We start from the raw sequence: 55274 nt of genomic DNA, 5'->3' as shown, positions 1-55274 counted from the left end.
ACGCCAGCGACGAAATGGTCGCGATCTGGTCGCCGGAGGCCAAGATCGTCGCCGAACGCCGACTCTGGCTCGCCGTGCTGCGTGCACAGGCCGAGCTGGGTGTCCCGGTGCCCGACGGCGTGATCGACGACTACGAGCGTGTCCTGGAGAACGTCGACCTCGCGTCCATCGCGGCGCGCGAGCGCGTCACCCGCCACGACGTCAAGGCACGCATCGAAGAGTTCAACGCCCTGGCCGGCCACGAGCACGTCCACAAGGGCATGACCAGCCGCGACCTCACCGAGAACGTCGAGCAGCTGCAGATCCGCAGCTCCCTTGAGCTGGTGTTCGCCCACGGCGTCGCGGTGGTGGCCCGGCTGGCCGAACGCTCCGTCGTCTACCGCGACGTGGTGATGGCCGGCCGGTCGCACAATGTGGCGGCCCAGGCCACCACGCTCGGCAAGCGGTTCGCCTCGGCTGCCGAGGAGACCCTGCTGGCGCTGACCCGGCTGCGTGAGCTGATCGACCGCTACCCGCTACGCGGCATCAAGGGCCCGATGGGCACCGCCCAGGACATGCTCGACCTGTTCGACGGGGATACCTCCAAGCTCGCCGAGCTGGAGCGGCGGGTCGCCCAATTCCTGGGATTCACAGAGGTTTTCACCAGCGTCGGGCAGGTGTACCCGCGCTCGCTGGACCACGACGTGCTCTCGGCGCTGGTGCAGGTGGGTGCCGGGCCGTCCTCGCTGGCCCACACCATCCGGCTGATGGCCGGCCACGAGCTGGTGACCGAGGGCTTCGCGCCCGGTCAGGTCGGCTCGTCGGCGATGCCGCACAAGATGAACACCCGGTCGTGTGAGCGGGTCAACGGCCTGCAGGTGGTGCTGCGCGGCTACGCCTCGATGGCCGCCGAGTTGGCCGGTGCGCAGTGGAACGAGGGCGACGTGTTCTGCTCGGTGGTGCGTCGCGTCGCGCTGCCCGACGGGTTCTTCGCCGTCGACGGGCAGACCGAGACCTTCCTGACCGTGCTCGACGAGTTCGGCGCCTACCCCGCAGTGATCCAGCGTGAGCTGGACCGGTACCTGCCGTTCCTGGCCACCACGCGCATCCTGATCGCCGCGGTGCGCGCCGGCGTGGGCCGCGAAACCGCGCACGAGGTGATCAAGGAACACGCCGTTGCCGTCGCACTGGACATGCGTGAGCGCGGTCTGGAGCCCGACCTGCTGGACCGGCTGGCCGCCGACCCGCGGCTGCCGCTGGACCGGGCGGCCCTCGAAGCCGCGCTGGCCGACAAGCAGGCCTTCACCGGGGCCGCCGGAGCCCAGGTCGACGGGGTCGTCGCCGCCGTCGACGAGTTGGTCAGCCGCTACCCCGAAGCCGCCAAGTACACCTCGGGCGCCATCTTGTGAGCTTGGCGGCCGATCTCACCGACCTGGACAACTTCGCTGCCGGCTTCCCTCACGAGTTGTTCGCCGCACATCGCCGCGAAGCCCCGGTGTACTGGCACGAGCCCACCGAACACACGCCGGACGGCGAAGGCTTCTGGTCGGTGGCCACCCACGCCGAAACCCTTGCGGTGCTGCGCGATGCGGAGACCTACTCCTCGGTGACCGGCGGCGCCCGGCCGTACGGCGGCACGCTGCTGCAGGACCTGGCCATCTCCGGGCAGGTGCTCAACATGATGGACGACCCGCGGCATTCCGAGATCCGCCGGCTGGTCAGCTCCGGGCTCACCCCGCGGATGATCCGGCGGGTCGAAGACGATCTGCGGGCCCGCACGCGCCGGTTGCTCGACGACGTGGTGCCGGGCGAACCGCTGGACTTCCTGGTCGACGTGGCCGCCGAACTGCCGATGCAGATGATCTGCATACTGCTGGGAGTGCCTGAATCCGAACGGCATTGGCTGTTCCATGCGATCGAGCCGCAGTTCGACTTCGGCGGCTCGCGCACCGCGGCCATGGCGCAGATGTCGGCCGAGGAGGCCGGCTCACGGATGTACACCTATGGGCAGGAACTCATCGCCGCCAAGCGTGCCGATCCCACCGACGACATGCTGTCGGTGGTGGCCAACGCAACGGACGCCGCGTTGAGCGACCTGGAGTTGTACCTGTTCTTCAGCCTCCTGTTCAGCGCCGGCGCTGAGACCACCCGTAACTCCGTGGCGGGCGGGCTGCTGGCCCTGATCGAAAACCCTTCGCAGATGGCGTTGTTGCGTGAGGATCTCGCGGAACTGCCCACCGCGATCGAGGAGATGGTGCGTTGGACCTCGCCGTCGCCGTCCAAACGCCGTACCGCGACCCGAGCCGTGTCGCTGGGCGGCTGCGACATCGAAGCCGGGCAGAAGGTGCAGGTCTGGGAAGGGTCGGCGAACCGGGATTCACTGGTGTTCTCCGCTCCTGACACCTTCGACATCACACGTAAGCCCAACCCGCACTTGGGCTTCGGCTACGGTATCCACTACTGCCTCGGCGCCAACCTGGCCCGGCTGGAGCTTCGCGTCCTGTTCGAAGAGCTGCTTGGGCGGTTCTCATCGGCTCGTCTGGTCAAGCCCGTCGAATGGACCCGCAGCAACCGACACACCGGCATCCGACATCTGGTGGTGGAGCTCGGGGTGTGAAACCCGGGGCGTCGTTCGCCTAACCTCGGGGCATGGACTCAGGCCCGAATGACCATCTCCGAGTCTCAGACGCCGAGCGCACGACAGTGGGACAACTGCTCGAACGCGCGGTAGCCGAGGGCATGATCACACTCGACGAGTTCGGCGAGCGCTACGACGCCGCGCTGGCGGCACGCACTCGAGGCGAGTTGGGCGCGGTGGTGGCTGACCTTCCGATCGCGTCGCCCCCGGCGGTCCCGGCGTCGCACCTGCCCGCGGCGGCGCCAGAGGAACTGCGCGGCTGGATGTCCTCGATCGTGCGGCGCGGGCAGTGGACGGTGCCGCGCGTCCTGCATGTGAAAAGCCGGCTGTGCAGTACCACTCTCGACTTCACCTCGGCGGTGCTGCCCGGACCCGTGGTGGAGATCGTCGTCGACGATTACTGCAGCACGACGGAGCTCATCGTGCCCGCCTCGGCCACCGCCGACGTCAACGGCGTCAACGCCATCGCCGGCAGCGCCACGGTCAGAGTGCGCACCAGCCCGCCGTCGGATCAGCTGCACCTCGTCGTGCGCGGTCGCGTGCGGATGGGTTCGGTCACCGTGCGGCACTCGTTCGGAAGCTGGCTGCGGCGCCTGAGCGGCACTCCATAGCGAAACGAATCTCGGCGATCACGCGCTGCGGATACTCGGTCAGATCCAGCCAGGTGAATCGCAGCACCTGCCAGCCCATCAGCGCGATCTCGTTCTGCTTGACGCGGTCTTTCTGGAAATCCTCCTGATCGCTGTGGAACGCCCAACCGTCGGTTTCGATCGCAACCTTGTGGGCGGGAAAGGCCACGTCGATCACGTATCGGCTCAGGCGGTAGTTGGCCTTCCACCCGGTGATACGGGCCTCTCTGAGCAGCTTGATCAGCAGCCGTTCGGCTTCCGAGCGGGCGCCGTCGGCCGCGGCGATCAGCAACCTGCGGGCAGCGGGCGAGCCGTGTCGGCCCTTGTTGCGCAGATGCGCTCTCCAGAGGTCGCGCAGTTCGGTGTGGCGCTGCAGCGCGCTGTCCATGAGTTTGGCGCCGCCACCTCGCCGGGCAGCGGCCTCCACGACCGTCAGCGGCAGCGCGGTGACCCGCAGCCCGCGGCGTTCCACGATGTCGGCGGGATCGAGATCGCGCCGGCGCAGACGGACGCCGTGTCGCTGCGGATGATGCCCCGTCCTCGGGATGGTGACCTCAACCGTGTCTGGCGGGTACTTCGTCACCTCATGCCACCACGCGGCGGCCAGTCCGCTTGCGGCCGCATTCGGCCCCGCCGACCACACAGCAGCCCTGACCCGGGCTGATTCTGTGAATGGCCGATCTTCGGCGAAGTACACCCCTGGTGAGCAGCGCAGCCATTTCCCGGAACGGACTCTCCGGTTGACCGCGTCCTGGCTCAGTCCCGCCAGCTTGGCCTGCGCGAGGGTAATCACTCCGTCGTGGCTACGCAGATAGTCGTCGATCACGCAGTTTCGACGGTATGCCCCGTCAAACGGTTCCCGCTCGTGCGATTTGGGTGCGTTTGGCGGCGGTGGGCGCCGCTAATTGCACCGAAATCGCTCGGGAAAATCACTCGATGCGGCGCAGGCGCATGCCGGCGGAACGCAGTTCCAGGGCGGCCAGGCCGCGAATCGCGCGCTGATCTTGACTGCGCCAGGCGCCGACGGGGTCGTCGGACACCGCCGTCAGCTTGGCCAGCGGCCGGTTGGCCAACGCCCGCAGCGCCAGCAGCTGTTCCCCGGCGGCGGTCGAGGCCAGGGTGATCGCGGTCCACTTGCGCCGGAAGAACCGCACCCGCAGGTACAGCCAGGGCATCGCCACGAACAGGATCGGCGCGGCGGCCACCGCCAGGGCCAGCACCCAGGCCAGCCAGCTCGCCGTGCTGTCCAGGTTGGCGCCCGCACCGGCGATGTCGAGGGCCGCCTCACTGGCGGCGCGCAGCGGCTTGCTCAGCGTGTCACCGATCAGGGGAACGCTGTCGGTGCTGTCACCGGCGGAGCCCAGGTTGTCAGCAACACCGTTGGCGCCGCTCTGGACCTGCCTGCCGACCTCGGCGATGGTCGACACCGCCGAATGCACGGCCAACCCGACCAATATCCACACCGCGGTCCAGGTGATCACGGCCACGTCGCTGAACAACTGTGCCAACAAGCGGCCGGGTCTGCTGGCATAGGGCAGGTACCGCGATCTCATGAGACCGATCCCAACACATAGGCTGGCCCAATGCGTCCTGCTCTGTCCGACTACCAGCACCTGGCCAGCGGCAAAGTCCGCGAGTTGTACCGCATCGACGACGAGCACCTGCTGTTCGTGGCGACCGACCGCATCTCGGCCTACGACTACGTCCTGGACTCACAGATCCCGGACAAGGGCCGGATCCTGACGGCGATGAGCGTGTTCTTCTTCGACCTGATCAGCGCGCCCAACCACTTGGCCGGACCTCCCGACGACGAGCGCATTCCCGTCGAGGTGCTGGGCCGCGCGCTGGTGGTGAAGCAACTGAAGATGCTGCCGGTGGAGTGTGTGGCCCGCGGCTACCTGACCGGTTCCGGACTGCTCGACTACCAGGCGTCGGGTTCGGTATGCGGCATCCCGCTGCCGCCGGGTCTCGGCGAGGCGAGCAAGTTCGACGAACCGCTGTTCACCCCCGCCACCAAGGCCGACATCGGCGAGCACGACCAGAACATCTCGTACAACACGGTGATCGACCTGGTCGGGCCGGTGCTGGCCAGCCAGTTGAAGGAACGCACGCTGCAGACCTACATACAAGGCGCGGACCACGCGTTGACCAAGGGCATCATCATCGCCGACACCAAGTTCGAGTTCGGTGTCGACGGGCACGGCAACGTGGTGCTGGCCGATGAGGTGTTCACCCCGGATTCGTCCCGGTACTGGCGCGCCGAGACGTATCAGCAGGGAGTGGTGCAGGACAGCTTCGACAAGCAGTTCGTCCGCAATTGGCTGACCGGGCCGGACTCGGGCTGGGACCGGCACAGCGACACCCCACCGCCGCCCTTGCCTGAGGAGATTGTGGCGGCCACCCGGGACCGGTACATCGAGGCGTACGAACGGATCTCGGGTCTGCGGTTCGACGATTGGATCGGCGCATGAGCGAGTCCGTGCAACCCCCGGTCGCCAAGCGCGGCAATCACCGTCGCGAGCATCACGGTGACGTGTTCATCGACCCCTACGAATGGCTGCGCGACAAGGACGATCCCGAGGTGATCGCGCACCTGGAGGCCGAGAACGCCTACACCGATGTCGCCACCGCCCATCTGGAGCCGTTGCGGCAGAAGATATTCGACGAGATCAAGGCCCGCACCAAGGAAACCGACCTGTCGGTGCCGATGCGCCGCAATGGCTGGTGGTACTACGCGCGCAGCTTCGAGGGCAAGCAGTACGCGGTGCACTGCCGGTGCCCGATCGGCGATCCTGACGATTGGACGCCGCCCGAGCTCGACGAGGGTGCCGACATCCCCGGTGAGCAGGTTCTCCTGGACGAGAACGTCGAGGCCGACGGCCACGAGTACTTCTCGCTCGGCGCGGCCACGGTGAGCCTGGACGGCAATATCCTGGCCTACTCCGTCGACGTCCTCGGCGACGAGCGATACACCTTGAAGTTCAAGGATTTACGTACCGGCGAGCATTACGACGACACGATCACCGGGATCGGCGCCGGCGGCACCTGGGCGGCCGACAGCCGCACGCTGTACTACACCACGGTCGACGACGCCTGGCGGCCCGACACCGTGTGGCGGCATCGGCTGGCTTCCGGTCTGGCCGCCGAGAAGGTGTATCACGAACCCGACGAACGGTTCTGGGTCGCGATCGGCCGCAGCCGCAGCGACAAATACCTGTTCGTCGCATCGGGCAGTGCCGTCACCACCGAGGTCGCCTATGTCGATGCGAATGACCCGACCGCCGAGCTCACCACGGTGTGGGAGCGTCGCGACCTGGTGGAGTACTCCGTCGAGCACGCCGTCGTCGGCGGCGAGGACCGGTTCCTGATCCTGCACAACGACGGTGCCGAGAACTTCATGCTGGTGGACGCTCCGGTCGGCGACCCGAGCGATTTCCGCACCCTGATCGAGCACCGGGATGATGTGCGGCTGGACGGTGTCGACGCGTTCGACGGGTTCCTGGTGATCAGTTACCGCAGTGAGGCATTGCCGAAGATGGCACTGTGGCCGCTCACCGCGGACGGTTACGGTACGCGCGAAGAGCTGACGTTCGATTCCGAGCTGACCGCCGCGGGGATGGGCGGGAACCCGAACTGGTCCACGCCGAAGCTGCGGATCGGCGCGACCTCGTTCATCACACCGGCGCGGATCTACGACCTGGACCTCGCCACGGGCGAGCGTACGTTGCTGCGCGAGCAGCCGGTGCTGGGCGGCTACCGGCCGGAAGACTATGTGGAGCGCCGGGATTGGGCGACGGCACCCGATGGGGCGCGGATCCCGGTCTCGATCATTCACCGGGCCGGGTTGCAGTTCCCGGCGCCGGCGTTGCTCTACGGCTACGGTGCCTACGAGTCGTGTGAGGATCCGCGATTCTCTATCGCCCGGTTGTCATTGCTGGACCGCGGCATGGTGTTCGTGATCGCGCATGTGCGCGGCGGCGGCGAGCTGGGCCGGCCGTGGTACGAGCACGGCAAGTTGCTTGAGAAGACGAACACATTCACCGATTTCATCGCCGCGGCACGCCATCTCATCGACGGCGGCGTGACCCGTCCGCAGAATCTGGTGGCTCTCGGCGGTAGTGCCGGCGGATTGTTGATGGGCGCGGTGGCCAACATGGCACCGGAGTTGTTCGCCGGGATTCTGGCTCAGGTGCCGTTCGTCGATGCGCTGACGACCATCCTGGATCCGTCGTTGCCGTTGACCGTGACCGAGTGGGACGAGTGGGGAAATCCGTTGGAGGACCCCGAGGTCTACCGCTACATGAAGTCCTACACGCCCTACGAGAACGTGGCGGCGCAGGACTATCCGGCGATTCTGGCGATGACCTCGCTCAACGACACCCGGGTGTACTACGTCGAACCGGCCAAATGGGTTGCCGCACTGCGTCATACCAAGACCGACGGTCATCCCGTGCTGCTCAAGACCGAAATGGTGGCCGGCCATGGCGGGCTGTCCGGCCGCTACGAGCGGTGGAAGGAAGCCGCGTTCCAGTACGCCTGGCTGCTAGCTGCCGCCGACGGCGACAACTACGGCAGCGGCCAGGTAGACAGCCTCTTCGGCGGTCCGAACGCTTAACCGCGAAGTCATCGACTTCGGCGGGTTGGGCATCCTGGCCGCGTAGACATTGGCTGGGAACATCGCCAGCATGAGCAGGAGCAGGCAGACTGCCGCCGCCACGCGGGTAGGCGGGTAGAGCAGGCCTGCGGCGCCGGCCAGCTCCAGCACGCCGGTGACCGTCACCAGCGCGGCCGGCGCGGGGGGTGCCGGCGGCACGATGGCGATCATGTCGCGCCGCAACGGATTGACGAAGTGCGCGACGCCGGTCATGACGAACATCGCGGCCAGTCCGACCGCGATCGCCTCGGGCCAGCTGTCGAGATAGTCCACGCCCAGCAGGCCGATCAGGCGGGCGGCCACGCTACCCAGAATCAGGGTCAAGTAGACGGCCATCGAAGCTCCGATCTTGTCGGTGTCTAGATCGCCACGCTACGCTCAATCTAGGCGCTGTCAAGATATGGGTTTAGGATGGCCCGCATGGGCTATCACCACGGTGACCTCAGGGCCGTGATCCTCGCTCAGGCCGCCGATCTGGTGGCCGAGCGCGGCGCGGACGGCATCTCGCTGCGCGAACTCGCGCGCGCGGCAGGCGTCTCACACGCGGCGCCCGCGCACCATTTCACCGACCGGCGCGGGCTGTTCACCGCACTGGCCACCGAAGGGTTTCAGCTTCTGGCCGTAGCGCTGACCGAGGCCAGGCCACAGTTCATCGACGCCGCCAAGGCCTATGTGCGGTTCGCCCTCGACCACCCCGGCCACTACGAGGTGATGTTCGACAAATCGCTCTACGACGACACCGACGCTGAACTGGTTGCCGCCGCGTCGGCCGCCGGGTCGGAGCTGAACCGCGGCGTCGGCACCTTGGCCGACCCCAAGGCGGCCGCTGACCCGGACGGCGCCGCGCTGGCCGCCTGGTCTCTGGTGCATGGTTTCTCGATGTTGTGGCTCAACGAAGCGATAGACACCGCAGGCGATCCGATCGCCCAGGTGGAGGGTCTGGCCGCGATCTTGTTCGATGATCAGGTCCGGTAGCGTCCCAGTGATGAGCCTCAGCAACATCCCGCTGACCACCCTCGATGGCAAGCCGACGACGTTGGCCGAGTTGGCAAGCGGCGCAGTCCTGGTGGTCAACGTGGCCTCCAAATGCGGTCTGACGCCGCAGTACACCGCGCTGGAGAAGCTCGCCAAGGATTACGCCGAGCGTGGGCTGACCGTCGTCGGCGTGCCGTGCAACCAGTTCATGGGCCAGGAGCCGGGCAGCGCCGAGGAGATCCACGCGTTTTGCACGAACACCTACGGCGTGACGTTCCCGTTGCTGGCCAAGACCGACGTCAACGGGGCCGAGCGCCACCCGCTCTACGCCGCGCTGACCCAGGCCGCCGATGCGGCAGGAGAGGCCGGGGACATCCAGTGGAACTTCGAGAAGTTTCTGCTGGCCCCGGGCGGCGCGGTGGCCGGCCGGTTCCGGCCCCGCACCGAGCCGGATGCGCCCGAGGTGATCGCGGCCATCGAGGCGATCCTGCCGGCCTGACCGAAGGGTCTCGCCGAATGGACATTCGGCGTCAGAGTGTTCGACACCGTCCCGACATGTGACGTTGCCACACTGGACGGCGTGACCGGACAACTCATCGTCTCGATATCGCAGATCAGCGATCGAACGCTGGCCGATGTCGCATCGTTCTGTGCCGAGCTCGACACCCGTGGCGTTCCCGCCTCGTTGATGGTGGCGCCGCGGCTCAAGGGCGGTTATCGGTTGGACCGCGATGCCGACACCGTGGAATGGGTGGCGCAACGGCGCAGCGGCGGCGACGCCGTTGTCCTGCACGGGTACGACGAGGCGGCGACCAAGAAGCGCCGCGGTGAGTTCGCCTCGCTGCCCGCCCATGAGGCCAACCTGAGGTTGATGGGCGCCGACCGGGTGCTCGAACACCTGGGACTGCGCACCAGGTTGTTCGCCGCGCCCGGCTGGACCGTCTCGCAGGGCACGGTGACCGTCTTGCCGCGCAATGGCTTTCGTTTGCTCGCTGATCTGAACGGCATCACCGACCTCGTCCGCCAGACCACGACGCGGGCCCGGGTGGTGGGCATCGGAGAAGGATTTCTGTCCGAGCCGTGGTGGTGCCGCACCGTGGTGCTCACAGCTGAACGCACCGCGCGCCGCGAAGGTACGGTGCGTGTCGCGGTTGCCGCGCGGCACCTGCGCAGGCCCGGACCCCGGCAGGCCATGCTCGACGCGATCGACCTGGCTTTGCTGCACCGGTGCGTGCCCACCGTCTACCGGTGGCGAGGATTCTCGGTCCTGACCGAGGCCGCCTGACTAGGGCTAGTCTTGCGTCTCATGGCAGACGCCGATGTCATTGTCGTGGGGGCGGGTCTCGCCGGGTTGGTCGCCGCATGTGAACTGGCCGAGGGCGGGCACCGCGTGCTCATCCTGGATCAGGAGAACGTCGCCAACCTGGGTGGGCAGGCATTCTGGTCGTTCGGCGGATTGTTCTTCGTCGACAGTCCCGAACAGCGCAGACTCGGTATCCACGACAGCCAGGAGCTGGCCCTGCAGGACTGGCTGGGCACCGCGGGCTTCGACCGGCCCGAGGACCACTGGCCACGGGAGTGGGCGCACGCGTACGTCGATTTCGCGGCCGGCGAGAAACGCAGTTGGTTGCGGGCCCGCGGTCTGCAGATCTTCCCCTTGGTCGGGTGGGCCGAGCGGGGCGGTTACGGGGCGCTGGGCCACGGCAATTCGGTGCCGCGTTTCCACATCACGTGGGGGACCGGGCCGGCGATCGTCGACGTCTTCGCCCGCCGGTTGGTGGGGGAGCCCCGGGTGCGATTTGCGCACCGTCACCGGGTCGATGAACTCATCGTCTCCGAGGGTGCCGTCGTCGGGGTCCGGGGTGCGGTGCTGGAGCCCTCCGACGCGCCTCGGGGCGCACCGTCGTCACGAAACGTGGTCGGCGACTTCGAGTTCCGCGCATCTGCGGTGATCGTCACCAGCGGCGGGATCGGCGGCAACCACGACCTCGTACGCAAGAACTGGCCGGAGCGCATGGGCCGGGTACCCGAGCAACTGCTCAGCGGTGTTCCTGCACACGTAGACGGTCGGATGATCGGCATCTCCGAGGCCGCCGGTGCGCACGTCATCAACAGCGACCGGATGTGGCACTACACCGAAGGCATCACCAACTACGATCCGATCTGGCCCGACCACGGCATCCGCATCCTGCCCGGACCGTCGTCATTGTGGTTGGACGCCAACGGAAAACGGCTGCCCGGGCCGCTGTATCCCGGTTTCGACACCCTGGGCACGCTCGAATACATCTGCCGTACCGGGCAGGACTACACGTGGTTCATCCTCGATGCGCGGATCATCGCCAAGGAGTTCGCGTTGTCCGGCCAGGAACAGAACCCCGATCTCACGTCGCGCAGCGTGCGTGACGTCCTGGCGCGGGTGAAGCCCGGTGCGCCGGCCCCGGTGCAGGCGTTCGTCGACCGCGGTGTTGACTTCGTCAGCGCGCGTTCGCTGCGTGAATTGGTGGCCGCGATGAACGACGTGCCGGATGTACTCGAACTCGACTACGCCGCGGTGGCGGCCGAGGTGACCGCGCGAGACCGCGAGGTAGTCAACAGATTCACCAAGGACGGACAGGTCACCGCGATCCGGGCGGCCCGCAGCTACCTCGGTGACCGGTTCAGCCGCGTCGTCGCCCCGCACCGGCTCACCGACCCGAAGGCGGGCCCGATGATCGCCGTCAAACTCCACATCCTGACCCGAAAGTCCCTGGGCGGGTTGGAAACCGACCTGGACTCCCGGGTGCTCAAGGAAGACGGCACCGCGTTCGCCGGCCTGTACGCCGCGGGTGAGGCTGCCGGATTCGGCGGGGGCGGGGTGCACGGCTACCGGTCCCTGGAGGGCACCTTCCTGGGCGGCTGCATCTTCTCCGGCCGAGCAGCCGGGCGGGGTGCGGCCGGCGACATCGCCTGAGTCGGACACCACGGCTGAGCCGTGAAATCAGAATTCAGTACCGTTTTCCTCGGTGAGAACCTGGAATTCGGTGCTCGTCATCTCCGCCAGCCGCCCGTAATAGATCCCGCGCGCGTTCGGCTCGATGATGCCCTGATGGATCGGCACCGCCCGCGCCGGCGCCACCGCGCGTAGGAAGTCCACGGCCTCTGAAATTTTCATCCACGGGGCGGCAGCCGGGGTGGCCAGTACGTCGACCGGTTCGCCGGGGACGAACAGCGCGTCACCGGGATGCATGAGCCGGGCCGGATGTTCGTCGTCGCCCAGCAGGTACGAAATATTGTCGATCACAGGGATTTCCGGGTGGATCACGGCATGTTTGCCGCCGGTCCCGCGCACGTTGAGTGAGCCGACCCTGAACTCGTCGCCGGGATGCACTGCCTGCCACGGCTCACCCAACTGGGCGGCAGTCTGCGGATCGGCATACAGAGCCGCCTGCGGGTTGGCGTCGATCAGCGCGGGCAACCGCGCGGTATCGGCGTGGTCTGGGTGCTGGTGGGTGATCAGGATGGCCGACAGACCGGTGATGCCTTCGAAACCGTGCGAGAAGTTGCCCGGGTCGAACAGCACGGTGGTGTCCGAAATGCTGGCCAGTAGGCACGAATGTCCGAAATGCGTGAGTTGCATCCCTATATTGTGGCGCTCGGTGGGGTTGTGGCGGGTGATCGTGGCGATGTCGATCGGGCTCTGCGGGCTGGCCGCAGCGCCCCCTTCGGCTTGGTCGGAGCCCAGTGCCGATTGCCCGCCGCTGTGTGACCGCATCCCCGATTCGGCGTGGGTGGACACGTCGAAGATCCCGTTGGACCGTGAGTACCAGTGGCCCGGGCTGGCCGGGTTGGCCGTGACCGCGGTGGTACCGCGCTTCCGCTTCGAGGAGGAATGCGCGTTGCCTCCGATACCAGGCGACCCGCGCGGGTACGCCGTGGCGGCGCGGTCGGAGGTCGGGCGGCCCGAGGGGCACTGGCAACTACGCGTGCAGGTCCTCCATTGGCGCGGGGAGACGTGGCAGGGCGGTCAGACGGCGCTGGCGGTCGTGCAGGGCGCCACTGCCGCGTTGCGCACCTGCCCGGGGAACCCGCCGTCGATCACCACCGAGCGGACCGGACGCCTGGCGGCAGTGGTGAGCCGCGACGGCGGGAGGGTCCTACACCAGTACCTGCTCGCCGATCCGGCCAACAGCACGGTGGTCGAGTTGGCCATGTGGTCGAGCACGCCGCCACAGGTCGCATGGTCGGCCCCAGCGGACGACCGGGTCCTGGATGCGCTGGCCGACCCACTGTGCACGGCCTACATAGGGTCGTGCCGGTAGAGTGTGCGCCGTGGCAAAGGTGGTTGTGCACGTCATGCCCAAGGCGGAGATCCTCGACCCTCAGGGTCAGGCGATCGTCGGGGCACTTGGTCGGCTAGGACATGGTGGTATCTCGGACGTCCGTCAGGGCAAGCGTTTCGAGCTCGAAGTCGATGACTCCGTAGCGGACGAAACCCTGGCTGAGATCGCCGAATCTCTGCTGGCCAATACGGTTATCGAGGACTTCTCGGTGAGCCGGGAGGGCTCGTGAGCACCCGTGTCGGGGTGATCACCTTCCCCGGGACGCTCGACGACGTCGACGCGGCCCGAGCTGTCCGGCTGTCCGGGGCCGAGGCGGTCAGCCTGTGGCACGCAGACGCCGACCTGAAGGGCGTCGACGCGGTCGTCGTGCCCGGCGGCTTCTCCTACGGGGACTACCTGCGCTGCGGGGCCATCGCGAAGTTCGCTCCCGTGATGGGTTCGGTCGTGGAAGCTGCAGGCAAGGGCATGCCCGTGCTGGGCATCTGCAACGGCTTCCAGGTGCTGTGTGAGGCCGGGCTGCTGCCGGGCGCGCTGACCCGCAACGCCGGCCTGCATTTCATCTGCCGCGACGTGTGGCTGGAGGTCGCCTCCAACGCCACGGCCTGGACGACCCGCTATGACGCCGGGGCCGACCTGCTGATCCCGCTCAAGTCGGGTGAAGGCCGTTACGTCGCCTCCGAGGCGGTGCTCGACGAGCTCGAGGGCGAGGACCGTGTGGTCTTCCGCTACCGCGAGAACCTCAACGGCTCGATGCGCGGCATCGCGGGCGTGTGCTCGGCCAACCGCCGCGTCGTCGGCTTGATGCCGCACCCCGAACACGCCACCGAGGCGTTGACCGGTCCGTCCGATGACGGGCTCGGATTGTTCTACTCCGCGCTGGACGCGGTTCTTTCCGTCTAGTTCTCGGCTTCACCCACACAGCGAGCGTGCGCAACGCACGCTCGCTGTGCAGGACGATCAGGCAGTGAGGGCGACCGAGGCCTCGGCGGTGTAGGCCAGGAACGTCAGGGTCTCCTGCAGGTACAGCTGCACGCTCTCCGCATCGTGGGACAGGTAGCCGATCGAGACGTCGGTGCCCAGCTGCAGGTCGAAATCCCCACCGCGGGTCGACAATACGAACGCGCCGTCGATCGCGGGCGCCCAGATGATCTCCCCGTCGACCAGCCGGCTCAGGTGCTCGCGGATCGGATACCCATGCGCGGTGGTCTCGCTGACCTTGGTGTAGATGGCCGCCGAAAGCAGCACCGAGTACGGCCCGTCGACACCGGCCAGTCGCAGCTCGGAAAGGGCCTGGGCGATCACGTCGGGAATCTCGCGGGCGTCGTCGGGCAGCGCCAGCGCGGGGTTGGAGCTTGAGCTGCGGATGCCTTCGATCGAGGCCGCCGGGTAGCCCTCGAAGATCGCCCGGTCCTCGACGAACGCCAGCTTCTTGGCGGCCTCCTTGACCGGATCCCAATCGGAATCCTGGGCGCCGCGCTCGACGTCGTCAATCGCGTTGCGCGACACCGTGAACGGCACCCGCAGCCGCACCAGCGGCTTGGAGTCGCGCAGGTGGGCGACCACGCCGTCCCCGGGCGGCTTCACGTCGAGCAGGTGTCCCGTGCTGATCGCCGCGGTAACCGGGCCGCCGGGCTCGCTGACGTCGACCACGCGCCGCCCGGCGATGTGACGCTTGAAGGTTCGGCTGGCCTCGAGTTCGATCTCGGCCCAGGCGGACTCGGTGATCGGGGCAAGCTCGCGGTACAGGTTGTTCATTGCGGGGTTCCTTTCAGGCTGCCGATCGCCAGGGAGGTGTCTTGCTTGGCTGTCGCGGGTTCTTCGACCGGAACCGGAAGCGGCGGTGGATCATCGAGAAAATCGATGGTGGGCACAAAGAACATGCAGCCGGTCACGGCCGTGGAGAAATCCAGGATCCGGTCGGTGTTGCCGGGTGGATCGCCGATGAACATGTTGGTCAGCATGCGTTCGGTGATGGCCGGGTCCGCGCAGTATCCGATGTAGTACGTGCCGAACTCGCTGCTGCCGAGTTCACCGAACGGCATGTTGCGCCGCACGATCTTCAGCTCGTTGCCGTCTTCGTCGGTGATGACGTTCAGCGCGATGTGGGAGTTGGAAGGCTTGGTGTCGTCGGGCATCTCGATGTCGTCGAGCTTGGTGCGGCCGATCACGCGCTGCTGTTCTTCCACCGACAGCGAGCGCCAGTCCGTCATCGCATGCACGTACTTCTGGATGTGCACGTAACTGGCCCCGGCGAACTCAGGGTCCTCGGTGCCGATCTGAACGGCGGCCGCCGCGGTGGACCCGTTGGGGTTCTCCGTGCCGTCGACGAAGCCGAGCAGATCGCGGTTGTCGAAGTACTGGAATCCGTGCACCTCGTCGACGACCGTGACGGCACTGCCGAACTCCTGCAGCATCCGGTCGGCCAACTCGAAACACACGTCCATGGACTCGGCGCGGATGTGCAACAACACGTCGCCCGGCGTCGACGGGGCGCGGTGACGGCCGCCGTCAAGAGCGATGAACGGATGGAGGTCGGCCGGACGCGGACCGGCGAACAACCGGTCCCAGGCAGCCGAACCGATGCCGGCCACCAGCGACAGCTCTTTGGCCGGATCACGGAACCAGATGGAGCGGACGATGCCTGATATGTCGGGAAGCACGTCGTGAACGGCTTGCTGGCCACCGTCCTCGATCGTCAGCACCAGGAAGATGGCCGCCCGCGTGAGAGGTTTCAGCACCGGCTGCGGGATCGGAACGGGCACAAACCGACCCTACCGACACCTGAGGGGGGTTCGCCGGTCAAGATGAAAAGATGCCAGCTAGCGCCCAGGGCCTGTGCGAGTTCATCGACGCATCTCCGACTCCGTTCCACGTATGCGCCACCGCGGCGCGACGATTGCGCGACGCGGGATACACCGAGCTGGCCGAAACCGACAGCTGGCCTGCCACCGCGGGAAAGTTCTTCACGGTGCGGGCAGGATCGCTGGTGGCCTGGAATACCGAGGGGACCGACCCGGCCGCGCCGTTCCGGGTGGTCGGCGGTCACACGGATAGCCCCAACCTCCGGGTCAAGCAGCACCCTGATCGCGTCGTCGCCGGTTGGCAGGTGGTCGCGCTGCAGCCCTACGGCGGGGCCTGGCTGAACTCGTGGCTGGACCGCGACCTCGGGATCAGCGGCCGGCTCTCGGTCCGGGACGGCAACCGCATCGAACACCGCTTGGTCCGGATCGACGATCCGATCCTGCGGGTGCCCCAGCTCGCCATCCACCTGTCCGAGGACCGCAAGGGCGTCAGCCCCGATCCACAGCGGCACGTCAACGCGGTGTGGGGCCTGGGGGAGCGGCCGCGATCCTTCATCGGATTCGTCGCCGAGCGGGCCGGGACCACAGAAGGCGACGTGTTGGGCTTCGACCTGATGACCCACGACCTGACGCCGTCGGCGATCACCGGCGCCGAGGGGGAGTTCGTCAGCGCGCCGCGGCTGGACAACCAGGCCACCTGCTACGCGGGTCTGGAGGCGTTCCTGGCCGCGGGCGCGGACTCGTATGTGCCGGTGCTGGCGCTGTTCGACCACGAGGAGGTCGGCTCGACCTCTGATCATGGTGCCCAGTCCGAGCTGTTGCCGACCGTGCTGGAGCGCATCGTGCTCGCCGCCGGCGGTACTCGGGAGGACTTCCTGCGCCGGGCGGCCGGATCGATGGTGGCTTCCGGGGACATGGCGCACGCGACGCATCCGAACTACCCGGACCGTCACGAGCCCGGGCACCTGATCGAGGTCAATGCCGGTCCCGTGCTCAAGGTGCAGCCGAACCTGCGCTACGCCACCGACGGCCGCACCGCGGCGGCGTTCGCGCTGGCCTGCGATCAGGCCGGGGTGCCGCTGCAGCGCTACGAGCACCGCGCCGATCTCCCGTGCGGGTCGACCATCGGACCGATGACCTCGGCGCGCACCGGGATCCCCACTGTCGATGTCGGCGCAGCGCAGTTGGCCATGCATTCCGCCCGTGAGTTCATGGGAGCCCGGGACGTAGCGGCCTACTCGGCGGCGTTGCGAGCGTTCTTGTCACCCGCCTGATCTAGGGTCGGCGCCATGACGCTGTCCGTGGAGATGATCACAGTCGACTGCACCGATCCCGACGCGCTGGCCCGGTGGTGGGCCCAAGCCGTCGGTGGGGAGGTAAATGTCTTTGCCCCAGGCGAATTCGTGGTGTTGATACGTCCCGACGGGCCGCGGCTGGGATTTCAGAAGGTTCCCGATCCGACGCCGGGCAAGAACCGCATCCACCTCGACTTCACCGCACCCGACGCCGAAGCCGAGGTGGCCAGGCTCGTGGGTCTGGGCGCAACCGAAACCGGGCGGCACAGTTTTGGCCCGGAGTTCAACTGGGTCGTACTGGCCGACCCGGAGGGCAATGCGTTCTGTATCGCGGGCTCATAGCGCCGAGCCCGGTGGTGGGGCTCACGGCGGGCAGCTCTCGAATTGGGCGCGCAGCCTGGTCTGAAGGTCCGTGATCGGTGGCGTCCGCGGCTGCGGTTCCCGGGCGCCCTCCGAACAACCCCCGGGCCGGACGGTGATCTGCGCGTCCTCGACTTCGTAGACCATCGGTAGCCCCGAATTCTTGACGAGCTGTAGCTGGTCGATCAGAACGCGATCCCCATCAGGACCGGTCGGCACGTCTTCGATGGAAAAGCGGGGCGGCTTCAGATCGAATCCGCCTTTGGTGGGTGCCAGCTGATCGAGTGCCTCCCACAGCGCCAGTTGCTCCCGGTCGGGAAGTCCATGGCCGGAACGGATGCTCGGTGCATGGTTGGTGCTCGCATCGAAGATGCTCCAGTCCGCGGTCGAGTCCGGGAAGTCCGTGATCAGCCTCCGGACCGAGGCCGCGAACTCCGAAGCGCTGAGCGGGTCATCCCGATGGTCGAGACTGCGCAGGGTCACCGTCAGACTGGTGCGTGCCGGTTGCCAGGCGCCGTCGGGGGATGCTGACCCGACGATTTCGTAGGCGTAGTCGCCCTGCGACAGTTTCAGCCAGTCCTGCCACGGCGGTTCCGGGGTGGTCTTCGACGGGGCGACCTCGACGTACATTGTCGAGCCCGTTTGGGCCGGGAAGGATTGCGCTGAACGTCTCACGTTCATGCTGGCTCCCTTGTCGTCGTACACCCTCGATCCGTTGATCTGGTCGGTGAACGTGCGGCCGAGCGCCGAGAGTTGGTCGGCGGTGGCATCGGCCCTGACGTAGACGTCGAAGCTGGCGGTGCGGACCCCGAATCCGTCGTTGCTCGAGACCGTATGTGTGACAGACGTAACGCCGGGTTGACTCTTCAGCACCTTGTCGATGGCGTCGGCCGCACGTGAGCCCCCGAAATCGCAACCGGTTACGCCTGCTACCAGCAAGGCGCCGAGAATGACGAGACGGCCCTTGGCCCCGAGCTTGCGCACCCGCTGAGTATGCCGCCGCGCGGGCGGGCGCAGGCGCACTCAGCAATCGCGGGTCGGACGTGCGAGATCGGCAACGATAGACTCTTGGGCGTGACGTCTGAGCTCACCCACGCTATGGATACGGTGCAGCGGGCAGCCGCCACCCCCGATCAGCCCCAGCCGTACCGCGAACTCGGCCTCAAGGACGACGAGTACGAGCGGATTCGCGAGATCCTGGGTCGCCGCCCCACCGACGCCGAGCTGGCCATGTACTCGGTGATGTGGAGCGAACACTGCTCCTACAAGTCCTCGAAGGTGCACCTGCGCTACTTCGGTGAGACCACCACCGAGGAGATGCGCGCCGGCATGCTGGCCGGCATCGGTGAGAACGCCGGCGTCGTCGACATCGGTGACGGCTGGGCCGTCACCTTCAAGGTCGAGTCCCACAACCACCCGTCCTATGTCGAGCCCTATCAGGGCGCGGCCACCGGCGTCGGCGGCATCGTCCGCGACATCATGGCGATGGGCGCCCGGCCCGTGGCGGTCATGGACCAGCTGCGGTTCGGCGCGGCCGATGCACCGGACACCCGCCGTGTGCTCGACGGTGTGGTTCGCGGTGTCGGCGGCTACGGCAACTCGCTGGGCCTGCCCAACATCGGCGGCGAGACGATCTTCGACCCGTCGTACGCGGGCAACCCGCTGGTCAACGCGCTGTGCGTGGGTGCCCTGCGCAAGGAAGACCTGCACCTGGCCTTCGCCTCGGGCACCGGCAACAAGATCATCCTGTTCGGCGCGCGCACCGGCCTGGACGGCATCGGCGGTGTCTCGGTGCTGGCGTCGGACACCTTCAGCGGCGACGAGAGCGGCGCGGGCCGCAAGAAGCTGCCGAGTGTCCAGGTGGGCGACCCGTTCACCGAGAAGGTGCTCATCGAGTGTTGCCTCGAGCTGTACTCGGCCGGCCTCGTGGTCGGCATCCAGGACCTCGGCGGTGCCGGATTGTCCTGTGCCACCTCTGAACTCGCGTCTGCCGGTGACGGTGGCATGCGCATCGAGCTGGATCAGGTGCCGCTGCGGGCCAAGGACATGACCCCGGCCGAGGTGCTCTCCAGCGAGTCCCAGGAACGCATGTGTGCCGTGGTGACGCCGGAGAACGTCGAGGCGTTCATGGCGGTGTGCCGCAAGTGGGAAGTGCTGGCCACCGTGATCGGTGAGGTCACCGACGGGGACCGGCTGGAGATCACCTGGCACGGCGAAACCGTGGTCGACGTCCCGCCGCGCACCGTGGCCCACGAGGGCCCGGTCTACCAGCGCCCGGTGGCCCGTCCCGACACCCAGGACGCCCTGGTCGCCGACACCTCGGCCAAACTGCCCCGGCCCAAGACCGGCGATGAGCTCAAGGCCACCCTGCTGGCGCTGATCGGCAGCCCGCACCTGTGCAGCCGGGCGTTCATCACCGAGCAGTACGACCGCTACGTTCGCGGCAACACCGTGCTGGCCGAGAATGCCGATGGCGGTGTGCTGCGCATCGACGAGAACACCGGCCGCGGCATCGCCGTCTCCACCGACGCCTCGGGCCGCTACACCCAACTCGACCCGTACACGGGCGCGCAGTTGGCCCTGGCCGAGGCCTACCGCAATGTCGCGGTCACCGGGGCCACCCCGGTGGCGGTGACCAACTGCCTCAACTTCGGGTCCCCCGAGGATCCGGGTGTGATGTGGCAGTTCAGCCAGGCCGTCCGCGGGCTGGCCGACGGCTGCGCCGCCCTTGGCATCCCGGTCACCGGCGGCAACGTCAGCTTCTACAACCAGACCGGTTCCACGGCGATCCTGCCGACCCCGGTGGTGGGTGTGCTCGGCGTGATCGACGACGTGAAGCGACGCATCCCGACCGGCCTCGGCACCGAACCGGGCGAGACGCTGCTGCTGCTCGGCGATACCCACGACGAGTTCGACGGGTCGGTCTGGGCCCAGGTCACCGGCGATCACCTGGGCGGCGTTCCGCCGAAGGTGGACCTGGCCCGCGAGAAGCTGCTGGCCGAGGTGCTGACCGCGGCATCGCGCGACGGCCTGATCTCGGCGGCGCACGACCTGTCCGAGGGCGGGCTGATCCAGGCCGTGGTGGAGGCCGCGCTGACCGGTGAAACCGGTTGCCGGGTCATCCTTCCGGAGGATCTCCCGGCGGGCATCGATCCGTTCGTGTTCCTGTTCTCCGAGTCCGCGGGCCGGGTGCTCGTGGCCGCGCCGCGCACCGAGGAGAGCCGGTTCCGGTCGATGTGTGAGGCCAGGGACCTGCCGGTGACCCGGGTTGGCGTCGTCGACCAGGGCCCCGAAGGCGGCGAGCCCTCGATCGAGGTCCAGGGACAGTTCAGCATCACCCTCGCGGAGCTACGGAGTACGTCTGAGGGCGTGCTGCCCGGGCTGTTCGGGTGACGGCGAAAGCCCTCAACGAACGTCATCCTCTGCTGCACTGGGCCTGGAGCCTGGTGCGACTGGACTTCGTCGGCATTGCCGTCGGAGCCCTGTTCTTCTGTCTCTCGCTGACCCCGTCGCTGCTGCCGCGCGACTGGTTGTTCGCCGGGCTGATCGGCGGTATCAACGCCGCGATCGGCTACGGCATCGGGGTTCTGCTGGGAAAAGCGCTGTACCGCTTCGTGTTACGCAACCGCGCCTGGTGGCCACCGTCGAAGCGGACGTTGCACTGGCTGAAGGCGCTCGTCGTGGCCGGTGCGGCCACGGCCGGAGTGCTGATGCTGATTCCCGCGGCGGCCTGGCAACGGCAGGTCTCGGCGTTGATGGGCATGGAAGGTCCGGCCACGCTCGGCTATCTGCGCACCCTGATCATCGCCGTCGCGGTGGGCGCGGCGCTGATCGCCACGGCACGGTTGCTCCGCGATATCGTGCGACTGCTGGCCAGGTGGTTCATCCGGCGCTGGCATCTGCACCGGGAGGTGGCCCAGTTCATCGGGACCGCAATCGTGGTGGTCCTGGTCGTCACGCTCGTCAACGGCGTGCTCTACCGCGGGTTCCTGGCGGGCGCCAGCCGGGTGTTCCAGCCGCAGAACTCCACCACCCGTGAGGGCATCAGCCGGCCGGTCGAACCTGAAAGATCAGGCAGCCCAGACTCATTCGCGCCGTGGGACTCCCTGGGCTTTCAGGGGCGCAACTTCGTGGCGACCGGCCCGCGTGCCGCCGAGCTCGAAAAGGTCAACGGCGCTCCGGCCCGCGAACCCATCCGGGTGTACGCCGGGCTGCACACCGCCGAGACCGAAGACCAGCGAATTGCGGTGCTGCTCAGCGAGCTTGAGCGCACCCATGCCTTCGACCGCAAGTTGTTGGTCATCGTCCCCACCACCGGCACCGGTTGGGTGAATCCGGTGGCCGCCCGCGCGCTGGAGCTGATGTACAACGGCGACACCGCGATGGTCGGCATGCAGTATTCCTATCTGCCGAGCTGGATTTCGTTCATGGGGGACCGGGAGAAGTCCATGAAAACCGGACGGCTGATGATCGACGCGATCCAAGCGCGCTGGGCGCAGCTGCCACCCGATCACCGCCCCCAGCTGGTGCTCTACGGGGAGAGCCTGGGGTCGATGGGCGGGCAGGGCGCATTCAGCTGGCTCCCCGACATCTCGCGGATGGGCTTCTCCTCGGTGCTGTGGGTGGGCCCGCCCAATGCCAGCCCGCTGTGGCGCGGCCTGACCGCGCGCCGCGACCCGGGCACCCCGCAAGCGCGACCCAGCTATGACAACGGCCGCACCGTGCGGTTCTCCGAGGCCGCGAACGCCGCCGAGATCGCCGAGGACACCGGTGCTCCGTGGGAGGGCACCCGGGTTCTGTTCCTGCAGCACCCGTCGGACCCGATCATCTGGTGGTCGACGGATCTGCTGTTCTCCGAACCGGATTGGCTGGTCGAACCGCCAGGGACGGACCGTACCGCCTCGATGCGCTGGTACCCGATCATCACGTTCTGGCAGGTGGCCGCCGACATCACCAACGCGTCGAGCGTCCCGGCCGGACACGGGCACAACTACGGCGAATCGGTGCTCGACGGCTGGGCGGCGGTGGCGCCACCGGAGGGGTGGACACCGGAGGACACGGAGCGAATCCGGGTGGCTCTGGAGAAGGCCGAGGCCAACAACGGACCCGAATACTGATGCCGGCCAGCCGGATTCGCGCAGTGGCGCTGGCTGTGGGCCTGGTCGCATGGAACGGTCTGGTCGATCCCCGGTTGCCGGCCCGGTGGCAGCCGCTGGTGCGGGCGGCACTGGGCAGCGTACTGATGGTCGGAACGGGTGCCCGCCCGGGCTTTCGGCCCCCGGCGGTGTGGTCGGGTCTACGACTGGGAGCGGCCGCCGCGACCGCGGTGAGCGCGGGTGTGGCGGCGACCTCGACAGTGCCGGTGGTCCGCACCGGGATGCGCCGAAAGGTTCTGCCCGTAGCTCCGGGCAGATGGCTGGCGCTGCGGATTCCGCTGGGAACCGTCTGGCCGGAGGAGGCCGGCTTCCGCGGCGCGCTGGGCAAGGTCGGTGCCGAGGCATTCGGCCCGACGGGTGGTCAGGTGTTGCAGGCCACCGCTTTCGGGCTGTCACACATCGCCGACGCCCGTGGCGCAGGGCAACCCGTGATCCCGACGGTCGTGGCCACCGGCATCGCCGGATGGGTGTTCGGCTGGCTTGCGCAGCGCTCTTCGAGCCTGGCCGCGCCGATGCTGGCGCACCTGGCGATCAATGAGGCGGGGGCACTGGCCGCACTGGCCTACCAAGCCGTGCCAACAACCCTGCCAGCGCGAGGATCGCAGCCGTAGCGGCCAGCGGCCACAACGTGGGTAACGCAAAACTGGTGACCCGCAGGGGGATCAACACCACACAGACCACCACCACGGTCAGGATCACGCGGGGCGCCTGCTGCGCCGCCGCGGAACCCTCGATACGTGAATTGGCCTCCGTGACAAGCACATAGACAACCAGAAGAAGCAGGGCCGGGACGACCATCTGCAGTCGGCCGATATGCCCCTGAAACCGGCTGAACGCCACAGCCAGGACACACATCACCGCGGGAACCAGGATCGCGACCTCCGGACCGGAACCGAACAACCGTCCCGCGACCCGGGTGGCCGCCCACGTCAGGGCCAGCAGCGCCGCCGACCCCAGGCACAACGCCCCGGCGGTGAACCAGTAGTACCCGGCGTCGGCAAAGAACTGGGAGACGATCAGCGAGAGGTTCACGGCGGTCGGGTGGAACCCGCCCGTCGCGCCGATGTTGACGGCCAGCAGTAGGGCGACTGCGCCCAGCGCCGTGATCCCCACCGCAGCGCCCACCGGACGCGCGACCGACACCAGGCGGCCGCTGACCACGGTTGCGGCCTCGAATCCCACCAGCCCCAGGCCGAGCGGAATGGCGGCCGCCGTCACCAGCAGGACAGAATCGACGGGCGTGGGCCCGCCGATCTGCATCGGAGGGGTACCTGATGCGACCCGGGCCATGATCGCCAGCGCCAGGTAGAGAAACACCAGCAGGCCCGCGCCGGCCAGCGCGGCAGCCGTCGCACCCACCGCACGGGTGGGCAGGTAGGCCACCACCGCGCCGGCGATGACCACCACCGCCACCGACCAGCCGGGCCACCACCAGCCGGCCAGCGCGGTCTCCAGGTCAGGCGCCCCGGTCAACGGCTGCAGGGCGAGCGTGAGCGCGGCACCCACGCCCAGCAACGCGTAGGCCGCCAGTTGGACGAGGCTGGTGAACCGTCCGGCGGCGGGACCCACGGTGGAGGCGACCAGATCACCCGTCGACACCGACTGTGGCGCATTGCGGTGCAGCCGGGCGAACGCGAAAACCAACACGGCGGCGATGGCCGCGGCACACAGGCCGGCCACCCCGTTGAAGACCGCGGCACCGATCGGTCCGAGCGACAGGCCGACGGCACGCCACGCGGGAAGCGCAGGGGGCCAGGCTGCGGACGGCTCCGGACTCGCCGGTACTGCGCGTTTAGGCATCGATCAGACTTCTTGTATCGGCGACGCGTTCACAAATCCCCTTTTCGCGCAAAGACCTCTCCCGAGCAAGATCGTAGAGCGGTCACGGGTTGATCGTGGGCTCACCGATCTGCCGCCCCCAGACATAGTCGGTGAAGATCGGCGAGCCGAGTTCGACATGGTTGTACGGCGCGATCGACAGGCCGGTGTCCATCACCAGATACGGCGCAGGCCACAGGTCCTTGGTGATCGGCTTCCAGCAACCGGGCTTGCCCTCGGGCCCGCCCTTGGCATTGACCCGCGGCAGGTTGTCCGGATACACGTAGGCGTTGCCCACGCCGATGCTCGACAAGGTCCCCGTGCTGTCGAACGAATATCCGTTGTCGCCGCCGAACGTCGCATAGAAGGCGGGGGCGACGTCGTGGTAGTTGCGGATGGTGCAGAACAGCTGCCCCTGATAGTCGTCGAACAGTTTCGACGTCGGGATCAGATCCTGCGCGCCACGCTGCAGGTACGGGCCGCCGCGCTCGAGGATGTCGGAACCGGTCCCGGCGAAGCCGATCGCCGCGATCAGCGCGGCGTCGAGGTGAGCGCGCTGGGAGTTGAAGGTGGCGGCACTGCGGGCGGCGTCGGCCAGGCCGTCGAACAGGTCGGGCCCGGCCGCCGCATACCGTTCGCCGAGATCGGCCAGGGCCGCGATGTCATGGCGCAGCGCGGGCAGGCGCGGGTTCACATCGTCGAGGATCGTGTTGCCGTCGGCCAGCGACTGACCGAATGCACTGCCCAGGCCGGTCAGCGCCTGGGCGGTGGCAGACAGGGTCTGGTTCAGCTTGATCGGGTCGACCTGTTCGGTGATGGCGGTGATGGTCTCGAACAAACTGTTGAACTCGGTGGTGACCGCCGTGACGTCGATCGGCGTTGAGCTCGAAACCGGTTGCGAACTCGGATGTTCCGGTGAGGTGAAGGCCACGTACTTGTTGCCGAACACCGTGGTCGCCTGGATCGAGGTCTGCACGTTGGCCGGCAGCAGGTCCATGTACTTCGGGTTGATGTCGAGCCGCACCAGGGCCCGCACCGGGTCCCCGCCGTCGGTGCTCACCGCGCCCACCCGGCCGATGGGAACCCCGTTGTAGGTCACCTTCGAACCCGGATCGAGAACCAGGCCGGCCCGCGAGGCCAGCAGGGTCAGCGGTGTCCTGGGTTCGAAAGCGCCCCGGAACTGCGCCACGATCAACCCGAGTACCAGCGCCAGGATCGCCAAGAGCACTGCACCGGCCGTGCGATACGGCGGATTACGGTGATCGGCAAACACTTTGCGAGACTCTATGGCATGGCCGCGCGAGGCAGTGTCGATCCACAAAAGACCAGGGCGGCGGTCGCCGCCGTGGCCGACTGGCTGCACGAACCCACCCATGCCGAGCCCACGCGCGCGGAACTGGCCGAGGCGGTCCGGCTGACCGCGCGCACCCTGGCCGCGTCGGCCCCCGGCGCCAGTGTCGAGGTGCGGGTGCCGCCCTTCGTCGCGGTGCAGTGCATCGAAGGGCCCCGCCATACCCGAGGCAACCCGCCCAACGTCGTGGAAACCGATCCCCGCACCTGGCTGCTGCTGGCCACCGGACTGCTCGATCTCGACGCGGCAGGTGCTGCCGTGCAGATGTCGGGATCGCGGGCCGGTGAGGTGGCCCGGTGGCTGCCACTGGTGCGGTTGGGGAGCGCCTAGTCCCGTTCGCGCGTGGCGGCCAGCGCGATGGCCCGCTCGAAGGTGCCGACGAGTACCGCGCGCCGTTCGACTTTGTAGTCGTCATCCGGATCGAGCTCGTCGATGTACTCGTCCCATACGCGCATGTACCGATCACGCCAATCGCTGAGCGCCGCCACCGAGGGAAAGGTTGCACCGACCCTTGGCGGCTCGGCGATCTCGACCAGGATCTCGAGCCAGGCGGGCACCATCGCTCCGCCCCACTCGTCCGGCTCCAGGGCGGAATCGTCGTCCGCATCTGCGAACTGCTCCGCGATTTCGTCGATGATCCGACCCGTCAGTGCGCCCAGCCCGTCGGCCACGGTGTCGCTCTCGAAGTTCCCCGGACCCCAAACTCCCACAAAATCCTCCTAGCAGGGCAGTTGACGTGCTCGACGAGGCTACCGGGATCACCGCGACTCACCGGAAGTAGGGATACTCCTGCACCCAGTGAAAGCCCCGGTTCCGCAGGGTGAACTGGTTGAGATCCAGCCGATCCAGCCAGATCGCGACGTCGCGGCCGGACAACTCGCCGGTCAGTTGCAGCTGCTCAGGTGTCGGCCGGGACGCGGTGAGCGTGGCCAGGGGTGCGCCGTCCGGGCCCGACACCGTGAGGTTGTTCCCGTCGAGCTTGAGCGGTGCGTCCACCAGTTCGCCGCTCATCCGTTGGTAGGTGAGTAGCTCGGGCAGGTCGAAAACGACCCGCTGCCAACGGTACTGATCGGTGGTCAGCGGCGGCGCCGCTGAGCCGTCGACGTCGAAGCGGCTCACCGTCCAGATCCCGTACAGCTCGGGTTTGGCGCGGCCACCGCCGTACTCGCTCCAGCTCTGCCAACTGGTCAGAACACAACCGGCCACCATCCAGATGCCGAGGACGGCCTGTATCCGCGCCGCGATGGTGTTGGCCCGAGCACCGGCGAACAGTTCGGGTTGGACGGCCGGTTCGGTGGTGCGCTGAAGCACCAGGAAGTCGGCCATCCGCCGGAATTGCGGGGCGAGCAGCACCAGACCCATCAACAAGAGATGTCCGGAGAGAATTTTCACCGGCACATCGAAGGTCATGTTCAGCAGGAACACCTGCACCATGCTGGCCACGCCGAGCAGGGCACCCAGCGTCCCGGTCCGCGGCAGGAACAGCAACAACCCGGCGAGCACCTCGACCGCGCCGAGCGCCATCTCGTACGGATAGGAGCTGCCGACCTGCAGCCACAGCACCGACGCCGGGCTGAACTCGCCGTACGGTCGCAACAACGCCGCCAGCGGCGGCGCCGGCATCTGTGTCGGCACCAGCTTGGCGAATCCGTAGAACAACATCTGGCCGGCCACGCACAGCCGCACGAAGGTCAGGAACCAGGCCCACAACCTCGAGTAGTCGTTGCGCTGCCGGTCCAGCCATGACCACACCGCTGTGCCGACGACGGCGAACACCAATAGGCAGAAGACCATCACCCAGATCGCCGCCTGGTCCCCGCTGCCCGAGTCCTGATGCAGAACCGCCTCGACGCCGAAGACATGGCGGCCGACCCAGTCCACCAGCGGGCCCAGCACCGTCATCTGCCACATCACCGCCCGATCCGGCAGCCAGTGCCCCACGATCCCCAGGAAGGCGAACGTGATCTGCGCGAACAACAGACAGAACAGGCCGAAGTACAGGAAGCAGAACCGGAATGCGATCTTCGTCACCTCCGGCCACGGTTGCGGCCGGGCCTCCGCGTCGGAATCGAGGGGATCGGTTGCCGGCTTCTCGGAGAGTTGGCGGGTCACGAAATCCATCCTTGCCGTTGGCATGTAGTGGGTCGATGAGGTTATCCCGACGGATCGGGGTAGGGCTGGCCACACCGCTGCGGACGGGCGCGGGAATGGCGATCGTGGTGCGCGCTGTTGCAAAAGCCGGTGCCAGACCGGCCATTCGATTCTTTTGTTGGCCCACCTGGACCGTAGACTCGGTTATGTCACCAACCGCCGCCCCGGGAGCAGCCCTATCGTGACTGTGCAGGAACTCGACGAAAACGAACCGCGCGAAGAGTGCGGCGTATTCGGGGTCTGGGCCCCGGGTGAAGACGTTGCCAAGCTCACCTACTACGGCCTGTACGCGCTGCAGCACCGTGGCCAAGAAGCAGCGGGCATAGCCGTTTCCGACGGCTCCCAGATCCTTGTGTTCAAAGACCTCGGGCTGGTCAGTCAGGTATTCGACGAGCAGACCCTGGCCGCCATGCCGGGCCACGTCGCCGTCGGACACTGTCGTTACTCCACGACCGGATCCACCACGTGGGAGAACGCCCAGCCGGTGTTCCGCAACACCGCCGCCGGGACCGGTGTCGCCCTCGGACACAACGGCAACCTGGTCAACACCGCCGAACTGGCCGCCCAGGCCCGTGAAGCCGGACTGATCGACCTGAAGGGCGCGCCGGCCGCCACCACCGATTCCGACATCCTCGGGGCGCTGCTGGCGCACGGCGCTGCCGACGCGACGCTGGAGCAGGCCGCCCTGGACCTGCTGCCGACGGTGCGCGGCGCCTTCTGCCTGACCTTCATGGACGAGAACACCCTTTATGCCGCCCGCGACCCGCACGGGGTGCGTCCGCTGGCGTTGGGTCGGCTCGACCGGGGCTGGGTGGTGGCCTCCGAAACCGCCGCGCTCGACATCGTCGGCGCCTCGTTCGTCCGCGACATCGAACCCGGTGAACTCCTGGCCATCGATGCCGACGGCGTGCGCTCCACCCGGTTCGCCAACCCCGAACCCAAGGGCTGCGTCTTCGAGTACGTCTATCTGGCCCGCCCGGACAGCACGCTGGCGGGCCGCTCGGTGCACGCCACGCGCGTCGACATCGGTCGCCGGCTGGCGCGCGAACACCCGATCGATGCCGACCTGGTGATCGGCGTCCCGGAATCAGGCACCCCGGCCGCGGTCGGCTACGCCCAGGAATCCGGGATCCCGTTCGGGCAGGGCCTGATGAAGAACGCCTACGTGGGCCGCACCTTCATCCAGCCCTCGCAGACCATCCGGCAGCTGGGTATCCGGCTCAAGCTCAACCCGCTGCGCGAGGTGATCCGCGGTAAGCGGCTCATCGTCGTCGACGATTCGATCGTCCGCGGCAACACCCAGCGCGCGCTGGTCCGCATGCTGCGGGAGGCTGGGGCGCTCGAGGTCCACGTCCGGATCGCCTCGCCGCCCGTGAAATGGCCCTGCTTCTACGGCATCGACTTCGCCACCCCGGCCGAGCTCATCGCCAATGCGGCATCCGCCGAGCACCCGGGCGAGATGCTGGAGGCGGTGCGGCACGCCATCGGTGCCGACACCCTGGGCTACATCTCCCAGCAGGGCATGATCGCGGCCACCGAGCAGCCGCCCACCCGGCTGTGCTCGGCCTGCTTCGACGGGAATTACCCGATCGAACTGCCCGGCGAGACCGCACTCGGCAAGAACGTCATCGAGCAGATGCTGGCCACCGCGGCCCGCACCGGCGTTCCGCTGCAGTCCGACAACGACAACGCATCGGCGCTGCGCAGGCCCTGAGGTCTTCGCCCTGGCGTCCTTGAGGGGTCCTTAACACCTCCTGCGCTGTACCCCCGCAACAGCGGGGCGGTAGCCTTGCTTGCGATGACTAAGGGCGCCGAACAGCACGGCATCGCCGAAGACAACATGATTTCGTACGCGTCGGCCGGAGTGGATATCGAAGCCGGTGACCGCGCTGTCGAACTCTTCAAACCCCTCGCCGCCAAGGCGACCCGTCCAGAGGTCCGGGGTGGCCTGGGCGGCTTTGCCGGGATGTTCGCCTTACGCGGCGGGTATCGCGAGCCGGTGCTGGCCGCCTCGACCGACGGCGTGGGCACCAAGCTCGCCGTCGCCCAGGCCATGGACAAGCACGACACCGTCGGGCTGGACCTGGTCGCGATGGTGGTCGACGACCTCGTGGTGTGTGGCGCCGAGCCGCTGTTCCTGCAGGACTACATCGCCGTCGGGCGCACCGTCCCCGATCGGGTCAGCGCGATCGTGTCCGGCATCGCCGAAGGCTGTGTCCAGGCCGGCTGTGCGCTGCTGGGCGGCGAGACGGCCGAACACCCCGGGCTGATGGATCCCGACCACTACGACATCTCCGCGACCGGCGTCGGCGTCGTCGAGGCCGACAACGTGCTCGGGCCCGACCGGGTCCGCCCCGGCGACGTGATCATCGCCATGAAATCCAGCGGACTGCACTCCAACGGCTACTCCCTGGCCCGGAAGGTGCTGCTGGATATCGACCGGATGAACCTGGCCGGGCACGTCGAGGAATTCGGCCGCACCCTGGGCGAGGAACTCCTGGAACCGACCCGCATCTACGCCAAGGACTGCCTGGCGTTGGCTGCCGAGACGCAGGTGCGCACGTTCTGCCATGTCACCGGCGGCGGCCTGGCGGGCAACCTGGAGCGTGTGGTGCCCCACGGACTGACCGCAGAACTGGATCGCGGCACGTGGACCCCGGCACCCGTGTTCCAGATGATCGCCCAGCGCGGACGCATCGAGCGTGCCGAGATGGAGAAGACGTTCAACATGGGTATCGGGATGGTCGCGGTCGTGGCCCCCGAGGACACCGATCGCGCGCTGGCCATCCTGACCGCACGGCACCTGGACTGCTGGACGCTGGGAACCGTCAAGAAGGGCGGCAAGGACAGCGTGCGCGCCCAGCTGGTTGGACAGCATCCGCGGTTTTAGGCAGTTAGACAGGTCGCGCTGGTAAGCGACGTGCGCAACCAGCGCGACCTGTATCTAAGTTCTGCGACAGAATGCAGGCGGCTCAGCGCCGCCAGTCGTCCTCGCCCGACCAGTCTTCGGCGTCGTCGTTGACATCGCCGGAATCGGGAGATCCCGACAGCTCACGTTGGAGCTGACTGAAGTCGGTATTCGGCGAGCTGTACTTAAGGTCACGTGCAACCTTGGTCTGCTTTGCCTTAGCCCGGCCGCGGCCCATGGGGGACCCCCTCGCGCAATAACGGAGCGGCCCAATAGCTAGGCGGCTCCGATCTGTGTGTCTTTATTTCCTGCCAACACTTTACCGTGCCCGTCCGAGAAGTGCTGTCAGGCCCTGCCTCGCGGTGCGCGGCTGGGGTCCCGGCTGCCGTGCGTCGTTGCACGGCAACACGACCGTCCCCAAGATCGCGGAATCCGCGCAGTGACGGTCGTCACGTCCTCGGTGACCGAGTGAGCTTACGTGCTGTGAGCGGTTCCACGGCTCAACGCCCCCGGAGGCGGTCGACTGCCGCCCGCCCGGCGCCCGCGGTGGCGTCCGACTCCGGCATGGAATCCGGGTCGATCGCGGCCGGTGCCTGCGCCTCGGCCCCGGCGACCAGCTCGGTTTCGACCGGCAATCCCCGTTTGAGCAGCGCCAACGCGATCGGGCCCTCGTCGGCGTGCTCGACGACTGTGCCGATCCGGCCGACATTGCGCCCGCCGGCAGTCACCGCGTCGCCGGTCACCGGCCGGTCGGAGGAGCCGTCGAGCTGGAGGATCACCAACATCCGCGGGGGTTTACCCAGGTTGTGCACCCGGGCAACGGTCTCCTGGCCGCGGTAGCAACCCTTGTCGAGATGGACAGCTCCGATACCGGGGCCACCGATCCAACCGACCTCGTGCGGGATGGTCCGCTCATCGGTGTCCACACCCAATCGAGGTCGCCCGGCCGCCACCCGGTGCGCCTCATACGCCCAGACGCCCGCCGGCCGGACGCCGGCCTCGGTGAGCTGCCGGGTGTATTCGGCTACCGACGCGCGCGGCACCACCAGGTCCAACTCGATGCCGGAGGCAGGTAGCCGGCGCACGAACCCGCCGCCGGGCAACGCCACCGCCGTCGCCTCCTGCGGCAGCTGCCCGCAACCCAGGGCCTTGATGACCTGCTCATCGGCAAGCCCGGGCCCCAGGAGTGACAGCACCGCCATGTCCGCGGGCTCGATCTGCACGTCGGCCCAGAACACCATCTTGCGCAGATAGGCCAGCAGCGGTTCGCCGCGCCACGGCTCGGTGTCCAGGTAGGTGGTGCCGCCGAGGTCGGTCTGGATCCAGTGGTCTTCGACACGGCCCTGGAGATCCAGGCTCAAGTTCTCGGTGACCGCGCCGTCCGGCAATGCGCTGACGTGCTGGCTGGAGATGCTGTGCAGCCACGTCTGCCGATCCTTGCCGGTCAGTGTCAGGACCGCCCGGTGCGACCGGTCGACCAGAACCGCGGCGCCCGCTGCGGCCCGTTGTTCGCCGAGCGGATCACCGTAGTGCCATACGGCCCCGGCGTCGGGGCTGCCTTCGGGCGTGGGCACTGGTGACGGAAGTGCAGTCATAGGCCAACTCTACGTTCGGCGCTCTTCGCGCCAGCGGCTCACGGTTTGTCACAGCTACGCTTTGGCCCCATGGCAAGCCAACCAGCCGTACTGGTCACTCTTGACGGGCAGCTCCACGACCCCAACGCCCCACTGCTGCATGCCGACGATCTGGCCGCCGTACGCGGAGACGGCGTCTTCGAGACGCTGCTGGTGCGTGACGGCAGGCCCTGCCTGCTGGAGGCCCACCTGGGGCGACTGGCTCAGTCCGCCAAGATGCTCGACCTGCCTGAGCCGGATCGGGACGCCTGGCGGTCGGCCGTGGCGCTGGGGGCGCAGCGCTGGACAGCGGAGAACGACGGCGACGGCGTGCTGCGACTGGTGTACAGCCGTGGGCGGGAGAGCGGCGGGCCGGCGACCGCGTTCGCCACCATTGGAGCCCTGGCCGACCGCGTGGCCGGGGTGCGGCGTGACGGGCTCGCGGCGATCACCCTGGACCGCGGGCTGCCGCTGAACGCCAGCGATATGCCGTGGCTGGCCGCGGGTGCCAAGACCCTGTCCTACGCGGTGAACATGGCTGCGCTGCGGCATGCCGAGCGTCACGGCGCAGGCGACGTGATCTTCGTCAGCTCCGACGGCTACGTGCTGGAGGGGCCGCGTTCCACCGTGGTCATCGCGATCGAAGGCGACGGTGGGCACCCACTGCTGCTCACCCCGCCGCCGTGGTATCCGATCCTGCGCGGCACCACTCAACAGGCGTTGTTCGAGGTGGCGCGCAACAAGGGCTATGACTGCGACTTCCGCGCGCTGAAGCCGGCGGATCTACTTACTGCGCAAGGGGTTTGGCTGATTTCCAGCATCACACTCGCGGCCCGGGTGCACACCCTCGACGGGCGGTCGCTACCTCATGCGCCGCTGGCTGCCGACATCTCAGGCCTGGTCGACGCCGCGATCGTCAGCGATCGCTGACCAGCGAATAAATGGCTTGTCGGGGTGCACGGACGGGGGTAGCTTCGTGGGCACACAGGGAAGGAGGTGGTCCGTCAAAGTGAGTGACTTATGGACATGTGAGGTGGCTGCCCGCTAGCAGCGCCGGGGTATTGCCTGCGCGCGCTGGCGAATTCCCCGCAGCCACCCGGCCCCCGAGCCCTCCGGTCTGTCCAACCAGGTACCAAGGCTCGGGGGCCGCCCCATATCTGGGGTCGGCCGAAACGGTTACTGCTGCGGCGGTTGTGGCGCCAGTGAATGGCAGGCCTGCATGGCGTCGTCCCATTGGGCCCGGTCGATTCCGGGCGGAGGCAACGGCTTGCCGTCCGAATCCAGAGGTGGCGTCGGGGCGCCCGGAGGCGGGGTGGCGCCGGCCGGCGGCGGACCTGGTGGCGCACCCTCCGGTGGCGCCGGGATCCCGTGCTCGGTCAGGCAATCGGTGAACGCGCCATGAGGCGCGGCTGCGGGCGCGGATGCAGCGGCCGACGTTGACTCCGAAGCCGAAGCGGCCGTCGAGGTACCGGGCGACTCCGTGTTCGAACCGGACGAACACGCCACCATGCCGGTGACGAGTGCCGCACCCGTGACGCCGAAAACAGCGGCGCGCAGCGATAACAAGGACACATTTACCTCCTCGGTGGTTGATGCGCGACTGACGCTATGTGGGCTGACTAGGCCCGGGTTATCAGCACACTGGGAGCCGGCTGTGTGATTGGTTGCGAAACGGTGTAAGACCATGACGCCGTAGTCGGGACGCGGCGTACTCCACGAAATCGCAGCAGTTGCCCCGTGCCGTCAGCATGAGGTCGCCGAAATCTGTTGCGGCGATCGGTAATTGGCCCTTGCGGGCTATGGCGCTGCGTGGCGACGCGCAGCGCCGGGCACTAGTTGCTCGGGCCCGGCGCCAGCGTCGAACACGCCTTGGTGGCCTGCTGCCAGGTCTGATCGTCGACCCCGCTCGGCGGCCCCGCGACGGGGCCCGGCGCCGCCGGAACACCGTGCTCGGACAGACAATGCGCATATGTGCCGTGCTCGGGCGGCGGTGAGGTGGGGGCCGGTTGCGGCCCCTCCGACGAACATGCGCCGAGGAACGCTGCTGCGGCAAGCAGACCTGCCGCGATGATCGGCCGGCGCATCAGCCGACAAACCGTGACAGTCGGGCCGACAGGTGCGGTACCAGACCGCCGTCGGCATCCACTCGCTCTTCCACGTAGCCCAGATCGCCGCCGTCGACGATGCCGTAGAGCCGCTTGGCGCCGCCGACGAGCAACCCGGACTTGCTGCGGGCCAGCGCATCGGTGACCAGCTCCCAGGAGGCCTGGGTGAGCGGCTTTCCGTAGAACAGTTCGACATAGCCGGCCGAATGGGCCAGCAGCAGTTCGATGGCCTGTGACTCATCACGGCCGGCCGGATCGTCAGGATCGGTCACGAATCGCCAGAAGCCCGTTTCGCGCAGGCCGGGGGAGTCGTATTCACCCGATTCGGTCAACCGCCAGGACCGGGAATCCCAGTTCAGGTAGTCGCCTCCATCATGGGAAACCACGATCTGCTGGCCGAACCGGTAGTCGCCGTGGGTGTCGCGACCTTCGCCTTCTCCGCGCCAGACGCCGACCAAAGGCAACAGCGCCAGCAGCGCATCGTTGAGTTCCACGCCGTCACGCAGGTTGGCGGTGTCGGCGGGCATCGGGAGGTCGTCGAAGGCCGGAATGTTCCGGGCGGCCGTGGCCTTGGCCCGTTCGGCAGCTGCCGCTACGGCGCGATCACCGGAGCCCGGCTCGGCGGCCGGGGCGTCGCCGCCGGAGGTCACGACTCGTCGGTGACGAGGCGGTACAGCGCGTACAACGCGAACCACGTGATGACCACGACGGCCGCGACGAGCATTATCTCGAAGAAGAGCACCACGGGAGTGAGTCTAGTTCCTAGTCGAGGGTGTCGGCGCCCCGGGTCGGGACGCCCTATACACGCCGAACGTGGGCTTGTGTGCGAGATGCGTGCAAATCCTCGTCCACAAGCCCACGTTCGAGCGGGATCAAGCGATCGATCAAGCGACCTTGACGTCGACCTCGTGGATACCCGCGCCGGTCGGGGCCACGCTGGCGTCGCCGTTGCCCGCGGGGGACAGGGCGCGCAGCGTCCAGGTGCCCGGAGCGGCGAAGAACCGGAAATCACCGGTTGCCGAGGCCACGACCTCAGCGGTGAACTCGTCGCTGGAGTCCAGCAGGCGCACGAAGGCCCCGCCGACCGCCTGGCCGGAGCCGTCCACCACGCGACCGGTGATGACGGTTTCCTTCTCCAGGTCGACGCCGGCGGGCAACGTCAGTCCTTGCTTAGGTGCAGAGCACATATCAACTTCCCAACTCGATCGGGGCGCCCACCAGGGAGCCGTATTCCGTCCAACTGCCGTCGTAGTTCTTCACGTTCTGGTGTCCCAGCAGCTCCTGCAGCACGAACCAGGTGTGCGAGGAACGCTCACCGATCCGGCAGTAGGCGATGGTCTCCTTCTCGCCGTCGAGGCCGGCCGCGGCGTACAGCTTGGCCAGATCCTCGTCGGACTTGAAGGTGCCGTCCTCGTTGGCTGCCTTGCTCCACGGGACGTTGATGGCGCCGGGGATATGCCCGGGCCGCTGGCTCTGCTCCTGCGGCAGGTGCGCCGGTGCCAGGATCTTGCCGGAGAACTCGTCAGGCGAACGCACGTCGACCAGGTTCTTGGCGCCGATCGCGGCGATGACCTCGTCGCGGTACGCCCGGATGCTGTTGTCGAGCGGCTGGGCCGCGTACGACGTGGCCGGACGGCTGACGGCGTCCTTGACCAGCGGGCGCGCGTCGAGTTCCCAGCGCTTGCGGCCACCGTCGAGCAGCTTCACGTCGGCGTGGCCGTACAGCTTGAAGTACCAGTAGGCGTATGCCGCGAACCAGTTGTTGTTGCCGCCGTACAGGACGACGGTGTCGTCGTTGCTGATGCCCTTGTCGGACAACAGCTTCGAGAACTGCTGCTGGTCGACGAAGTCACGCTTGACGGCGTCCTGCAGATCGTCGCGCCAGTCCAGTTTTACGGCGCCGGGGATGTGCCCCTCGTCGTCGTAGGCGCTGGTGTTCTCGTCGACCTCGACAAACACCACGCCAGCGGTATCGAGGTTGTTCCCGGCCCATTCGGTCGAGACCAGGACGTCGGAACGTGCCATGTACGAATTCCTTTCGGTTGCTTGCTATTTCAGATGTCAGGTGGGTGTCATGCAGGACTGGGGGCGCGACGCAGCCGGGCCACCAGCGGGTAGATCTGGCAGCCCAGGCAGATGCCGAAGGCGGCGTTGAGGAAGGCCGCCACCAACGCGAAAGCGGTGGCGGTCAGGCCGAGGGCGGTGATGCCGAAGGCGAACCCTGCGGTGCCCACGGCGGCGAACACGAAGCCGACCAACTGGGCGAACTTCAGTGGCGGCACCGGTTCACGCTCGGTGACCGGGGCCAGCCGCGGCGCGATGAACGTGGCAAATACGCGGCCGTACGGATGCCGGCGGGGGCCGCCCACCGCGCCGATGGCGAACACCACCGCCTGGGCGCCCAGCAGCACCGCGGCCGCGGGCTCACTCACCCCGGCGACCAGCAGCGTCGCGATCAGTACCGCGGTGGTGACCCAGGCCGCGAACCGTGGCCCCCGCACGTCGACCTGGGCAGGCCGACTGTCAGCGATGGGTGGGGTCGATATCGATGCCATGAGAACGAACTCCTGTTGTTGTAGAAGGTCTGATGGTGTGCAGGCTCAGGGCACAAGGCCCGAGCGGGCGCGCGAAAGCGCGCGGCTGCCCTCAACAGCAACAACAACAGCAGCAACCCGCAACGCGGCACAGATCAACTGCGCGGCGCTTCGTGAGCACAAGCTCAAGGCGGGCTGACACGAGCGACAGCTTACCCAATAACCGCGGGGTCAGGCCAACAGTGGTTCCAGCGCCGAGCGCAGGTCAGCGGCCTTGGGGACCCCGCTGGTGCGGTACCGGGGCCGGCCGTCGCGGTCGAAGATGATGGTGGTGGGCAGCGACAGGACCGAAAGCCGCCTGGCGGCTTCGGGATTGGCGTCCATGTCGATTTCCACGTGAGCGACTTCGGGTAGTTCGGCGCAGACCTGGTCGACGACTCGTCGCACCCCGGCGCAGGGTCCACACCATTCGGCCGAGAAATGCAGGACCGTCGGGCCCGTGTGCGACAGCCCGAGGTCACTGGTGTCGATGTTGGCGGCTTCCTCGCCCGCCCTGATCATGCCGGCGCGCAGCGTGATCAAGCGGCCGATCACGTAGGCCACCCCGAGTGCGGCGATCAGCACCACGATCACCAGCACCATCGAAGAGCTCATGATTGTCTGAACCCCGCCAGGTCGATCGTTACTCCCGTGGCGATGCCTTCGATGATCACGTCGGATCCGCGGGCGCCCGCGGTGGTCGGGGCGATCCCGAACGGCAGCTTCTGACCGGTGATCGTGTGGCTGAACTCGGACAGGACCGCCGCGGTCTTCTCCTCGGGCACGGGCTCGTCGGCGGTACCCGGGCCGGTAAGGATCCCGGTCGCGGTCAGCACCAGGGTGGTGTCGTCGCTGTCGGCGAAGGACAGGTCGACCGAGACACTGACCCGCTTGTCCATTCCGGAGCCCTTGGGAGTCCCGGTGAACACCAGCCCTTGACTGCTGGAGATGCCGGACTCCGTGGTGCCCCCGGTGGCGTCGTTGGTTTCCCGCGAGGGAGCCTCCACCAGCAGGTCATCGATGCCCATGAACCTGCCGATATGGGTGGAGTCGATGATGATGCGGCTCTCGGTCTTCCTGACCGGCAGTTTCGCGTCGGGGCGGATCAGCCAGGACGAGTCGGTGAGGTCGATGCCGTGCAACGTGGCCTCCAGCGAGGCCTTGCCGACCACGGGATGGTCGACGCCGGCGGCCCGGATCTCGATCTCCTTGTAGCGGTGGTTGCTGACCTGGGTGAGGAACGGGAATCCCAGGATGGCCACCCACGGGTCCCAGTTGAGGTTGGCCGCACTGCGTACGTTGCGGGCGAGCCGGTACTCGGCGTAGATCGCCGAACCGAAATCGGCCCCGACAACCCCGACGACGAGCGCGGTCACGGTCGCGGCGAGCCCGATCAGCAGTTTGCGCACCGCCACATTGTCGCCCACAGCCGCCGGGTCGAAGCGCTCGGCGCGGCTAATCAGCAGGTGAGGCGTTATCGTTAGATCACTAAAGGCCGGTAACGGCTACATGTCAGTCATGAATCCGACCGTGTGGACATCGGGGTCCGGGCGATCGTGGGAAGTGATTGCCGGCGCGCCGGAGGACCTGTTGGATCTACTGCTACTGACCGTCGACCCGCACCCCGAGGCGGTCCTGCCCTCCCTGGCACTGCTGGCCCACACTGTGCGCACAGCACCGACCGAGGTGTCCTCGCTGCTGGAAGCGGGTAGTGCGGATGTGGCGATCGTCGACGCCCGTACCGATCTCGCGGCTGCTCGCGGCCTGTGCCGACTGTTGGGAACGACGGGTACCTCGGTCCCGGTGGTGGCGGTCATCAACGAGGGCGGGTTGGTGGCGGTCAACCACGAGTGGGGCCTGGACGAGATCCTGCTGCCCGGTACCGGGCCGGCCGAGATCGACGCCCGGCTGAGGCTCCTGGTGGGCCGACGCGGAGGCGGCGCCAACCAGGAGAACGTCGGCAAGATCACACTCGGTGAGCTCGCCATCGACGAAGGCACCTACACCGCACGCCTGCGTGGGCGTCCTCTCGACCTCACCTACAAGGAATTCGAGCTGCTCAAGTACCTCGCCCAGCACGCCGGGAGGGTCTTCACCCGGGCGCAGCTGCTGCAGGAGGTGTGGGGCTACGACTTCTTCGGCGGTACCCGCACGGTCGACGTGCACGTCCGTCGCCTGCGCGCCAAGCTCGGCCCCGAGTACGAATCGCTGATCGGCACCGTCCGCAACGTCGGATACAAGGCCGTGCGCCCGTCGCGCGGCCGCGCCGCCGCCGCCGAGGCGAGCGGTGCCGCCGAAGCCGTGCAGGACGGCCACGGCGACGACGACTTCGACCCGATGACCGACGACGTGGACGAGCCGTTGGCCGGGCGGTTGCCCAGCCAGTGACCGAACTCGACTGGCGTACGCGGCTGTCCGAAGCCGAGCAGACCGGGATCCGTGCACTCATCTCCGCAGCCACCGCGGCCGACGGCGTCGCCCCGGTGGGCGATCAGGTGCTGCGCGAGCTCGGCCACGACCGCACGCGCCACCTCCTGGCGACCGACGGCGCAGACCTCGTCGGGTACCTGAATCTGGCCCCGGCCGGCGACGCGGACCCGGCGATGGCCGAGCTGGTGGTGCATCCGCAGGCCAGGCGCCGCGGCGTCGGTGCGGCGCTGGCCCGTGCCGGGCTCTCCGAGGGCCCGGCAGGCACGCGAATCTGGGCCCACGGCAATCTGGAGGCGGCCCGGGCGCTGGCGGCCGCATTGGATCTCCGATCGGTCCGCGAACTGCTGCAGATGCGTCGTCCGCTGACGGACCTGCCGCCGCTGCGCACCGCCGAGGGCGTGCGGATCGCCACCTACGCGGGGCCCCGCGACGATGCAGAGCTCCTGCGGGTCAACAACGCCGCGTTCGCCTGGCACCCGGAGCAAGGCGGCTGGACCGAGCAGGACATCGCGGAGCGGCGCAGCGAGCCGTGGTTCGACCCCGAGGGGCTTTTCGAGGCGTTCGACGAACGCACCGGGGCGCTGCTGGGCTTCCACTGGACGAAAGTCCACGACGGCGATCTGGGCGAGGTTTACATCGTCGGGGTCGACCCGTCGGCTCAGGGCCGGGGTCTGGGTTCGGTGCTCACCCTGGTCGGTCTGCACCACCTGGCGGGCCGCTCGCTGGAGACCGTGCTGCTTTACGTCGAGGCAGATAACTCGGCGGCCGTGGCGACCTACCGAAACTTGGGTTTTGAGGTGTTCAGCGTCGACGTGGCGTACGCCGTCGGTTAACCCGTTTAGCTGTGAACACGCTGAACCTATTCACTGCTGATTCACCTGCTGTCCGTGAGCCGTCCACTGCGGCCTAATACGTTGCCGGAGAGTTCGAAGCCGTCAACTGAAAGTGGGACAAGTGAAGCTCATCAGCATTGGCAAGCCGTTCGGTGTCGCGCTGTCCGCGACGGCGATTGCGGCACTCACGCTGACCGCGTGCGGTAGCGACAACAACTCCGGCAGCACCGGCTCCTCGGCCGCGGGCACCAACTCGGCCGCGTCGGCTGAGTGCAGCGGCAAGACCGCTGTGACGGCCGAGGGCTCGACCGCGCAGCAGAACGCCATTGCGGAGTTCAACAAGGTCTGGGGCCAGGTGTGCTCCGGGAAGAACCTGTCCTACAACCCGACCGGCTCGGGCGCGGGCGTGGACCAGTTCATCGCCAAGCAGGTCGACTTCGCGGGCTCCGACTCGCCGCTCAAGGACGATCAGGTCGCCAAGGCCGCCGCGCGTTGTGGCGGCAACGAGGCATGGAACCTCCCGCTGGTGTTCGGCCCGGTCGCGCTGGCCTACAACGTCGAGGGTGTCGACAAGCTCGTGGTGAGCCCGGACGTGCTGGCCAAGATCTTCCAGGGCCAGATCACCAAGTGGAACGATCCGGCGATCGCCGCGCTCAACGCCGGCGCCACCCTGCCGGACCTGGACATCAAGCCGATCTACCGGTCGGATTCCTCGGGCACCACCGACAACTTCCAGAAGTACCTGGCCGCCGCGGCGCCGCAGACCTGGACCAAGGGTGCGGGCAAGGAGTTCCAGGGCGGCGCCGGTGAGGGCGCGCAGAAGTCCTCCGGTGTGGTGCAGGCCGTCCAGGCCACCCCCGGCTCGATCGGCTACGTCGAGAAGAGCCCGGCCGCCGCAGCCGGCCTGCCCTACGCCCAGATCGACAGCGGTGCCGGTGCGGTCGCGCTGGACGACGAGTCGACCACCAAGGCCGTCGGCGCCGCCAAGGTCAAGGGTGACGGCAAGGACCTCGTGCTCGACCTGAACGCGCTGTACGCCTCGAAGGAGGCCGGCGTCTACCCGCTGGTGCTGGCCACCTACGAGATTGTTTGCTCCAAGGGCTACGACGCCGACACCGCTGCGGCCGTCAAGTCCTTCCTGACCGTGGCCGCCAATGAGGGCCAGGCCAGCTTGTCTCAGGCCGGATACATCGCGCTCCCCGACGAGTTCAAGCAGCGCCTGCTGACCTCGGTCGAGGCCATCGCGTAGTAGCCGGACTGGCATTAGAGGACGAATCTGGGCGAGGATGGGTTTTCCGACCAAAATGACCAACAGGGGCCCGGACGGGACAACAGTGACATCGCCGAATCCAGCTGATTCGGGGTCGGGGGAGACGCTCGCCTCCCCCCATCCCGAACCAGAACCCATCTCCACCGATCCGTCCAAGGGAGCCAAGGTTCGCCTCGGCGACCGAATTTTCCGTGGGCTAGCAGAAGGCTCGGGCATCCTGATCGTCGCGCTCATCGCGGCGATCGGGGTGTTCCTGCTCTGGCGCGCGGTTCCGGCGCTGACCCGCAACGAGGAGAACTTCTTCCTCTACGGCGGCAACTGGATCACCACCGACACCTCGGCGATGCACTTCGGCATCTTCGAGCTGCTGCAGGTGACCGTGTTCGTCTCGGTGTTCGCGCTCCTTCTGGCGATGCCGGTGGCGTTGGGTATCGCGATCTACCTCACCCAGTACTCATCGCGGCGATTGGCCGGTCCGCTGGCCTATCTGGTGGACCTGCTGGCCGCCGTGCCGTCGATCGTCTACGGCGTCTGGGGCCTGTACGTGCTGGCGCCGGCGATCAAACCCTTTGCGGTGTGGCTCAATACGAACTTGAACTGGCTGTTCCTGTTCAAGACCGGCAACGCCTCGGTGGCCGGCGGCGGCACCATCTTCACCGCGGGCATCGTGTTGGCGGTGATGATCCTGCCAATCATCACCGCGGTGAGCCGCGAGGTGTTCACCCAGACCCCGCGCGGCCAGATCGAGGCCGCGCTGGCGCTGGGCGCCACCCGCTGGGAAGTGGTACGCACGACGGTGCTGCCCTTCGGGCTGTCCGGCTACATCAGCGGCGCGATGCTCGGTCTGGGCCGCGCGCTCGGTGAGACCATCGCACTGCTGATCATCCTGCGCGGCACCCAGACCGCGTTCAGTTGGACGCTGTTCGACGGCGGCTACACCTTCGCCAGCAAGATCGCCGCCACCGCAAGCGAATTCAACGACCAGTACAAGGCAGGCGCTTACATCGCCGCCGGTCTGGTGCTGTTCATCCTCACCTTCGTGGTGAACTCGCTGGCCCGTGCCGCGGTCGCCGGAAAGGGACGCTGATGACCTCCACGCTCGAGCGGCCGGTCAAGGCGCCCGCGTTCCAGGGCGTGAGCCTGCGCCGCAAGCTGACCAACCACTTCGCCACGGTGCTGGTGACGTCCTCGTTGCTGGTCGCCCTGGTACCGCTGGTGTGGGTGCTGTACTCGGTGATCGTCCGGGGGTGGGCCGCATTGAGCTCACCCACGTGGTTCACCAACTCTCAGTCCGGCATGACGACGTTCACCGCCGGCGGCGGCGCCTACCACGCGATCGTCGGCACCCTGCTGCAGGGCCTCGTGTGCTCGCTGATCTCCATTCCGATCGGCGTGATGGTGGGCGTGTACCTGGTCGAGTACGGCGGTGGTACGCGGCTGGGCAAGATCACCACGTTCATGGTCGACATCCTCACCGGCGTGCCCTCGATCGTCGCCGCGCTGTTCATCTACGCGTTGTGGGTGGCCACGCTCGGGTTCGGCCGGTCCGGGTTCGCGGTGTCACTGGCGTTGGTGCTGTTGATGATTCCGGTGATCGTGCGGGCCACCGAGGAGATGCTGCGCATCGTTCCGATGGACCTGCGTGAAGCGAGTTACGCACTGGGCGTGCCCAAATGGAAGACCATCGTGCGAATCGTGATCCCGACGGCGCTGTCGGGCATCGTCACCGGCATCATGCTGGCGCTGGCCCGCGTAATGGGTGAGACCGCGCCGCTGCTGATCCTGGTCGGCTACGCCCAGGCGATGAACTTCGACATGTTCGGCGGGTTCATGGGATCGCTGCCGGGCATGATGTACGACCAGATCTCGGCGGGAGCAGGCGCCAACCCGGTGCCCACCGACCGGCTCTGGGGTGCGGCGCTGACGCTGATCCTGCTGGTCGCCCTGCTCAATGTCGGCGCGCGTGCGGTCGCCAGATTCTTTTCCCCCAAGAAGGTGTAGGAGTTATCCATGGCCAAGCGGCTGGATCTCAAGGACGTCAACATCTACTACGGCGCGTTCCATGCCGTTTCCGAGGTTTCGCTGTCGGTGCAGCCGCGCAGTGTGATGGCCTTCATCGGCCCGTCGGGCTGCGGCAAGTCGACCGTGCTGCGCACGCTGAACCGCATGCACGAGGTGATCCCCGGCGCCCGCGTCGAGGGCTCGGTGCTGCTCGACGGTGAGGACATCTACGGCGCCGGGGTTGACCCGGTGGGTGTGCGCAAGACCATCGGCATGGTGTTCCAGCGTCCGAATCCGTTTCCCACCATGTCGATTCGTGACAACGTGGTGGCGGGGCTGAAGCTGCAGGGCGTGCGTAACCGCAAGACTCTCGACGAGGTGGCCGAGCGCTCGCTGCGCGGTGCCAACCTGTGGAACGAGGTCAAGGACCGGCTGGACAAGCCCGGCGGCGGTCTGTCCGGCGGTCAGCAGCAGCGGTTGTGCATCGCCCGCGCCATCGCGGTGCAGCCCGACGTGTTGTTGATGGATGAGCCCTGCTCGGCGCTCGACCCGATCTCGACGCTGGCCATCGAAGATCTGATCTCCACGCTCAAGCAGGATTTCACGATCGTCATCGTCACCCACAACATGCAGCAGGCTGCCCGGGTGAGTGATCAGACGGCGTTCTTCAATCTCGAGGCCACCGGCAAGCCCGGCAAGCTGATCGAGATCGATGACACCGAGAAGATCTTCTCCAACCCCACCCAGAAGGCGACCGAGGACTACATCTCGGGCCGCTTCGGCTGATCGGCCGCCTGCGGCTCACGGCGTCAATACGACGCGGGTTCCCGAGGGCTCGCCGCCGGTCCACACCTCGGCGATATCGGCCAATGCCCTTGGCCGGGTGCGTAATTCGATCTGACCGTCGGAGACCATGGTGAACAGCCGGGGTAATGCCTCGGTGCGGGCCCGGGCCAGCACGTCGGGCGGCACGCTGCCGATGCCGACCCCGCTCAGGGTGATCCCGGTGCCGCGCAGTACTCCCGCATCCAGCGACAGTGTCGGCCCGGTCATCGACCCGATCTGCACGAATCGGGTCGGGTGGTAGTGCGCGGCCGGGTGACTGGCCGCCAGGGCGGTGAGCACCTGTGCGGCCGGGTCACCCCACAGGTAGTCGAGTACCGCATCGAACGGGCGCTCCGCGTGCATCTCGGCGACCCGGGCGCCCAGATCCTCCTCGCCGAGGGGGATCGTGTCGTGGGCGCCGGCCGACCGTAGCCAGGCCAGCCGTTCGGTGTTGCGGCCGGCGGCCACCACGGTCTCGGCGCCGAACATGCCGCCGGCCAATTGCACTGCCATCGAACCGGTTACACCGGTGGCGCCCAGCACCAGGACGTGATCGCCGGGCTTGACGGCCGCGGCGTGTGACAGTGCGGTCCAGGCGGAGATGCCCGGGTTGGGCAGGGCGGCGGCGGTCACCGAATCCACGTGCTCGGGGACGTCGACACCTCCGGCCGGGTCAACCAGTGCGCGCTGCGCCATCATCCCGGAGTATCCCAGCGCCCCGGTGTAGATGCGACGGCCGTCGGCCAGCCGCGCGACACCGTCGACGCCGGGAATGGCCGGCAGTTGAATCTCCTTGCTGGCGTAGTGCTTTCCCGATACCAGGGCCCGGGTCAGGTTGGTCAGGGCCGATGCCTCGACGACCGCCACCTCGGCGCCGTCGCGCGGTTCCGGCTCGGGCACGTCGGCGTAGTCGGGGTGCCGGCCCCATTCGGTGACCAGTGCGGCCTTCATCGCGGCTCCTTTGGTTTCTAGAGATATGGTTTCTGTGGAAACAATCTATCTATGCTTGCCCAAGATGGCAAGATGGTTTCCGTGAAAACCAAACTCGAGCTGATCGAGTCCATCGCCGGGCTCATGACCACGGTCGGGGATCGGCTCGAGAACGACGGGGACGGCGACGCCGAGCGTGATTTCATGGCCGACAGGTGCCCGCCGCGGTTGCAGGACGCGGTGCGTACCCTGCCGACGTCGTCGATGCACCTGCTGGCGGAGATCGCCGAGGGCCCGGTCAGCGTGGTTGGGCTGGCGGCCCGCGCCGGCCGGCTCAAGGGCACGGTGTCCAAGCACGTGCAGCGGCTGGTCGAGGCCGGCCTCGTGGCCCGCACGCCGGTACCCGGCAACCGTAAGGAGATCGAGCTCGGCCTGACCGCCGACGGAGAACTCGTCGCCGACGTGCACCGGCAGCTGCACGAGGAGATGGACCGCGGAACCCGCGATTTCCTGCTGCGCTACAGCGCTGCGGACCTTCAGGTGCTGGTCAAGGTGCTCGGAGACCTGGCCGGGGCGCACAAGGACGGGGTCCGTCTGGTGCCGCCCACCGACCGGCCCTGAGTCACTGCGTCGGAGTAACCGATTCCCCGTCCGGGTAGGAGCCGGTGACCTGGAAGATGACCCGCCGGGCCACCTCGACGGCATGGTCGGCGAAGCGCTCGTAGAAGCGGCTCAGCAACGTCACGTCGACGGCAGCGGTCACCCCGTGCTTCCACTCCCGGTCCATCAGCACCGAGAACAGGTGGCGATGCAGATCGTCCATCGCATCGTCTTCTTCCTGGATCCGGGCGGCCTTCTCCGGGTCCTGGGTGAGCAATACCTCGCGTGCGGCGTGTCCTAATTCGACGGCAACCCGGCCCATTTCGGCGAAGTACCCATTCACTTCCTCCGGCAGCACGTGCTGGGGGTGGCGACGGCGTGCGATCTTGGCCACATGCAGCGCCAGCGCGCCCATCCGGTCCACGTCAGCGACGATCTGGATGGAGCCGACCACCGAGCGCAGGTCGCCGGCCACGGGCGCCTGCAACGCGAGCAACACGAACGCAGACTCCTCAGCCTGGGTGCTCAGCGTGGTCATCTTGTCGTGGTCACTGATGACCTGCTCGGCAAGTGCGAGATCGGCCTGCAACAGTGCCTGGGTAGCTAGCTCCATTGCGGTACCCGCCAACTCGCACATCTCGCCGAGTTGGTCCGTCAGTGAACGCAATTGCTCGTTGTAATGGGTACGCATGATGCAAGATTATGCGGTCAGCAGGCCTGGAGTCACGATGCAATGATGAACGAACGGTGAATGCCGTCCGCTCGGGCTCTGGAGACTATTCGCAGGTGGTGTCGGCGGCGTTGGTGACGGTCAGATCCTCGGGGAGGTGTGTCGGGGCGCTGCTGGTGCCCTTCAGCACGTGCACCTGCACCTCCGACCCGCTCGGGGTCGGCGCGTTGACCGTGTAGAAGTCGGAGCCCAGCACCACCTGCACCACGCTGCCCATGCCCGACACCCGCTCGATGGTCGGGTTGGTGAACGAGCTGGCCACCGTCGCGGCAGCCTCCTCGTTACCGGGCGAGAAGAACACCGTGGTCGCCGGAAGCGTGCTCGGATAGTCGTCAGGGGTGTTGACGTTGAAGCCGTGTTCCTGCAGCTCGGTGGCCGCCGTGGAGGCCAGACCGCTCTGGCCGGTCGAGTTCGACACCTGCACCGTGACCTGCTGCGGTTCGGTGGTGACGGCGTTGACCATCTCACCGCTGTCCGTCGTCGCCGGTGCGGGCGCGGGAACGGTCGACTGGAGAGTCTCCGACGGGGCGGCCGCCTGGACGGACGACGTCGTCGATTCCGGGGTGCCGGGCACCGGGGTGTTGTCCGGGTTCTTCTCACCGGGCAGCGGATCGTCGTTGATGATCGCGTCGAACAGGGAACGCATGTCGTCGGTGCGCGGGACCTCGTTGCCGTACTCGTCGGCATAACCGACGGTCGGCACCGTGACGAACGAGATGCGCCCGGCGTTGACGCCCTGGACGGACTGCCCGAGGTCGACGAGGTCCTTGGTCCTGATGTTGTCGACGTAGCTGTCGCTGATGAACATGTTGACCACGCTGTTCAGCTTGCGCAGCGAGAAGAAGGTGTCCTTGGAGATAAGGGACCGCAGCAGTGATGACAGGAACAGCTGCTGACGTTTGATCCGGCCGTAGTCGCTGGTGACCTCGGTGGTGACGTGCCGGGCCCGGACGTAGTTCAGAGCGGTGTGGCCGTCGACCATCTGACGGCCGGGGTTCGCCAATACCGTGCCGAGAATCTCGTCCTCCAACGGCGTGGTGCTGCACACCTCGATGCCTCCGAGCGCATCGACCATCTTGGAGAATCCAGCGAAGTCGACGGCCATGAATCGGTTGATCGACAAACCGGAAAGCTTCTGGATCACCTTCACCAGGCACTTCGGGCCACCGAACGCGTATGCCGAGTTCAGCTTGGTCTCGGTGTAGACCTCGTCGGGGCCGTTCGTCCCTGATTCTTCGTCGTACTGGGGACCGTATGTCGCCGTCTCGGGGTTCCAGGGCTCGCATTTCATCGGGGTGATCGACAGGTCGCGCGGGAACGACACGGCGACAACGCGTTTCCGGCTCGCCGGGATGTTCACCAGCATCACGGTGTCGGACCGCACGCCATCGGCGTCCTGAGTGTTGCCCGCGCCCATGCCACTGTTTTGGCCGGCGCGGCTGTCGGTGCCGACGATCAGGAAGTTCTCGTCACCGAACTGGGCGTTGGGGTCGAGGATGTCGCGTGAATTGAGATCCAGTGCCGCGACCTTGTTGAGGCTGTTGTTCTTCGAGGACTGCCACTGCCAGGCCCCGCCGGTGAGCACCAGGGTCAGGACCGCGAGCATCGCGGCGGCGGCGCGGCCGGCCAGCATGACCCGGCGGTCGAGCGGTTGCCGCAGTCCCTCGATCTCGTCGGTGTCCTCGGGGTCGTGCTCGTCGGGCGGTGTCGGGCGGACCCGCCACGCCGGGCGCTCCTGGGGTGCGTCGTAGTCGTACACCGGCAGGACCGGCAGCACATCGGTGTCGGTGTTGTCGGTCTCGATCTCGCGGTGATCCAGCGAGTCATCGAACGGTTCCTCGAATGGTTCCTCGTACGGCGCCGGGAAATCCTCGGCGTCGTGGGAATCGTGGGGTTCATCGGCCTCGGGTTCGATCCGCACCGCCGGAATCACGTCGGTCGGGTCGGGCACCTGCGGGCGGACATAGGCCGGTGCGTACGCCGGCTCGGGTTCCGGGGCCGGATCCAGTGCGTGCTGCGGTTGGGGTTCGGGTTCTGGTTCCAGGTCGAATTCGGGCTCTGGCTCAACCTCCGACTCGTCCAGCTCTGGCTCGTCGGGCTCGTCTGGCTCCAGCCGGTGGCGCGTCGGTGTGAACCCGGTCCCGGCGACCTTGGCGATCAGATCGGCGACAGTTACCCCGTCGGCATGACTGCCGGTGGGCTCATCCAGGGGTGAATCATCGGGTAGCGGCGCATCCTGGCGCTCCCACGGCGCGGCGCCTGGCAAAGGCTGCCGGGATCGGGTAATCCATTGGTTGTCCGACGGCTCCTCCGGCGAGCGGTGTCGACGGCCGGGAGTGGCGTTATCAGCGTCACTCATGTCCTTACCGGCCTCCGACTCTTCGAGCTCGCGCGTGCGCGTCGGTGCGCATCGTTCCCGCGGTGTGATCTGGGTGCTGCTGAGGTTTTCTCCCCATCTCTTCTAGCAGCACACTGCCGGACTGGCTACTTGAAGCCAGCCGCGGCAGGGGTTTCATCGTACTGAGGCATCCTGAGGCTGAGCTAGACCCAACCTGGTGACAGTGCCGTCTCGATGTCATCTCGGTGCGACTGCAGGTCAGCCTCCGGAATGCATCACATCGGCCCCGACCGGCACCGCGCAGTCGTCGGGATCGTCGAGCCACCCCTCGGGCAGCGACACCGAGGCGGCCGACCCCTGGCGCCCGCGGGGACCGGTCGCCGCCGGCGGGAACGGTGCGTCGCCGTCGAGTTGGTCGAGCAGTGCGTCGAGTTCGGCACGGGTCTTGACCAGGGCCAGCCCACGCCGCAGGTCGGCGCCAGCCGGGAATCCGTGCATGTACCAAGCCACGTGCTTGCGGATTTCGCGCATGGCCTTGTCCTCGCCGAAGTGCTCGCTGAGCAGTTCGCCGTGGCGGCGCACGATGTCGGCGACCTCGCCCAGGTTCGGCGGGGTGGCGGCGGGGCGGTCGTTGAAGGCTGCCGAGAGTTCGGCGAACAGCCATGGCCGGCCCAGACAGCCACGGCCGATCACCACGCCGTCGCAGCCGGTCGCAGCCATCATCGCGAGCGCGTCGTCCGCCTCGAAGATGTCGCCGTTGCCGAGCACCGGAATGCTCGTGACATGCGCTTTGAGCGCCGCGATCTGGTCCCAGTCGGCGGTTCCGGAGTAGCGCTGCGCCGCGGTGCGGGCATGCAGCGCCACGGCCGCCGCCCCCTCCTCGGCGGCGATCCGCCCGGCGTCCAGGTGGGTGTGATGCTCGTCGTCGATGCCGATCCGGAACTTCACCGTCACGGGAATGTCGGTGCCCTCGACGCCGCGCACCGCGGCGGCCACGATCTGGCCGAACAGCCGCCGTTTGTAGGGCAGTGCCGACCCGCCGCCACGCTTGGTGACCTTGGGCACGGGGCAGCCGAAGTTCATGTCGATGTGATCGGCCATGCTTTCGTCGGCGATCATCTTGGCCGCCAGGTAGGTGGTTTCCGGGTCCACGGTGTAGAGCTGCAGCGACCGCGGCGATTCGTCGGGGCCGAAGGTCGTCATGTGCAGGGTGACGGGGTGGCGCTCGACCAGGGCCCGCGCGGTGACCATCTCGCACACGTAGAGGCCGCTGACGGTGCCGGCGCGGGCGATCTCGAGCTCGCGGCACAGCGTGCGGAACGCCACGTTCGTCACGCCGGCCATGGGAGCCAGGACGACGGGACTGGGCAACGCGAACGGCCCGATCCGCAGTTGGGATCGGGCCGGTGCTGCCGTTGTGGGCGGCGGTGCGGTCAGAGTCATGCAGTCGACGAGGACGAAACCAGCAGGTTCTTCATGGCCTTCTTCTCGGCCACCTTGCGCTCGCGCTCCAGGCGGCGCTCCTTGGCGACCTCGAACTTGTCGCAGGCATCCTCGAGCTCCTCGATGATGCGGCCGATGTCGTCGCGCAGTCGCGCGCCCTCGCCGGTGAAGTCCTCACGCTCGAAGATGCGCCACTTGCGCAGAACCGGCATCACCACGTCGTCCAGGTGGATGCGCGGGTCATAGACACCGCCGACGGCGATGATGACGGCCTTACGGCGGAAGTCGGGCACGGTGTAGCCGGGCATCTTGAAGTTGTCCAGCACGCGGTGCAGCGACGCCATGCCCTGGTTGGGGGAGATGTCCAGACCGGCCGCCGAGACGTCCCGGTAGAAGATCATGTGCAGGTTCTCATCGGCGGAGATGCGCTGCAGCAGCTGATCGGCGATCGGGTCGTCGCAGGCCTTGCCGGTGTTGCGGTGGCTGACGCGGGTCGCGAGCTCCTGGAACGACACGTACATCACCGAGTCGAACAGGCTCTCGGCGAACAGGTCGCCCTGCTGGTTCTGGCCGGGGGAGAAGCCGCGGGTGACCTGCTCGACGCGCAGTTCTTCCAGCTCGACGGGGTCGACGGCGCGGGTCACGACGAGGTAGTCGCGCAGGGCGATGCCGTGGCGGTTCTCCTCGGCGGTCCAGCGGTTGACCCAGTTGCCCCAGGCGCCGTCCATGCCCATGTTCATCGCGATCTCGCGGTGGTACGAGGGCAGGTTGTCCTCGGTGAGCAGGTTCTGCACCATCGCGGTCTTGGCGACCTCGGACAGCTTGGACTGCTCGGGATCCCAATCCTGGCCGCCGAGAGCGTAGTAGTTCTTGCCGTCCGACCAGGGGATGAAGTCGTGCGGATTCCAGTCCTTACGCATCCGCATGTGGCGGTTGATGCTGGTTTCGACGACAGGCTCGAGTTCGTGCAGGAGCTGCAGGTCGGTGTATTCCTGCGTCATGTGCCCTCAACCCTCCTCGCGTCCTGCGGACGCTCAGTTATCTGTACCTGTTGGTTGCAGTCAATATATCTGTGTAACCCGGTGACATCAAGTTGCCCCGCGGGTACTTTCGCGAGCCCTGCGGCGCGCCCGTGTCGACTGTAGGATCCGCACGAACATCTGTCGGATACCCACGCTCGGAGGTTGGGCACACGTGAAAAAGCTTGTCGTTGGTGCCGGAGCTGCAGTCGCCACCGGTGCGGTCGTGTCCCTGCTGTTCGGGGCAGGTGTCGCGGCTGCCGCACCTGATGTGGTCGGCCAGACCTACTCGGACGCTTCGAGCGCGATCGAGAACAGCGGCGCCAGCGCGAAGGTTGCGGTCACCGTCGGCAGCAAGCTGTCGCAGGACGAGTGCATCGTCACCAACGCCTGGGACGCCCCGTTCGTGCGGGACGGCAATCACGCCTCCGGCGAGGTCATGGTTGCTTTGAACTGCGACGGCGCCCACGCCAGCGCCAACCACCCGGGCGCCTCGGTCGCGAGCCCGGCTGGCCGTGAGGCCAAGGCGGCTGAAGATCTGGAGGCTGCGAAGCAGGAGTACGCCGAGCAGCAGGCCCAGCTCGCCGAGCAGGCCGAGCTCGCCGAGGTCAGCACGCCCGACGAGTAGCGGTTAAGTAGGGGTTAATTACTCGAAGTGAGCCCCACCGCCGACTAAAATCCACGTCAGCTCCCAAAGAGTCTTCTGTGGCACCCTGCCGCGGAACGCGGGGCAGCTGAAAGCACGGGCGAGAACCCTGGCACCCCACCTCTCCGGGAGAGATCACCGGACGGGGAAGGTCGGCCTAGATGAAGATCGCGATCGGGTTCGGAAGTGTCATCGGTGTATCCGCGGCGGGTTTTGCGTTCGCGGTGGTGGGTGCGGGGGCGGCCCAGGCGGCGCCGGACGTCGTGGGGCAGAAATACAGCGACGCTGTCACCGCCATCGAGGGCGGCGGAGGTACGGCGCATGTCGCTGTCACCGTGGGTAGCCGGTTGCCGCGCGACGAGTGCATCGTCACCAATGCCTGGACTGTCCGGCCGCTGGTGCCGCAGACGTCCGACACCTACTTCGAATACAAAGAAGACGTGACGCAGGTGGCGCTCAACTGCGACGGCGACCATGCCACCGAGACCCATCCGGGCGCGTCGGTCGCCAGCCCGGCGGGCCGTGAGGCCAAGGCCGCCGAAGATGAGGCGGCCGCGGCCCAGCAGGAGCCGATCGCCGAGGCCAGCACCCCTGACGAGTAGTTCCGGGGAGTTCCGTCAGAAACTGCCGACCCGCCCAAGCAGCATGTCGACGCAGTAGTCGATGAACTGTTCGCGGCTGGCCGGGAGTCTCTCGTCGAGATATGCGGTGAACAACGCGGTCAGGGCCCCGATCAGGCTGGTCGCGACCATGGCCTGACGCACCGGGTCGGCGATGCGGGTGAGTTTGCGTTGCAGCAGTCCGATGAAGTCGGGCATCCACTCCGCGCCCGAGCGGGTCAACACCGGTTCGGATTCCGGGGCGAGCAGCAACACCCGGCCCCGGGTGGGGTCGTCGACCATGAGCGCGACGAATCGTTCCACCGCCTCGCGGGGAGTGACTGCAGTGGTCAGGGCTGACATCGCCCGAGCGCAGACGTCGTCGTAGACGGCCCGGACGAACGTGTCGCGGTCAGTGAAGCTCTCGTAGAAGTACCGTTCGGTGAGTTCGGCCGCGCGGCACACCGCACGGACCGTCAGGGCCGGGCCGTCGGCTTTGCCCAGCAAGGTGACGCCTGCGGCGATCAGTTCGTCGCGTCGACGCGCCGCGCGCTCCTGAAGCGGAACACCCGACCATCGGCCGCGTCGTTGACCGGATGGCACATCTACTCCTAAGCTCTTGATGACAACGTCTGTAGTCACATTTGACAACAGGACATCGTCTTGCCGGCAGAAAGCGCACCTGTGACACAAGATACTTCTGAGACATGCCCCGTGACCAGCGGATCCGCTGCCGTGGCGGCGGGTTGTCCGGCCGCCCCGGGTGGCTATGAGGCGCCGCCGATCCCGCTCGGGCCGGATTCGCTCACGTGGAAGTACTTCGGCGACTGGCGGGGCATGCTCCAGGGGCCGTGGGCCGGGTCGATGCAGAACATGCACCCGCAGCTCGGCGCGGCGGTGACGGAGCACTCGATCTTCTTCCAGGAACGTTGGCCCCGCCTGTTGCGCTCGCTGTATCCCATCGGTGGCGTGGTGTTCGACGGAGACCGTGCGCCGCAGACCGGTGCCGAGGTGCGCGACTACCACGTGAACATCAAAGGGATCGACGCTCAGGGGCGCCGCTACCACGCGTTGAATCCCGAGGTCTTCTACTGGGCGCATTCGACGTTCTTCGTCGGCACGATCATCGTCGCGGACCGGCTCGCGGGCGGGATCTCCGAGGCTGACAAGCGGCAGCTGTTCGAGGAACACAAGCAGTGGTACTCGATGTACGGGATGACCATGCGCCCCGTGCCGGAAACCTGGGAGGACTTCCAGGTTTACTGGGAACACATGTGCCGCAACGTATTAGAGAACAACCAGGCGGCCCGCGATGTGTTGGATCTGAGTGAGCTGCCGAAGCCGCCGTTCGCGTCGAAGATGCCGGATTGGATGTGGGCGCTGCAGCGTAAGCATGTGGTGCACCCGTTGTTCGTGTGGTTCACCATCGGCCTGTACCACCCGGCAGTGCGAGAGCTGATGGGATACACCTGGTCTGAGCGCGACGAGAAGATACATCGACTGCTGGGCAAGGTGATCGGCAAGGTTTTCAAACTGGTGCCCGCCCGGCAGCGCATGCATCCACGGGCCCGCAGCGCGTGGGACCGCGTCACCGGCCGCATCCCGGCCGACGCTCCGCTGGTGCACACCCCGGCCCGCAACCTGCCGCCGATCGGGCACCGCGACAATGGGATGCACTACAGCCCCAAGGTCTAGTGCCTTGCGCCAGAGCCTCGTTCGTGGGCCTCAGCGCCCGACGAACGGGGCGTTCTGCGGGCAGTAGACCTTGACCGCACCCCGCACCAGATTCGCGGCCTGGTGTTTGTCGATACCGGCCTGGTTCATCAGCTGGCTGATGACTCCCCGCACCGTCCGTGCGGGTTCGATCTTGCCCTTGGTGAGCGCGTCGCAGACTCCGCGACCGACCTGGCCGGCTTCCTCGGCCGAGGTGGTGGGGATGTTCAGGTCTTTGACGATGGTGAAGAACTGGTCATCCTGAGCGTCTGCGTGGGCCGGTGCCACCCCGAATGCGGCGCTTGCGGCCAGCGCGGCAGCACCGATCGCGGTGGCCATGACTCGAGTGCGCGGGCGCCGGGACAACATCGGTGACTCCTTCATTCCAACTGCCGATCCCCGGCTACAACGATAAACGGGAGTGGCCCGTGGTGCTTGTGGGTTGAGCCACGCGTCACCTGTGAACCGCACCGGACCCGCCTCGCGGCGGGTGTGTGGTGCCCCCAGTAGGGCTCGAACCTACGACCTGCGGATTATCAGGTCGGAACTTGAGGGCGAACTTGCGGAAGTAG

At 67.4% G+C, this 55274-nt stretch carries 60 protein-coding genes (1 of these 60 running past the window's edge); 31 read left to right on the top strand and 29 right to left on the bottom strand.

Annotation, left to right across the window (positions count from 1 at the left end; all coding sequences use genetic code 11):
- The 3 genes in view from purB to ACZYZ7_RS28470 are tightly spaced (at most 32 nt apart) and all read left to right on the top strand, a layout consistent with a single transcriptional unit that may run on beyond the window.
- Positions 1-1388, top strand: the 3' portion of a protein-coding gene (gene purB, locus ACZYZ7_RS28480; RefSeq protein WP_135452449.1) for an adenylosuccinate lyase. It extends 31 nt beyond the left edge of the window; 1388 of the gene's 1419 nt are visible here — the last part of the coding sequence; its start codon lies off the left edge, out of view; it ends in the stop codon at positions 1386-1388.
- Positions 1385-2596, top strand: a complete 1212-nt coding sequence (locus tag ACZYZ7_RS28475; protein ID WP_210115467.1) for a cytochrome P450 — start codon at positions 1385-1387, stop codon at positions 2594-2596. Before purB ends, ACZYZ7_RS28475 begins: the two co-directional genes overlap by 4 nt.
- Before the next feature lie 32 nt (positions 2597-2628).
- A complete protein-coding gene (locus ACZYZ7_RS28470; protein ID WP_135452453.1) occupies positions 2629-3228 on the top strand; it encodes a DUF1707 SHOCT-like domain-containing protein in 600 nt (199 codons plus the stop codon).
- On the opposite strand, the gene ACZYZ7_RS28465 is transcribed toward ACZYZ7_RS28470, so the two are convergent.
- Together ACZYZ7_RS28465 and ACZYZ7_RS28460 are read right to left on the bottom strand one after the other, a co-directional pair.
- Positions 3173-4072, bottom strand: coding sequence for a DUF559 domain-containing protein (locus ACZYZ7_RS28465; RefSeq protein ID WP_463742282.1), 900 nt, complete (start codon positions 4070-4072; stop codon positions 3173-3175). The two genes, ACZYZ7_RS28470 and ACZYZ7_RS28465, sit on opposite strands and share 56 nt — an antisense overlap.
- A 103-nt stretch (positions 4073-4175) precedes the next feature.
- A complete protein-coding gene (locus ACZYZ7_RS28460; protein WP_135452457.1) occupies positions 4176-4799 on the bottom strand; it encodes a hypothetical protein in 624 nt (207 codons plus the stop codon).
- Between the two features lie 30 nt (positions 4800-4829).
- On the opposite strand from ACZYZ7_RS28460, the gene ACZYZ7_RS28455 reads away from it, so the two are divergent.
- Together ACZYZ7_RS28455 and ACZYZ7_RS28450 are read left to right on the top strand one after the other, a co-directional pair.
- Complete coding sequence (locus tag ACZYZ7_RS28455) at positions 4830-5717, top strand: phosphoribosylaminoimidazolesuccinocarboxamide synthase (RefSeq protein ID WP_463742281.1); 888 nt, start codon at positions 4830-4832, stop codon at positions 5715-5717.
- Complete coding sequence (locus tag ACZYZ7_RS28450) at positions 5714-7861, top strand: S9 family peptidase (protein ID WP_135452461.1); 2148 nt, start codon at positions 5714-5716, stop codon at positions 7859-7861. Before ACZYZ7_RS28455 ends, ACZYZ7_RS28450 begins: the two co-directional genes overlap by 4 nt.
- Here the strand turns inward: ACZYZ7_RS28450 and ACZYZ7_RS28445 are convergent.
- Complete coding sequence (locus ACZYZ7_RS28445) at positions 7790-8236, bottom strand: DoxX family protein (protein ID WP_463742280.1); 447 nt, start codon at positions 8234-8236, stop codon at positions 7790-7792. The two genes, ACZYZ7_RS28450 and ACZYZ7_RS28445, sit on opposite strands and share 72 nt — an antisense overlap.
- 84 nt (positions 8237-8320) lie before the next feature.
- On the opposite strand from ACZYZ7_RS28445, the gene ACZYZ7_RS28440 reads away from it, so the two are divergent.
- The 4 genes from ACZYZ7_RS28440 (at position 8321) to ACZYZ7_RS28425 (ending at position 11825) form a co-directional block, all read left to right on the top strand.
- A complete protein-coding gene (locus ACZYZ7_RS28440; protein WP_463742279.1) occupies positions 8321-8875 on the top strand; it encodes a TetR/AcrR family transcriptional regulator in 555 nt (184 codons plus the stop codon).
- Positions 8876-8885: 10 nt separating this feature from the next.
- A complete protein-coding gene (locus ACZYZ7_RS28435) occupies positions 8886-9374 on the top strand; it encodes a glutathione peroxidase (RefSeq protein ID WP_463742278.1) in 489 nt (162 codons plus the stop codon).
- Between the two features lie 81 nt (positions 9375-9455).
- On the top strand, positions 9456-10160 hold the full coding sequence (locus tag ACZYZ7_RS28430) for a DUF2334 domain-containing protein (RefSeq protein ID WP_463742277.1): 705 nt from the start codon (positions 9456-9458) through the stop codon (positions 10158-10160).
- Between the two features lie 21 nt (positions 10161-10181).
- Positions 10182-11825, top strand: a complete 1644-nt coding sequence (locus ACZYZ7_RS28425; protein WP_463742276.1) for an FAD-binding dehydrogenase — start codon at positions 10182-10184, stop codon at positions 11823-11825.
- Positions 11826-11852: 27 nt separating this feature from the next.
- Here ACZYZ7_RS28425 and ACZYZ7_RS28420 read toward each other — a convergent pair whose 3' ends face one another.
- Positions 11853-12491 carry an MBL fold metallo-hydrolase gene (locus ACZYZ7_RS28420; RefSeq protein ID WP_463742275.1) on the bottom strand — a complete coding sequence of 213 codons (639 nt, stop codon included), beginning with the start codon at positions 12489-12491 and terminating at the stop codon, positions 11853-11855.
- A gap of 46 nt (positions 12492-12537) precedes the next feature.
- Here ACZYZ7_RS28420 and ACZYZ7_RS28415 point away from each other — a divergent pair, with 46 nt between their 5' ends.
- The 3 genes from ACZYZ7_RS28415 to purQ are packed head-to-tail and all read left to right on the top strand — an operon-like array spanning position 12538 to position 14094.
- Positions 12538-13173 carry an ATPase gene (locus tag ACZYZ7_RS28415; RefSeq protein WP_135452476.1) on the top strand — a complete coding sequence of 212 codons (636 nt, stop codon included), beginning with the start codon at positions 12538-12540 and terminating at the stop codon, positions 13171-13173.
- Between the two features lie 10 nt (positions 13174-13183).
- Complete coding sequence (purS, locus tag ACZYZ7_RS28410; protein WP_454792204.1) at positions 13184-13423, top strand: phosphoribosylformylglycinamidine synthase subunit PurS; 240 nt, start codon at positions 13184-13186, stop codon at positions 13421-13423.
- Entirely contained in the window at positions 13420-14094 is a 675-nt protein-coding gene (gene purQ, locus ACZYZ7_RS28405; protein WP_463742274.1) for a phosphoribosylformylglycinamidine synthase subunit PurQ, read from the top strand. Before purS ends, purQ begins: the two co-directional genes overlap by 4 nt.
- 57 nt (positions 14095-14151) lie before the next feature.
- On the opposite strand, the gene ACZYZ7_RS28400 is transcribed toward purQ, so the two are convergent.
- Together ACZYZ7_RS28400 and ACZYZ7_RS28395 are read right to left on the bottom strand one after the other, a co-directional pair.
- Positions 14152-14949, bottom strand: coding sequence for a family 1 encapsulin nanocompartment shell protein (locus ACZYZ7_RS28400; RefSeq protein WP_135452481.1), 798 nt, complete (start codon positions 14947-14949; stop codon positions 14152-14154).
- Positions 14946-15956 carry a Dyp-type peroxidase gene (locus ACZYZ7_RS28395; protein WP_450071135.1) on the bottom strand — a complete coding sequence of 337 codons (1011 nt, stop codon included), beginning with the start codon at positions 15954-15956 and terminating at the stop codon, positions 14946-14948. The genes ACZYZ7_RS28400 and ACZYZ7_RS28395 overlap by 4 nt, the downstream gene beginning before the upstream one ends.
- Before the next feature lie 50 nt (positions 15957-16006).
- Here ACZYZ7_RS28395 and ACZYZ7_RS28390 point away from each other — a divergent pair, with 50 nt between their 5' ends.
- Positions 16007-17269 carry a M18 family aminopeptidase gene (locus ACZYZ7_RS28390; RefSeq protein WP_463742273.1) on the top strand — a complete coding sequence of 421 codons (1263 nt, stop codon included), beginning with the start codon at positions 16007-16009 and terminating at the stop codon, positions 17267-17269.
- A 15-nt stretch (positions 17270-17284) separates the two neighbouring features.
- Entirely contained in the window at positions 17285-17632 is a 348-nt protein-coding gene (locus tag ACZYZ7_RS28385; RefSeq protein WP_450071133.1) for a VOC family protein, read from the top strand.
- Between the two features lie 21 nt (positions 17633-17653).
- Here ACZYZ7_RS28385 and ACZYZ7_RS28380 read toward each other — a convergent pair whose 3' ends face one another.
- Positions 17654-18634 carry a hypothetical protein gene (locus tag ACZYZ7_RS28380; RefSeq protein WP_450071132.1) on the bottom strand — a complete coding sequence of 327 codons (981 nt, stop codon included), beginning with the start codon at positions 18632-18634 and terminating at the stop codon, positions 17654-17656.
- Positions 18635-18748: 114 nt separating this feature from the next.
- Between ACZYZ7_RS28380 and purL the strand changes: the two genes are divergently transcribed.
- From purL to ACZYZ7_RS28365, 3 genes are read left to right on the top strand one after another with little or no spacing between them, the layout of a single operon-like run.
- Complete coding sequence (gene purL, locus ACZYZ7_RS28375; RefSeq protein WP_463742359.1) at positions 18749-21043, top strand: phosphoribosylformylglycinamidine synthase subunit PurL; 2295 nt, start codon at positions 18749-18751, stop codon at positions 21041-21043.
- A complete protein-coding gene (locus tag ACZYZ7_RS28370) occupies positions 21040-22767 on the top strand; it encodes an alpha/beta hydrolase (protein WP_463742272.1) in 1728 nt (575 codons plus the stop codon). Before purL ends, ACZYZ7_RS28370 begins: the two co-directional genes overlap by 4 nt.
- Positions 22767-23417, top strand: a complete 651-nt coding sequence (locus ACZYZ7_RS28365) for an Rv0804 family intramembrane glutamic endopeptidase (RefSeq protein ID WP_463742271.1) — start codon at positions 22767-22769, stop codon at positions 23415-23417. The genes ACZYZ7_RS28370 and ACZYZ7_RS28365 overlap by 1 nt, the downstream gene beginning before the upstream one ends.
- Here the strand turns inward: ACZYZ7_RS28365 and ACZYZ7_RS28360 are convergent.
- Together ACZYZ7_RS28360 and ACZYZ7_RS28355 are read right to left on the bottom strand one after the other, a co-directional pair.
- On the bottom strand, positions 23338-24606 hold the full coding sequence (locus tag ACZYZ7_RS28360) for a hypothetical protein (RefSeq protein WP_463742270.1): 1269 nt from the start codon (positions 24604-24606) through the stop codon (positions 23338-23340). The two genes, ACZYZ7_RS28365 and ACZYZ7_RS28360, sit on opposite strands and share 80 nt — an antisense overlap.
- 82 nt (positions 24607-24688) lie before the next feature.
- Complete coding sequence (locus ACZYZ7_RS28355) at positions 24689-25897, bottom strand: MCE family protein (RefSeq protein ID WP_135452497.1); 1209 nt, start codon at positions 25895-25897, stop codon at positions 24689-24691.
- A gap of 18 nt (positions 25898-25915) precedes the next feature.
- Here ACZYZ7_RS28355 and ACZYZ7_RS28350 point away from each other — a divergent pair, with 18 nt between their 5' ends.
- Positions 25916-26305, top strand: coding sequence for a sterol carrier family protein (locus ACZYZ7_RS28350; protein WP_463742269.1), 390 nt, complete (start codon positions 25916-25918; stop codon positions 26303-26305).
- Here the strand turns inward: ACZYZ7_RS28350 and ACZYZ7_RS28345 are convergent.
- The gene (locus ACZYZ7_RS28345; RefSeq protein WP_135452502.1) at positions 26302-26685 is read right to left on the bottom strand and encodes a DUF4259 domain-containing protein; all 384 of its coding nucleotides are present in this window, start codon (positions 26683-26685) and stop codon (positions 26302-26304) included. The two genes, ACZYZ7_RS28350 and ACZYZ7_RS28345, sit on opposite strands and share 4 nt — an antisense overlap.
- A 58-nt stretch (positions 26686-26743) precedes the next feature.
- Entirely contained in the window at positions 26744-28096 is a 1353-nt protein-coding gene (locus ACZYZ7_RS28340) for a DoxX family protein (RefSeq protein ID WP_463742358.1), read from the bottom strand.
- Positions 28097-28307: 211 nt separating this feature from the next.
- Between ACZYZ7_RS28340 and purF the strand changes: the two genes are divergently transcribed.
- Positions 28308-29840 (top strand): amidophosphoribosyltransferase, encoded by a 1533-nt coding sequence (gene purF, locus ACZYZ7_RS28335; RefSeq protein ID WP_450071126.1) that lies wholly within the window; start codon positions 28308-28310, stop codon positions 29838-29840.
- Between the two features lie 84 nt (positions 29841-29924).
- The gene (purM, locus tag ACZYZ7_RS28330) at positions 29925-31016 is read left to right on the top strand and encodes a phosphoribosylformylglycinamidine cyclo-ligase (protein WP_450071125.1); all 1092 of its coding nucleotides are present in this window, start codon (positions 29925-29927) and stop codon (positions 31014-31016) included.
- Positions 31017-31098: 82 nt separating this feature from the next.
- On the opposite strand, the gene ACZYZ7_RS28325 is transcribed toward purM, so the two are convergent.
- Positions 31099-31272: a DUF3073 domain-containing protein gene (locus ACZYZ7_RS28325; RefSeq protein WP_082940115.1), complete on the bottom strand. Its 174-nt coding sequence runs from the start codon at positions 31270-31272 to the stop codon at positions 31099-31101.
- 262 nt (positions 31273-31534) lie between these two features.
- A complete protein-coding gene (ygfZ, locus tag ACZYZ7_RS28320) occupies positions 31535-32629 on the bottom strand; it encodes a CAF17-like 4Fe-4S cluster assembly/insertion protein YgfZ (protein WP_463742268.1) in 1095 nt (364 codons plus the stop codon).
- A 69-nt stretch (positions 32630-32698) separates the two neighbouring features.
- Between ygfZ and ACZYZ7_RS28315 the strand changes: the two genes are divergently transcribed.
- A complete protein-coding gene (locus ACZYZ7_RS28315) occupies positions 32699-33577 on the top strand; it encodes an aminodeoxychorismate lyase (protein ID WP_463742267.1) in 879 nt (292 codons plus the stop codon).
- Between the two features lie 246 nt (positions 33578-33823).
- Here ACZYZ7_RS28315 and ACZYZ7_RS28310 read toward each other — a convergent pair whose 3' ends face one another.
- From ACZYZ7_RS28310 to lmeA, 9 genes are all read right to left on the bottom strand, one after another.
- Positions 33824-34219: a hypothetical protein gene (locus ACZYZ7_RS28310; RefSeq protein WP_463742266.1), complete on the bottom strand. Its 396-nt coding sequence runs from the start codon at positions 34217-34219 to the stop codon at positions 33824-33826.
- 260 nt (positions 34220-34479) lie between these two features.
- The gene (locus ACZYZ7_RS28305; RefSeq protein ID WP_450071121.1) at positions 34480-34731 is read right to left on the bottom strand and encodes a hypothetical protein; all 252 of its coding nucleotides are present in this window, start codon (positions 34729-34731) and stop codon (positions 34480-34482) included.
- A complete protein-coding gene (locus ACZYZ7_RS28300) occupies positions 34731-35402 on the bottom strand; it encodes a heme-binding beta-barrel domain-containing protein (protein WP_135452516.1) in 672 nt (223 codons plus the stop codon). The genes ACZYZ7_RS28305 and ACZYZ7_RS28300 overlap by 1 nt, the downstream gene beginning before the upstream one ends.
- 234 nt (positions 35403-35636) lie before the next feature.
- A complete protein-coding gene (locus ACZYZ7_RS28295) occupies positions 35637-35939 on the bottom strand; it encodes a DUF1416 domain-containing protein (RefSeq protein ID WP_003884652.1) in 303 nt (100 codons plus the stop codon).
- 1 nt (position 35940) lies between these two features.
- A complete protein-coding gene (locus ACZYZ7_RS28290; protein WP_135452518.1) occupies positions 35941-36777 on the bottom strand; it encodes a sulfurtransferase in 837 nt (278 codons plus the stop codon).
- 47 nt (positions 36778-36824) lie between these two features.
- Entirely contained in the window at positions 36825-37307 is a 483-nt protein-coding gene (locus tag ACZYZ7_RS28285) for a DUF4395 domain-containing protein (protein ID WP_463742265.1), read from the bottom strand.
- A gap of 91 nt (positions 37308-37398) precedes the next feature.
- A complete protein-coding gene (locus ACZYZ7_RS28280) occupies positions 37399-37488 on the bottom strand; it encodes an Ms5788A family Cys-rich leader peptide (RefSeq protein WP_350222965.1) in 90 nt (29 codons plus the stop codon).
- A gap of 29 nt (positions 37489-37517) precedes the next feature.
- The gene (locus ACZYZ7_RS28275; RefSeq protein WP_463742264.1) at positions 37518-37940 is read right to left on the bottom strand and encodes a thioredoxin family protein; all 423 of its coding nucleotides are present in this window, start codon (positions 37938-37940) and stop codon (positions 37518-37520) included.
- Entirely contained in the window at positions 37937-38752 is an 816-nt protein-coding gene (gene lmeA, locus ACZYZ7_RS28270) for a mannan chain length control protein LmeA (protein ID WP_135452524.1), read from the bottom strand. The genes ACZYZ7_RS28275 and lmeA overlap by 4 nt, the downstream gene beginning before the upstream one ends.
- Positions 38753-38912: 160 nt before the next feature.
- On the opposite strand from lmeA, the gene ACZYZ7_RS28265 reads away from it, so the two are divergent.
- The 6 genes from ACZYZ7_RS28265 to pstB all read left to right on the top strand — a co-directional run bounded on the left by ACZYZ7_RS28265 (position 38913) and on the right by pstB (position 44645).
- Positions 38913-39713 carry a winged helix-turn-helix transcriptional regulator gene (locus ACZYZ7_RS28265; protein ID WP_450071231.1) on the top strand — a complete coding sequence of 267 codons (801 nt, stop codon included), beginning with the start codon at positions 38913-38915 and terminating at the stop codon, positions 39711-39713.
- Positions 39710-40588 (top strand): mycothiol synthase, encoded by an 879-nt coding sequence (gene mshD / locus ACZYZ7_RS28260; RefSeq protein WP_463742263.1) that lies wholly within the window; start codon positions 39710-39712, stop codon positions 40586-40588. The genes ACZYZ7_RS28265 and mshD overlap by 4 nt, the downstream gene beginning before the upstream one ends.
- Before the next feature lie 121 nt (positions 40589-40709).
- Positions 40710-41837 carry a phosphate ABC transporter substrate-binding protein PstS gene (gene pstS / locus ACZYZ7_RS28255; RefSeq protein WP_463742262.1) on the top strand — a complete coding sequence of 376 codons (1128 nt, stop codon included), beginning with the start codon at positions 40710-40712 and terminating at the stop codon, positions 41835-41837.
- 55 nt (positions 41838-41892) lie between these two features.
- Positions 41893-42945: a phosphate ABC transporter permease subunit PstC gene (gene pstC / locus ACZYZ7_RS28250; protein WP_135452530.1), complete on the top strand. Its 1053-nt coding sequence runs from the start codon at positions 41893-41895 to the stop codon at positions 42943-42945.
- The gene (gene pstA / locus ACZYZ7_RS28245) at positions 42945-43859 is read left to right on the top strand and encodes a phosphate ABC transporter permease PstA (protein WP_135452532.1); all 915 of its coding nucleotides are present in this window, start codon (positions 42945-42947) and stop codon (positions 43857-43859) included. Before pstC ends, pstA begins: the two co-directional genes overlap by 1 nt.
- Positions 43860-43868: 9 nt before the next feature.
- Positions 43869-44645 carry a phosphate ABC transporter ATP-binding protein PstB gene (gene pstB, locus ACZYZ7_RS28240; RefSeq protein ID WP_135452535.1) on the top strand — a complete coding sequence of 259 codons (777 nt, stop codon included), beginning with the start codon at positions 43869-43871 and terminating at the stop codon, positions 44643-44645.
- Between the two features lie 15 nt (positions 44646-44660).
- Here pstB and ACZYZ7_RS28235 read toward each other — a convergent pair whose 3' ends face one another.
- On the bottom strand, positions 44661-45635 hold the full coding sequence (locus ACZYZ7_RS28235) for a quinone oxidoreductase family protein (protein WP_463742261.1): 975 nt from the start codon (positions 45633-45635) through the stop codon (positions 44661-44663).
- Between the two features lie 81 nt (positions 45636-45716).
- Between ACZYZ7_RS28235 and ACZYZ7_RS28230 the strand changes: the two genes are divergently transcribed.
- Positions 45717-46235, top strand: coding sequence for a MarR family winged helix-turn-helix transcriptional regulator (locus tag ACZYZ7_RS28230; protein WP_450071114.1), 519 nt, complete (start codon positions 45717-45719; stop codon positions 46233-46235).
- Between the two features lies 1 nt (position 46236).
- On the opposite strand, the gene phoU is transcribed toward ACZYZ7_RS28230, so the two are convergent.
- The 4 genes from phoU to ACZYZ7_RS28210 form a co-directional block, all read right to left on the bottom strand.
- Positions 46237-46905 (bottom strand): phosphate signaling complex protein PhoU, encoded by a 669-nt coding sequence (gene phoU, locus ACZYZ7_RS28225; RefSeq protein ID WP_135452542.1) that lies wholly within the window; start codon positions 46903-46905, stop codon positions 46237-46239.
- Between the two features lie 85 nt (positions 46906-46990).
- Positions 46991-49303: an LCP family glycopolymer transferase gene (locus ACZYZ7_RS28220; RefSeq protein ID WP_463742260.1), complete on the bottom strand. Its 2313-nt coding sequence runs from the start codon at positions 49301-49303 to the stop codon at positions 46991-46993.
- Positions 49304-49540: 237 nt separating this feature from the next.
- Positions 49541-50725 carry a tRNA dihydrouridine synthase DusB gene (dusB, locus tag ACZYZ7_RS28215; RefSeq protein WP_463742259.1) on the bottom strand — a complete coding sequence of 395 codons (1185 nt, stop codon included), beginning with the start codon at positions 50723-50725 and terminating at the stop codon, positions 49541-49543.
- Positions 50722-51726 carry an acyl-ACP desaturase gene (locus tag ACZYZ7_RS28210; RefSeq protein WP_135452548.1) on the bottom strand — a complete coding sequence of 335 codons (1005 nt, stop codon included), beginning with the start codon at positions 51724-51726 and terminating at the stop codon, positions 50722-50724. Before ACZYZ7_RS28210 ends, dusB begins: the two co-directional genes overlap by 4 nt.
- Before the next feature lie 193 nt (positions 51727-51919).
- Between ACZYZ7_RS28210 and ACZYZ7_RS28205 the strand changes: the two genes are divergently transcribed.
- Positions 51920-52372, top strand: a complete 453-nt coding sequence (locus ACZYZ7_RS28205; protein ID WP_167857715.1) for a hypothetical protein — start codon at positions 51920-51922, stop codon at positions 52370-52372.
- 179 nt (positions 52373-52551) lie between these two features.
- On the top strand, positions 52552-52992 hold the full coding sequence (locus ACZYZ7_RS28200; RefSeq protein ID WP_135452552.1) for a hypothetical protein: 441 nt from the start codon (positions 52552-52554) through the stop codon (positions 52990-52992).
- 15 nt (positions 52993-53007) lie between these two features.
- Here the strand turns inward: ACZYZ7_RS28200 and ACZYZ7_RS28195 are convergent, their stop codons facing one another.
- Positions 53008-53592, bottom strand: coding sequence for a TetR/AcrR family transcriptional regulator (locus tag ACZYZ7_RS28195; protein ID WP_135452554.1), 585 nt, complete (start codon positions 53590-53592; stop codon positions 53008-53010).
- A gap of 81 nt (positions 53593-53673) precedes the next feature.
- Here ACZYZ7_RS28195 and ACZYZ7_RS28190 point away from each other — a divergent pair, with 81 nt between their 5' ends.
- The gene (locus ACZYZ7_RS28190; protein WP_463742258.1) at positions 53674-54684 is read left to right on the top strand and encodes an oxygenase MpaB family protein; all 1011 of its coding nucleotides are present in this window, start codon (positions 53674-53676) and stop codon (positions 54682-54684) included.
- Between the two features lie 30 nt (positions 54685-54714).
- Here ACZYZ7_RS28190 and ACZYZ7_RS28185 read toward each other — a convergent pair whose 3' ends face one another.
- A complete protein-coding gene (locus ACZYZ7_RS28185) occupies positions 54715-55071 on the bottom strand; it encodes a DUF732 domain-containing protein (protein WP_135452556.1) in 357 nt (118 codons plus the stop codon).
- Between the last annotated feature and the right edge of the window lie 203 nt (positions 55072-55274).

Source organism: Mycobacterium sp. IDUB_17, assembly GCF_055419465.1.
The sequence above is the reverse complement of the archived record's forward strand: the minus strand, read 5'-3'. Positions and strand labels throughout refer to the sequence as shown.

Coding starts and splice junctions, on each gene's coding strand:
- ACZYZ7_RS28470 (WP_135452453.1), top strand. CDS start 2,629: ATGGACTCAGGCCCGAATGACCATCTCCGAGTCTCAGACGCCGAGCGC.
- ACZYZ7_RS28460 (WP_135452457.1), bottom strand. CDS start 4,799: ATGAGATCGCGGTACCTGCCCTATGCCAGCAGACCCGGCCGCTTGTTG.
- ACZYZ7_RS28455 (WP_463742281.1), top strand. CDS start 4,830: ATGCGTCCTGCTCTGTCCGACTACCAGCACCTGGCCAGCGGCAAAGTC.
- ACZYZ7_RS28450 (WP_135452461.1), top strand. CDS start 5,714: ATGAGCGAGTCCGTGCAACCCCCGGTCGCCAAGCGCGGCAATCACCGT.
- ACZYZ7_RS28445 (WP_463742280.1), bottom strand. CDS start 8,236: ATGGCCGTCTACTTGACCCTGATTCTGGGTAGCGTGGCCGCCCGCCTG.
- ACZYZ7_RS28440 (WP_463742279.1), top strand. CDS start 8,321: ATGGGCTATCACCACGGTGACCTCAGGGCCGTGATCCTCGCTCAGGCC.
- ACZYZ7_RS28435 (WP_463742278.1), top strand. CDS start 8,886: ATGAGCCTCAGCAACATCCCGCTGACCACCCTCGATGGCAAGCCGACG.
- ACZYZ7_RS28425 (WP_463742276.1), top strand. CDS start 10,182: ATGGCAGACGCCGATGTCATTGTCGTGGGGGCGGGTCTCGCCGGGTTG.
- ACZYZ7_RS28420 (WP_463742275.1), bottom strand. CDS start 12,491: ATGCAACTCACGCATTTCGGACATTCGTGCCTACTGGCCAGCATTTCG.
- ACZYZ7_RS28415 (WP_135452476.1), top strand. CDS start 12,538: ATGTCGATCGGGCTCTGCGGGCTGGCCGCAGCGCCCCCTTCGGCTTGG.
- ACZYZ7_RS28400 (WP_135452481.1), bottom strand. CDS start 14,949: ATGAACAACCTGTACCGCGAGCTTGCCCCGATCACCGAGTCCGCCTGG.
- ACZYZ7_RS28390 (WP_463742273.1), top strand. CDS start 16,007: ATGCCAGCTAGCGCCCAGGGCCTGTGCGAGTTCATCGACGCATCTCCG.
- ACZYZ7_RS28385 (WP_450071133.1), top strand. CDS start 17,285: ATGACGCTGTCCGTGGAGATGATCACAGTCGACTGCACCGATCCCGAC.
- purL (WP_463742359.1), top strand. CDS start 18,749: ATGGATACGGTGCAGCGGGCAGCCGCCACCCCCGATCAGCCCCAGCCG.
- ACZYZ7_RS28365 (WP_463742271.1), top strand. CDS start 22,767: ATGCCGGCCAGCCGGATTCGCGCAGTGGCGCTGGCTGTGGGCCTGGTC.
- ACZYZ7_RS28360 (WP_463742270.1), bottom strand. CDS start 24,606: ATGCCTAAACGCGCAGTACCGGCGAGTCCGGAGCCGTCCGCAGCCTGG.
- ACZYZ7_RS28350 (WP_463742269.1), top strand. CDS start 25,916: ATGGCCGCGCGAGGCAGTGTCGATCCACAAAAGACCAGGGCGGCGGTC.
- ACZYZ7_RS28340 (WP_463742358.1), bottom strand. CDS start 28,096: ATGGATTTCGTGACCCGCCAACTCTCCGAGAAGCCGGCAACCGATCCC.
- purM (WP_450071125.1), top strand. CDS start 29,925: ATGACTAAGGGCGCCGAACAGCACGGCATCGCCGAAGACAACATGATT.
- ACZYZ7_RS28325 (WP_082940115.1), bottom strand. CDS start 31,272: ATGGGCCGCGGCCGGGCTAAGGCAAAGCAGACCAAGGTTGCACGTGAC.
- ygfZ (WP_463742268.1), bottom strand. CDS start 32,629: ATGACTGCACTTCCGTCACCAGTGCCCACGCCCGAAGGCAGCCCCGAC.
- ACZYZ7_RS28315 (WP_463742267.1), top strand. CDS start 32,699: ATGGCAAGCCAACCAGCCGTACTGGTCACTCTTGACGGGCAGCTCCAC.
- ACZYZ7_RS28305 (WP_450071121.1), bottom strand. CDS start 34,731: ATGCGCCGGCCGATCATCGCGGCAGGTCTGCTTGCCGCAGCAGCGTTC.
- ACZYZ7_RS28295 (WP_003884652.1), bottom strand. CDS start 35,939: ATGTGCTCTGCACCTAAGCAAGGACTGACGTTGCCCGCCGGCGTCGAC.
- ACZYZ7_RS28290 (WP_135452518.1), bottom strand. CDS start 36,777: ATGGCACGTTCCGACGTCCTGGTCTCGACCGAATGGGCCGGGAACAAC.
- ACZYZ7_RS28285 (WP_463742265.1), bottom strand. CDS start 37,307: ATGGCATCGATATCGACCCCACCCATCGCTGACAGTCGGCCTGCCCAG.
- ACZYZ7_RS28275 (WP_463742264.1), bottom strand. CDS start 37,940: ATGAGCTCTTCGATGGTGCTGGTGATCGTGGTGCTGATCGCCGCACTC.
- pstC (WP_135452530.1), top strand. CDS start 41,893: ATGACCAACAGGGGCCCGGACGGGACAACAGTGACATCGCCGAATCCA.
- pstA (WP_135452532.1), top strand. CDS start 42,945: ATGACCTCCACGCTCGAGCGGCCGGTCAAGGCGCCCGCGTTCCAGGGC.
- pstB (WP_135452535.1), top strand. CDS start 43,869: ATGGCCAAGCGGCTGGATCTCAAGGACGTCAACATCTACTACGGCGCG.
- ACZYZ7_RS28235 (WP_463742261.1), bottom strand. CDS start 45,635: ATGAAGGCCGCACTGGTCACCGAATGGGGCCGGCACCCCGACTACGCC.
- phoU (WP_135452542.1), bottom strand. CDS start 46,905: ATGCGTACCCATTACAACGAGCAATTGCGTTCACTGACGGACCAACTC.
- ACZYZ7_RS28220 (WP_463742260.1), bottom strand. CDS start 49,303: ATGAGTGACGCTGATAACGCCACTCCCGGCCGTCGACACCGCTCGCCG.
- dusB (WP_463742259.1), bottom strand. CDS start 50,725: ATGACTCTGACCGCACCGCCGCCCACAACGGCAGCACCGGCCCGATCC.
- ACZYZ7_RS28210 (WP_135452548.1), bottom strand. CDS start 51,726: ATGACGCAGGAATACACCGACCTGCAGCTCCTGCACGAACTCGAGCCT.
- ACZYZ7_RS28200 (WP_135452552.1), top strand. CDS start 52,552: ATGAAGATCGCGATCGGGTTCGGAAGTGTCATCGGTGTATCCGCGGCG.
- ACZYZ7_RS28185 (WP_135452556.1), bottom strand. CDS start 55,071: ATGTTGTCCCGGCGCCCGCGCACTCGAGTCATGGCCACCGCGATCGGT.